Here is a 57,671-nt window from a genome sequence, read left to right on the forward strand (position 1 = left end):
ACTGTTTTTGCGGGGGGGGCGCCCCCCCGGGGGGGGGGGGGGGGGGGGCCCGGGGCTACGTCCGCGGGCCCCGGCCCCTCGCCGTTGCCGGCTCAGTCGTTGGCGACGACGGGGTAGCGGGGCTCCTTCTCGGCCATCTGGCGCATGACGTCCTTGCGCTCCCGCTTGGAGAGGCGGTCGATGTAGAGCCGGCCGTAGAGGTGGTCGGTCTCGTGCTGGAGGCAACGGGCGAAGTAGCCGGTGCCCTGGACGGTGATGGGGTTGCCCTGGGCGTCCTGGCCGCGCACCACCGCGTAGTCGGGGCGGGCCAGCTCCATGTAGGCACCCGGCACCGAGAGGCAGCCCTCGTTGCCGTCGTCGAGCTGGCGGCGCTCGGGCGGCAGCTCCTCCAGCACCGGGTTGCAGACCGCGCCGACGTGGCGCACCCCGTTGTCGTCGGGGCAGTCGTAGACGAAGACCTTCAGGTCGACGCCGATCTGGTTGGCGGCGAGCCCCACGCCCTCGGCGGTGCGCTGGCTGGCGAACATGTCGTCGATGAGCTGCGCCAGCTCCTCGTCGAAGGCGGTGACGTCCTTGCACTCGCGGTGCAGGACCGGGTTGCCGACGACCGTGATGGGCCGGGAGGTGCCCCGCTCGCGGTGGGCTGCCTCCCGCTCGGCCGCGTCCGTCGTGTCGTCGACGAACGCCTCGTTCACCTGCTGCTCGTCATCCTGCTGAGCGGACTGCTGCGCCATGGGGCCTTACGCCTTCCTGGAAAACCTGCGTTTCGACCCCACAGCCTACGGGGCGCCACCGCGGGCTCAGCAGACTTCCTCCAGATCCCGCCAGGCGCGGGTGTCCGGGCTGTCGGCGACCCAGCCGTCCAGGAGCCCTTGGACGAGCCCGGGCGGCGCGGCGATGCCGCACTCGCGCTCGCGCACCCACGGGGCTCCGGACCCGGCGGTGCGGTGGCCCAGCGGCCCGGGGTGGCCGGGCTCGCTGTGGTCGTGGGGGTCGACGTAGTCGCCCTCCCCCTCGTCACTGGGCATGCGCGACTCCGAGCAGGTCCGGCAGAGCAGCCGCACCGAGGAGGACCAGTCCTCCGCGGCGAACCCCGCGTCCGCGGCGAGCTGCTCCAGGGCGTCGCGGTCGGCCTCGGTGGCGGCCTCCAGCAGCACCACCCAGGTGGGGACGGGTGAGGGTGCCCACAGCTCGATCTCGTCGAAGACGGGGTAGGAGTCGCCGGCGCCGGTCACGCGCTCGCCGTGCGGGACGCCGTCGTGCAGCACCACCTCGCCCCAGCGGCGCCCCGAGGACGGCAGCGGGATGGACTGCACCTCGACGCGGGCCGGGTCCAGCCGGCGGCCCCAGACCACCTCGGCCTCACCCTCGGGCGAGAGCCGCACGGCAGCGCTGCCCAGCTCCATGCCGAGCGGCTCGTCAGGAGCCGCGCCCTTCGGCGGGTGCTCCGGCATCCGCAGCCCGTAGGCCTGCCATGCACGCCGGGCCAGCGGCCAGTCCTGAAGGGCGGTGGCGGCGATGCCCACGTTCCACCAGTCCGGGGCGCCGGCCTCGCGGTCCAGCAGGGCCACGGCCCGCAGGCCGGCGGTGCGTGCCTGCTCCCAGTCGTGCCGGAACTTGTGGAGCAGGGCCAGGTTGAACCACGACTCCGACAGCCACGGCTCCATGTCGGCGGCGCGGGTGAGCAGGGCCCCCGCGTCCTCGTAGTGACCGTCGCCGATGAGCGTGAACGCACGGTCGGTGGTCTGCCGCCACGAGGCAGAGGGCCGGTGCCGTACCTTGCCGAAGATCCTCACGATTCCCGCCTGCTGGTTGCTTTCCCGGCCGAACCCGTCGGTCCGGGCGTCCACCCGCCAACCTGCCACATCTCGCCGTCGACGACAGCCCGGTTCGTGACCGGACCCCGCGGCGACCGTGTCAGGAGCGGGCTCGGCCTCGGACACCGACCGGAGCGACTCCTTGACTGCACAGCCCCTCACCCCTTCTGTTCCCCGCCAACGGGGGTCTCGTCACCTGCCGAGGGGCATCGGCTCGCATCCAACCACGTCCCCGCGGGCCGTGCTGCCCCCGCGGGCCGCCGGGGACGGCAGGGCCGCGGCCGGCGGCTGCGGGGCGTGCGGGCCTTCGCACCGGGTGTCACCACCGGTTCCCTGCGACGGCCCGGTCCGTCCCGCGGTGGTGGGCGAGGACCGCCGCGAGGGCGTCGACCACCCGTGGGTCGTGCTCGTCCGCGGTCGCCAGCCGCAGGCGCTCCAGCGCCCGGAGGCCGGCGTCCGGGGCGGGCCCGCCCGCGGTCAGGTCGGCGTAGGCGTTGACGGTCCGCACGATCCGCGCGCACAGCGGCTGGTCGCGGTAGGGGTCGGCCTGCCGTTCCACCACGACGGCCACCCGCGGCGAGACCCCCGTGCGGCGCACCACCGCTCCGCCCAGGAGCGCGATACGCCGCTGGTCGGCGGCCGGCAGCGTGGCCGTGGCGCCCAGCGGCACCGGGTCCAGGAGCGAGAGCTGTCCGATGTCGTGCATCAGGGCGGCGTGTTCCAGCACCTCCAGGTCTGCTGCCGGCAGGCCCAGTTCCCGGCCCACCCGGCGACCCAGTGCGGCGACGGTCCGGGCATGGCCGTGCGGGGTGAGGCCGGCGACCTCGGTGGCCCGGGCCAGGGAGGCGATGGTCTGCCGGTAGGTGGCGCGGGCGACGGCGTGCCGGTGCAGCGCGAGGTGGACGAGGAGGGGTGGGAGGCAGAACAGCGGCAGGGCCCGCAGACCTCCGGCGGCCACGCCCAGCGCGATCGCGACGCCGGCCGCGCAGACCGCGGAGCCGGGACCGGCCACCGCCCGCAGGTCGTCGCGGAGCAGGGGGCCGAAGGACCAGCCGGTGTGTGCCCGGGCCAGGGCCGAGACGAGCACGGCGTCGCACAGGGCGCACAGCAGCGCCACGGCCAGGAGGACGAGGAGCAGCCGGAGCCCCGGGAGGCGTCCTTCCGCGGGCGGGCCCAGCGGCCGGCAGCAGGCCGCCGCGAAGGCGGTGACCACCACCCGCCGGGCGAGGTGGTCCAGCGCCGGACCGCGCCCGGTGGCCACCCGCGGCGCCAGGCCGGCGAGTTGCCCCAGGCCGGCGACGGCCACGGTCTGCGCGACACCGTGGGTGGTGGGGGCCCCGCCCACCTCGACGAGGAACGCGTAGCCCAGCGCGACGGCCGCCCCCATCGGGGCGTGCAGCCGGCGGCCCGGGGCGGCGGTGGCCGGGGAGTCGGCGTGCGGCGGCGGGTGCGCCGCGGCCCCGGGGCACCGGACGGTACAGGCGATCAGTTCGCCGGTGGCGATCAGCGCGGCGAAGGCCAGGGCGGTCCCGGGCTGGTGCAGGCCGCGCAGGCCGGTGAGCAGGAGCGACCAGCCGGCCACCAGGGCCGCCGCGAGCCGGAGGGCGAGCGGCAGCCGGTGCCAGGACGGCCGGTGCCACCGCGGCGGCCACCCCGCGTCCGGCGCCGGACGGCCGGTGGCGGCGGGCGCCGGCCGTCGGGGGCGCCGCGGTGGCGGGGCCGGGGCGCGCGGCGGGGTCGAGGTACGCGGTCCGCTCCCCACCGTGCTGCCCGGTGGTGGGCCTTCGGGGGCGGGGGTGGTGGCAGGTGGCGGGGCCGTGGGGGTGCGGGGCGGCGAGGGGGTGCGCGAGGGCGGCTGGGCCGCGGCGCGGGGGCGGTGCCTCACCGTGCACCACCGACGGGGGCGGGGTGTCCGCGGTCCAGCCGGTCGGTGTCGGCGAGGGTGACGCTGTGCGGGTGCCACCCCTCCCGCCGGACGGCGCTCGTCAGCGCGGCCACCATCCGGGCGTCGAACTGGGTTCCGGCGCAGTCGCCCAGTTCGCGCAGGGCCGTCTCGACGGGCCGGGCACGGCGGTAGGAGCGGGTGGAGGTCATGGCGTCGAAGGCGTCGGCGACGGCGACCACCCGCGCCGCCTCCGGGATACGGTCGCCGCTCAGCCCGTAGGGGTAGCCGCGCCCGTCCAGCCGTTCGTGGTGGTGGAGGATCGCCTCGCGGGCGGCGCCGAGAAAGCCGATGCCCCGTACGATCTCGTGTCCGTACTCGGGGTGGAGTTCGATGACGCGGCGCTCGCCCTCGGTGAGCGGGCCCTCCTTGCGCAGCAGCCGGGTGGGGACCCCCAGCTTGCCGACGTCGTGCAGGATGCCCGCCAGGCGCAGCACCTCCACCCGCTCCTCCGGCAGGCCCAGCTCCCGTCCGATCAACAGCGAGGCCCGGCCGACCCGTTCGCTGTGGCCGCGGGTGTAGCGGTCCTTGATGTCCACGGCCTGGACCAGGGCGCGGATGGTGGACTGGTGGGCGGCGTCCTGGCGGTGGCTGCGGCCGAAGGCGGCGGCGGCGACGCACACCGGCAGCAGGACCGGCAGCGCCGCGAGCGGTCCGCCCGGGCCGCTCCAGACCACGACGGCCATCAGCGCCACCGCGGCGTGGACCAGGTGGGCGGGGAGCGCGGGCAGCAGCAGCCCGCGCCAGGCACCGCGTGCCGGGCGCCGTTCGGCGAGGACGAGTACCGAGCCGTGCAGCAGCCCCAGCACGGCGGCGAGGACCACGGCCGCGGCGAGGGCGGGGAGCAGCGCGCCGGGCAGCGGGGGTGCTCCCTCCCCACCGGCCGCCCGGAAGCCGGTGACGGCGGTGACCAGTCGGGCGGCGCGCGAGGCGGCGTAGGTGGCCACCGTGAGCTGCGCGGCGCCCCACACCCTGCGCAGGGCGGCGGCGTCCGCCTCGACCCGGCTCACCGACGCGCCGGCCGGTCCCACCAGGGCAGCCCAGGGCGCCGGGAGCAGCAGCGCCCCGGCCAGCAGGACGGCGGTGCACACCCCGCGGGGCGCGAGGTGACGCAGCGCGGGGTGGCGCCGCAGGAGTTCTCCCGCCAGGTGGCAGGCGGCGAGGACGGCCCAGGTGGTCAGCGGCTGCGCGGTGGGCCCGCCGCCACCCGGGCGGTGGAGCACGGCGGTGACGGCAGGCGCGACGCAGAGGACGCCGAGGGCGGTGACGGCACCCACCCAGACCCCCGCAGCCTTCGGCACCCGGCCCATCTCGCCCTCCCACGACCGACGCTGGTTCCCGGCCGTTCGTCGGTGCCGGGTGCGGCGAGAATAGGTCGCACGGCGGCTCTTTGGGGACGGTATGGCACCCCTCGCAGGGTCGACCGGCGATACCTCCGCCCTTCGGGTGAGGTTTCGGCAAGCCCGCCCGTACAGGCGCTCGCAGGAGTAAAGGGCGGCTGAGGGGTGCGTCCTCGCCGGCGATTCAGGCGGAACGGCGAACGCCCCACCGCGTGGGGCCTGCCCGGGCTGCGGCAGGCCACCGGCCGGTGCCGGTCGCGGAGGGGGCGTCAGGTACGGGAGGGGCCGACCGTCCCCGTGCCCGGGGCGGCCCGGGCCGGCTGTGCCGGCGCGAACCGGGGTCAGGCGGTCTGGCGCCGCACGCCTGTCCCGTCGGCCTGCTCGGCGGTGCCCTTCTCGCCGGCGGCCTGGCGGGCGGCCTGCTCCTCACGTGCCTGCTCCAGCACGCTCTGCTCCGGCACGGCCTCGCCGGCACGGATCAGCTCGATCCGTCCCATCACCTTCGAGCGCAGGTCCACGGGGACGTCGTCGTGACCGCAACACCGCTTGACCAGCTTCTTTACGGCCTGCTCCAGCCCGTACTTCTCCAGGCAGGGGGAGCATTCGTCGAAGTGCTCCTGGAACTTCTCGCACTCGCCGGCGGGCATCTCCTGATCAAGGTACTCGTAGAGGTGGTCCAAGACCTCCGAGCACTCCGTCTCGTGCGGCTTACCGCAGCTCATGATGGCGAGCCTTTCCGATCGTGCGACCCGGCCGTCCGGGTGCCGCGCTCCTGCGCGGCGCCCGCACCGGCGGGGACCAGTCCCCGCTCCCTGGCGTAGTCCTCGAGCATGTCGCGCAGTTGGCGTCGACCGCGGTGCAGCCGGGACATCACCGTGCCGATGGGTGTCCCCATGATGTCCGCGATCTCCTTGTACGCAAACCCTTCGACATCCGCGAGATAGACGGCGATGCGGAACTCCTCCGGGATGGCCTGGAGGGCGGCCTTCACGTCGGAGTCGGGCAGGTGGTCGAGCGCCTGCGACTCGGCCGAACGCAGACCGGTCGACATGTGCGACTCGGCGCGGGCGAGCTGCCAGTCCTCGATCTCCTCGGCCGCGCTGCGCTGGGGTTCACGCTGCTTCTTGCGGTAGGAGTTGATGAAGGTGTTGGTGAGGATGCGGTACAGCCACGCCTTGAGGTTGGTGCCCTCGCGGAACTGGTGGAACGACGCGTACGCCTTGGCATACGTCTCCTGCACCAGGTCCTCGGCGTCCGCCGGGTTGCGCGTCATGCGCAGGGCGGCCGAGTACATCTGGTCCAGGAAGGTCAGGGCATCCCGCTCGAAGCGGGCACTGCGCTCGGCGTCCGTCTCCGTTGCCCCCGCGTCGCCCTCACCGCGGGCGGCGTCCTCGGGCCGGTCGGCGCCCGAACCGGCCTCCGCGTCGGTCCCTGTGACCGGACCCACCTCCTCCAACACCGTGCCGGACCCCGAGAGGGACCCGCTCGGTTCGGAGAATAGTCCACGGGACGACCGGTCCCGCTGATCCGGCGCCAGCGCGGCACCGGCGGTGGCCGGCCGTGCGGCGTGAAGCTGCGGCGGCTGGCCGACCAGGACCCGGCCGGCGGACCGCGCTCGTGCGGGGCAGGCGATTCCCATGCGGCGGACTCCCCAATTCTGGTGCGTTGCCTGACGTGACTGAAGACGTCAACACCGCGGTCCCCGCACGCATTCCCGTACCGGTGGGCCGCTTGCCCCTGCCGCCCCCGGCCGCCCGGCGACGACGGCCTCCCCCCGCCCGGGTCCGGGGGACGCAGCTCCCCCACTCACCACGGCATCTCACTCTCGGTGACAGTCAGGGGACGATGGCCTGCCGGGAGGCCGCCGGCCCGCGCGCCGGCCGGGCAGGGCCGCTCAGGCCCCGTCGGACAGCAGCCCGTCCAGCCATCCGCCCACCGCGTCGGTCAGGCCGGCCATGGCCTCCGCCTCGGTGGTCCCGGACCGCTTCGGAACGGCGAAGCCGTGGTCTGCCTCGGGCACCTCGACGAGGTGGGTGTCCTCGGGGAACTCCGCCGGCCGCCCGAAGGGGTCGCGACCGCCCTGGACCACCAGCGTCGGCAGCCCGGCGGCTGCGGGGCCCGCGAGCTCGGCTGCCCGCGAGGACTCGGGCCGGCCCGGCGGGTGGAGCGGGAAGCTGAGGGCGAGGACGGCCCGCGCCCCGAGTTCCGCGGCGGTCCGGCAGGCCACCCGGGCGCCGGCAGAGCGCCCGCCCGCCACGACCGGCAGCCCGGGGGCCGCGAGCGCCGGCCACAGGGCCCGCCAGGCGACGTCCAGCGTCCGCGGCGCGGGGGCGACCTTCTTTCCCGCCACCCGCCAGGGCTGCTCGACGAGGGCGACGGTGAGGCCGAGCGCGGGCAGGGCCGCCGCGAGCGCCTGCAGGTCGCGGGCCGACACACCTCCGCCGGCGCCGTGCCCCAGGGCGACGACCGCGCGTGGCCGGCCCGCCACGTACCAGGTGATCCGTGCCTCGCCGGCAGGGGTGGTGACCTTCTCTACCGTGCTCATGAGGCCATTGTGGCCTCGTGCCGAGGCCGTGCCCGCCCGGCACCGCGCCGGGCCGCGCCGGGCACCGGGCGTGGGCCGCTGCGGTCAGAACAGCGTCCCGGCCTCCGGCGCGGCCAGCTCGGTGACGAGTTCGGGGCCGTTGTTGCGCACGTTGCTGACCTCCGTCGGGACGGGGAAGGCCCGCATGGTGCCGGGCGGCGGCGGGGCGAGGAGTCCGCGCAGGTCCTCGGGGTCGGTGCGGGCCGGGTCGAGCCAGGCGTCCCAGCGCTCCGGGGGCAGGGCCAGCGGCATCCGCGGATGGATGTCGGCCAGCGACCGCGGGCGGAGTCCGGCCGTCTCGGCCTCGGCGTCCCCAGCCGGGGAGTCACCGCCGGCGGTCCGGCCCTCGCCCGCTCCGCCGCCGGCCAGCGGCGTCTCCTCGGCAGCCGTGGTGATCACGGCGCACGTCACCCACCAAGCCCGGGAGTGGTCGGGGGGCAGCGTGGGGTCACGCCAGAACTCGTAGAGGCCGGCCATGGCCATCACCGAGCCGTCGGCGGGTGTGACGAAGTAGGGCTGCTTGCGGGGGCGCTTGCGCCTGCCCTCCTCCTCCAGGCGCCGCTCCCCCTCACCGGTCATCCACTCGTAGTAGCCGTCGGCGGGCAGCAGGCAGCGGCGGGCGGCGAAGGCCCGCCGGTAGGAGGGCTTCTCGTGGACGGTCTCGGCGCGCGCGTTGATCATCTTCACACCCACGTCGGGTGATTTCGCCCACGAGGGCACCAGGCCCCAGCGCAGCGCACGGAGCTGGCGAACCGGACGGCCCCGGTCCGCGTCCTCCTTGGAGGGACGCTCCAGCACCGCGTGGACCTCGGCTGTCGGCGCCACGTTCCAGTTGGGGGCCAGGGTCTCCTCCGGCTCCCACCGCTCCACCCCGAACATCCCCACGAGGTCACCGGGTGCTCGGCTCGCCGCGTATCGTCCGCACATGCGAGCCAGCCTGCCACGCGGAGGTGGCGGGCGGCCACGGACGGCGGAGCGCTGCCGCACAGGTGGGGGCGCAGGGCGGACCGCGCGCGCCGGGGGCGTCCGGGCACGACCGGCGACGAGCCAGGAGAAGGCACCACCATGAACACCGACCACCTGACCGACATAGGCGACCGCCTCCTGGGCACGCAGCCGCACCCCCCGGCCTGGCTGGCCGTGGTCACCGCCCTGGTCGCGCTGGCGGCGGTCGCCCCGCACGGCGTGTGGCGGGTCTCCCGCAACGCCGTGACCATCGCGCACGAGGGCGGTCACGCACTGGTGGCGCTGCTCAGCGGCCGGCGGCTGGACGGCATCCGGCTCCACTCCGACACCTCCGGGCTGACCGTGAGCCGGGGCCGGGCGCACGGCCCCGGCATGGTGCTCACCGCCGCGGCGGGCTACGTCACCCCCTCCCTGCTCGGGCTGGGCGGGGCCTGGCTGCTGGCGGCCGGCCACACCACGCTCCTGCTGTGGGGGGCGACGGTGCTGCTGCTGGCGATGCTGGTGATGATCAGGAACGCCTACGGCGTGCTGACCGTGGTGGTGTCCGGCGGCGCCTTCCTGGCGGTCTCCTGGCTGACCACCGCGCACGTCCAGGCCGTCTTCGCCTACGCGGTGGTGTGGTTCCTGCTGCTGGGCGGCGTCCGGCCGCCCTTCGAGCTGCGACGCACCCGCCGCCGCGCGGCCCGCCGCTCACCCCTGGCCCACCTGCCGGGCGGACACCGTGCGGCACGTCCCGCCGGCGGTGACTCCGACGCCGACCAGCTCGCCCGCCTGACCCGGATGCCGGCGGCGGTGTGGCTCGCCTTCTTCCACCTCGTCACCCTCTGCTGCCTGCTCGGCGGCGGACGCTGGCTGCTGGGCCTGTGAGCCGGGGCCCGACCTCCTCGGCGGCCTGAGGACGCCTGCTTGCTGCACCAGGGCCATGTTTCGCTCGGGTCGCGCCGGTTTCGGGCAAGATCTCCGTTTCCGGTGAGCGATTAGAGTAAGGGCATGACCGAGAGCTCTGTGCAGTCCGACCTCTGGCCCGCCCCCTCCGCCACCGGGGCGGTGGACGCCGTGGTGACCGTGCCCGGCTCCAAATCGGTCACCAACCGGGCTCTGGTCCTCGCGGCGCTCTCCTCGGAACCGGGCTGGCTGCGCCGCCCGCTGCGCTCCCGCGACACCCTGCTGATGGCCGAGGCGCTGCGCACCCTGGGCGTCGGCATCGACGAGGGTGTGGGCCCCGACGGCACGGGCGAGGCGTGGCGGGTCCTGCCCGCCGGGCTGCACGGCCCGGCCACCGTGGACGTCGGCAACGCCGGCACCGTCATGCGCTTCCTGCCACCGGTCGCCGCGCTGGCCCACGGCCCCGTCCGCTTCGACGGCGACCCCCGCTCCTACGAGCGCCCGCTGGGCGGCGTCATCACCGCCCTGCGCGACCTCGGGGTGCGCATCGACGACGACGACCGCGGCGCGCTGCCGATGACCGTGCACGGCACCGGTGCGGTCGACGGCGGCCGGGTGGAGGTCGACGCCTCGTCCTCCTCGCAGTTCGTCAGCGCCCTGCTGCTGTCCGCGCCCCGCTTCAACCAGGGCGTCGAGGTCCGGCACGTCGGCTCCACACTGCCCTCCATGCCGCACATCCGCATGACCGTGGACATGCTCCGCAGCGTCGGCGCCCAGGTCAGCACCCCGCAGTCGGGGGGCGAGCCGAACGTGTGGCGGGTGACGCCGGGTGCGCTGCTCGGCCGCGACCTCGTCATCGAGCCGGACCTCTCCAACGCGCAGCCGTTCCTGGCCGCCGCGCTGGTCACCGGCGGGCGCGTGACCATCCCGGACTGGCCCGAGCGCACCACCCAGCCCGGTGACGCGCTACGGGAGATCTTCACCGGGATGGGCGGCTCCTGCGAGCTGACCGACGCGGGACTGACCTTCACCGGTTCGGGTCGCATCCACGGCATCGACGTCGACCTCGGCGAGGTCGGCGAACTGACCCCGGGCATCGCGGCGGTCGCGGCGCTGGCCGACTCCCCGTCCACGCTGCGGGGGGTGGCGCACCTGCGGCTGCACGAGACGGACCGGCTGGCCGCCCTCACCAAGGAGCTCAACGGCCTGGGTGGCGACGTCACCGAGACCGCCGACGGGTTGCACATCCGCCCCCGGCCGCTGCACGGCGGCGTCTTCCACACCTACGACGACCACCGCCTGGCGACGGCCGCCGCGATCCTGGGGCTGGCCGTGCCCGGCGTCGAGGTGGAGAACGTGGCCACCACCGCCAAGACGCTGCCGGACTTCCCCGGTCTGTGGACGGCCATGCTCGACCCCTCCGCCGCCGGCGCGCCCACGGGCTGAGGACCACCGCGATGCGCCGCTACGGCAAGCACCCCGACGAGGACGACGTCCGCGTCCGCCCCAACCGCAAGGGCAACCGCCCGCGCACCAGCATCCGCCCCAAGCACGAGGACGCCGCCGAGGGGCTGGTGCTCACCGTGGACCGCGGGCGCATCACCTGCCTCATCGATGACCGCACCGTCACCGCGATGAAGGCCCGCGAGCTGGGCCGCAAGTCGGTGGTCGTCGGTGACCGGGTGGCCGTGGTGGGCGACCTGACCGGCGCCAAGGACACGCTCGCGCGCATCGTCCGGGTCGAGCCGCGCGTCTCGACCCTGCGCCGCACCGCCGACGACACCGACCCCTACGAGCGCATCGTGGTGGCCAACGCCGACCAGCTCGCCATCGTCACCGCGCTCGCCGACCCCGAGCCCCGGCCCCGGCTGATCGACCGGTGTCTGGTGGCCGCCTTCGACGCCGGCCTCGAACCGCTGCTGGTGCTCACCAAGTCGGACCTGGCGGACCCGGCGGAGCTGCTGGAGTCCTACGGGACGCTGGGCGTGCGGCACGTGGTGACCAACCGCGAGGAGCTGGCGGACGGTGCGGCGGCGGAGCGGGTCCGCGAGTTCCTCCACGGCCGCATGACGGCTTTCGTCGGCCACTCGGGGGTCGGCAAGACGACCCTGGTCAACGCCCTGGTGCCGGAGCGCCGGCGGGCGACGGGACACGTCAACGCGGTGACCGGCCGCGGACGTCACACCACCACCTCGGCGCTCGCGCTGCCGCTGCCCGAGGACCGCGGCTGGGTCATCGACACGCCCGGCGTCCGTTCCTTCGGCCTGCACCACGTGGACCCGGCACGTGTCATCCACGCCTTCCCCGACCTGGCGCCGGGGACGGCCGACTGCCCGCGGGCCTGTTCCCACGACGAGCCGGACTGCGCGCTGGACCAGTGGGTCGCCGAGGGCCATGCCGACCCGGCCCGCCTGTACTCCCTGCGCCGGCTCCTGGCCACCCGCGAGCGCCGCGAGGGCGACTGACGGGGCGTCGGGGCGCGAGGCGGGTGAGGCCCCCGCAGCCCCGCGGGGCCCGTCCCGAGGAGGGCACGCGGCCCGCCCACCGCCGGCTCCGCGCCCTCGCCCGCGGCCCGTGGAAGCACACCTCAGCGGTCCGCCCTCGGGGCGCGCTCCACACGTGCGACCTGCGGTCTTCCCCTTGCGGGCCCCGGTGTTTCCGCCCCACGACCACGCGGTAAGTGCATAATCAGACCAGTGGTGGCGAAGCGGTCGCCGGGTACGGAGGCATGGACATGGCGTGGCTGCTCGTCGTCGTGGCGGGGCTGCTCGAAACGGGCTTCGCGGTGTGTCTGAAGCTCTCCCACGGCTTCACCCGGCTGTGGCCCACCGTCGCCTTCGCCTCGTTCGCCCTCGGCAGCTTCGGCCTGCTGACCCTCTCGCTGCGCAAACTGGACGTGGGCCCCGCCTACGCGGTCTGGACGGGCATCGGTGCCGCCGGAACCGCCCTGTACGGCATGGTCTTCCTCGGCGACCTGGTCTCCACCCTGAAGATCGTCTCGATCACCCTGGTCATCCTCGGCGTGATCGGCCTCCAGCTCTCGGGCTCGGCGCACTGAGGACCCGGCCCACCGCCTCCGCGGCCCAGCGAGGCCCACGGCGCGGTGCCGTGACGCCGCGTCACCCCGTCCTTCCCGGCACGCACGCACGGACGACCCCTCCCGCTTCTCCCCGTTGCCCGCGGGGCGCGGGGTGGTCGTGTGGCCCGGCCATCCGCCAGTCGATACTGTTCGGCCATGCCCGACTACCACGATGACCTCCGTCTCGCCCACGTCCTGGCGGACGCTGCGGACGCCGCCACCATGGACCGGTTCAAGGCCCTGGACCTCAAGGTGGAGACCAAGCCGGACATGACACCGGTGAGCGAGGCGGACAGGGCCGCCGAGGACCTCATCCGCGGCCAGCTGCGGCGCGCCAGGCCCCGGGACGCCGTGCTCGGCGAGGAGTTCGGCAGCGAGGGAACCGGGCCCCGGCGCTGGGTGGTCGACCCCATCGACGGTACGAAGAACTACGTCCGCGGTGTCCCGGTGTGGGCGACGCTCATCGCGTTGATGGAGCGCGGCGAGGGCGGCGACCGCCCCGTGGTGGGCGTGGTCTCCGCCCCGGCGCTCGGCCGGCGCTGGTGGGCGGCCGAGGGCGGCGGCGCCTACACCGGCCGCAGCCTCACCTCGGCCAGTCGCCTGCGGGTCTCGGAGGTGTCCCGGATCCCTGACGCCTCCTTCGCCTACTCCTCCCTCACCGGCTGGGAGGAGCGGGGCCGGCTCGGCGGTTTCCTGGACCTCACCCGTGACTGCTGGCGGACCCGTGGCTACGGGGACTTCTGGCCGTACATGATGGTCGCCGAGGGCTCGGTGGACATCTGCGCGGAGCCCGAGCTCTCCCTGTGGGACATGGCCGCCAACGTGATCGTGGTCCAGGAGGCCGGCGGGCGCTTCACCGGGCTGGACGGCACCCCGGGGCCCCACAGCGGTGACGCCGCGGCCTCCAACGGCCTCCTCCACGACGAACTGCTGCGCTACCTCGCCGGCTGAGGCACCGCACCCCGCCCACCGCGGGCCGGCGGACGGCGGCGAAGCCGCGGGGCGAGCCCCTCGGGACACGACCACCCGCCCGGCGGGCGTGGGGGCTCCCCGGGCGGGCGTGCGCCACGCTCCCTTCACCACACCACCCCTCACACCCCCCTTGTGACGTCCCCGGGCCGGCGGGAGCATGAGGCGAGGCCCCCTTGTGAATGTGTGAATTCCTTCTCATGGGGGATCGACACAAGGAGGTGTTCGACGACTCATGTCCGTACTGGTTCGTGACGCCATGAGCACGGTGGTGCTGACGATCGGCCCCGCCCACACGCTGCGCCAGGCCGCGCGGCTCATGTCCGCCCGCCGCGTCGGCTCCGCGGTGGTCCTCGATCCCGACACCTGCGGGATCGGCATCCTCACCGAACGCGACATCCTCAACTCCCTCGGCGCCGGGCAGGATCCGGACCGCGAGACGGCTGCCGCCCACACCACCACGGACGTGGTCTTCGCCGCCCCCGGCTGGACCCTCCGGCAGGCCTCGGAGGCCATGGTCCGCGGCGGCTTCCGCCACCTGATCGTGCTGGACGGCGGCGGCCCGGTGGGCGTGGTCTCGGTCCGGGACATCATCCGGTGCCGGAGCCACGTCCGGGAGCCGGTGCCGGCCGCGGGCGTCGCCGGGTAGCGGTCGGAGAGGCGCCGGAGAGCGCAGCCCGGCCGCTCGGCGGGACCCAGGCGTACGAGGAGGACGGCACCCCCGCAGGGACACCGTCCTCCTCGCTCTTACGGCAGGTGCCGGTCAGCCGCGGAGGGCCTGGACCGCCGCCTCCAGCCGCTTGCCGTAGTCCGGGTCCGCCTTGCGGAAGTTCTCGATCGCGCGCTGCGCGATGTCGTCCCGGGAGACCTGCGAGAGGGAGTCGGCGAGGTTCTTGACCAGCCGCTCCTTCTCGTCCTCCGACATCAGCCGGTAGAGGTTGCCGGCCTGCACGAAGTCGTCGTCCTCCGCGTGCACCGGCGCCGCCTGCTCACCGGTCGGCCCGGTCACGGTCACCGGGGCCCAGAGCGCCCTGCCGGTCTCGGTGGGGCCGCCGAAGCTGTTCGGCTCGTAGTTCTTGGCCCGGCCGTGCCGGCCGTCGTACAGCGCGCCGTCCCGGCCGTGGCTGCGCGCCTCGGTGGCGTGCGGCCGGTTGACCGGCAGGTGGTCGGCGTTGATGCCGACACGGTAGCGGTGCGCGTCGCCGTAGGCGAACAGGCGGCCCTGGAGCATCTTGTCGGGCGAGGGGCCGATGCCCGGCACGAAGTGGTGCGGGGAGAAGATCGACTGCTCGACCTCGGCGAAGATGTTCTCCGGGTTGCGGTTGAGCTCCAGCTTGCCGATCTCGATCAGCGGGTAGTCCTCGTGCGGCCAGACCTTGGTCAGGTCGAAGGGGTTGAAGCGGTAGGTGGCCGCGTCGGCCGCCGGCATGATCTGGACCTGCACCGTCCAGCTCGGGTACTCGCCGCGCTCGATGGCCTCGCGCAGGTCCCGCTGGTGCGAGTCCGGGTCCAGGCCCGAGGTGCGGACGGCCTCGTCGACGGTGAGGTTCCTGATGCCCTGGTCGGTCTTGAAGTGGTACTTGACCCAGAAGACCTCGCCGTCGGCGTTGTTCCACTGGAAGGTGTGGGAACCGTAGCCGTTCATGTGGCGGTAGGTGGCCGGGATGCCCCGGTCGCCGAAGAGCCAGGTGACCTGGTGGGTCGACTCCGGGCTCAGCCCCCAGAAGTCCCAGACGTTGTCCGGCTCCTGCGAACCGGTGTACGGGTCGCGCTTCTGGGTGTGGATGAAGTCCGGGAACTTGATGGCGTCCTTGATGAAGAACACCGGGGTGTTGTTGCCGACGAGGTCGTAGTTGCCCTCCTCGGTGTAGAACTTCAGCGCGAAGCCGCGGGGGTCGCGCACCGCGTCGGCCGCACCGAGGTTGCCGGCCACGGTGGAGAAGCGGAGGAAGGTTTCCGTCTCCTTGCCGACCTCGGAGAGGAAGGCGGCCCGGGTCCACCGGGTCACGTCGGCGGTGACGGTGAAGGTGCCGTACGCACCGGCACCGCGGGCGTGCACGATCCGCTCCGGGATCCGCTCGCGGTTGAAGTGGGCGAGCTTCTCGATCAGGAGCTGGTCCTGGATGAGGCCCGGGCCACCGATGCCCGCTGTCTCGCTGTTCTGGTTGTCCGCGACCGGAACACCGGCCTCCGTGGTCAGCGGACCGGTGGTCTGCTCTACCGACACGTGCGCCTCCTGAGTCGTTCCTGCCCTTGGCCTACGCCGCAGCCGATCCTACATTGGACATTGTCCAAGTCAAGAATCGGCACAGGCTCGTACTCGATCCAGTGATGGAGGGGCCCGCTGCTAGGCTGTCGGCATCTGAGTGATGAGTGAGGGGCTATGAGTGACCTGCTGGAACGTCTCCGGGGCCGAGGCTGGCGGCTGACCGCGCAGCGGCGTGTCGTCGCGGAGGTTCTCGACGGAGAACACGTGCACTTCACGGCCGACGAGGTGCACGCCAGGGCCACCGAGCGGCTGCCGGAGATCTCGCGGGCCACGGTCTACAACACCCTGGGCGAGCTCGTCTCGCTCGGCGAGGTCGTCGAGGTGAGCACCGACGGCCGCGCCAAGCGGTACGACCCCAACGCCCACCACGACCACCAGCACCTGGTCTGCTCCCGGTGCGGCACCATCCGGGACGTCCACCTCGACGGCGACCCGCTGACCTCCCTCCCGGTCCCCGAGCGCTACGGCTTCGAGGTCTCCGAGGTCTCGGTCACCTACCGCGGACTCTGCCCGGGCTGCAGCGCCGTCTGAGGCCTCCGGCGAGGCCCCTTCGGACCCTGCCGGCCTCGATTTGCGCTGGTCGGCGCGGTCTGGGTACAGTAGAGACACAACGGCGCGGGGTGGAGCAGCTCGGTAGCTCGCTGGGCTCATAACCCAGAGGTCGCAGGTTCAAATCCTGTCCCCGCTACTGAAGACGAAGGCCCGGATCTCAGAGATCCGGGCCTTCGTCATGCGTGGCTGCGGCCCCGCCCGGCGGGCGGTGCCGGGCCCCGAGCGGGGCCCGGCTCAGGCCGTCAGCTCGGCCCGGAGCGCCGTGAGCAGCCGCCCGGCGCGCTCGGCGACCTCCACCGGCCCGAGCTGCACCGCCCGGGTGCACCAGCGCTGTGCCTCGGCGAGCGCACCGCGCCGCGCGGCCAGCAGCGCCAGCCGGAGGGCGGCCCGGCCGTGACCGGCCTCCGCCGCCCGCGTCCACCACAGGGCCGCCTCCGGAAGGCTGCCCTCCCGGGCCAGCAGCAGGCCGAGGTTGAACGCCCCGTTCCGGCTCCCCGCCTCGGCGGCGACGCGGTACCAGTGGGCCGCGCGCGCCACGTCACCGCGGGCCGCGGCCGTCATACCCACCCGGACCTGGGCGCGCCGGTGCCCCTGTTCGGCCGCCCGCTCGTACCAGCGCTCGACCTCCTCGGTGTCCGCCTCGTCCCCGGCGGCTGCGCGTCCCCGGCGGGACTCGCCGCGCTCGGCGTCCTGCGCGGCCTCGACGGCCTCCGCCCGGCCGGCCAGCCGCTCCAGGAGGTCGGCGAGGCGGAAGGCCGCCTCCGCGCTGCCGCCCTCCGCCGCCCGGCGCAGGTGGCGCAGGGCGGGCCGCCACTCACCGGCCTGCTGGTGGGCCATGCCGACCTGGAGGGCCGCCTCGGTGTGCCCGGCCGACGCAGCCCGCTCGTACCAGCGCTGGGCCGCGAGGGTGTCACCGCGGCCGGCGTGCAGGATGCCGAGGTTGAAGGCGGCGTCCACGCTCCCGGCCTCCGCGGCCTTGGAGAACCAGGGCTCGGCGCCGGCGGCGTCGCCCCGCTGGAAGAGCAGGATGGCCAGTGCGTTGGCCGCCTCCCGGTGCCCGGCGTAGGCCGCCCTGCGGTACCACTGCTCACCGCGCCCCGGCCTGCCCTGCTCCGCGCAGAGCAGGCCGATGTTGTAGGCACCGTTGACGTCGCCGGCGTCCAGCGCCACGCGGTACCACCGCTCGGCGCTCTGGTTCTCGCCGCGCGCGGCGTGCAGCGCGCCCAGGGCGTTCGCGGCGTTGCCGTCACCGTCCTGGGCGGCGCGGCGCCACCACTCGGCGGCGCTCTCCTCGTCCCCGGCGTCCCGCAGCAGGAAGCCCAGGGCGCAGGCCGCGCGGGCCTCTCCGTCCTTGGCGGCGGTGAGGTACCAGCGGGCGGCCTCCTGGGTCTCGCCCCGCTCCTCCAGCAGGGTGCCGAGGTGGAGGGCGGCCCTGCGGTGACCGCGCGCCGCGGCCTGCCGGTACCACCGCTCGGAGTCCTCCCCCGGCTCCTCCGCCTGGCCGGCGGGCGTGCCCTCCAGCACCCCTTCGACGTCGTGGGTACCGGTGTCGTGGGGGGTGGCCACGGTGCGCGAGGCGCGCTCGTCGAGGAGCCGGGCGAGCCGGTAGGAGGCCTCCCGGTGGCCGCGCTCGGCCGCCGCGCGGAACCAGTGCTCGGCGCCCACGTCCTTGCGGTGGTCCAGCAGGTCGGCGAGGGCGTAGGCCCCGAGGCAGTGGCCGGACTCGGCGGCCTGCCGCAGCCAGTACTCGGCGGCGGGCTGGTCGCCCCGCTCGCGGTAGTGGCGTCCCAGTGCGTGCGCCGCGGCAGCGGAGCCGGCGACCGCCGCGACCCGCCACCAGCCCGCGGCCTCGTCGGCATATCCGCGCTGGTGCAGCAGGACGCCCAGGTTGTTGGCGGCGGCGCGGTCGCCGTCGCTGGTGGCCGATCGCAGGTACGGCTCGGCCCCGTCGAGGTCGCCGCGGCGCAGCAGGGAGGCGCCGAGGACGCTCATGGCGACCGTGTCGCCCGCGTCCGCCGCCCTGCGGTAGCCCGCCTCGATGACGTCAGCCGTCGTCTCGTCGCCCGTGGGCGCGTCCAGGTTGCCGTCCCGGCGAAGGCGGTCCTCGTCGGTCACGGCCGGCGCCTGGTCGCGTGCCTCGTCGGACGCCTGCACAAATCGGTTCGTCTCCAACAACCTTGCCTTGTCCCCCATAAGGGTCATCGTCGCACTGTCCACAACCCGCGTACACCTGGTATATCGCAGCGGAGAGGTCACTTCGACGTTTTGTCGACTTCCCGATACAGAGACAAGCCAAACGCGTGACACGCCGTCACGGCCCTTCTCCGCAGGGCCCTCACGGACGGGACACCTCCGGTTCGACGGCACCGCTCGCCCTTGTTCGGCGGCACTCCCGGGCTCGTCCCCGGTCAGGGCTCGCGGGGCGGCCGTGGCACCCGGCTGCCGGAGCGGAGCGTCCGAGGGGCGCCGGTGCGCCGGCCGGACGGCCGGACCCCCGCACCCCTGCTGTGGTGAAGGTGTCGAAGCAGTCCTTCGAAAGGAGGAACCCCCGTGAGCCGGTTCCACCGTCTCCCCCGTCACCGTCAGGCCCGGATTCCGGCCCCGCCCTGCACCCGTCTTCGCCACCCCACCGACGCCTTCCCCTTCGCAGCCCCGTCTCCGCCCCCGTCTGCCCGATGCGGCGTCCCCCACACGAGCCGTCCACCGCCACGACCGTCACAGCCGTCACGGAGACAAGACGCAACGAAGGCCCGGATCCCTTGAGAGATCCGGGCCTTCGTTTCCAGTAGCGGGGACAGGATTTGAACCTGCGACCTCTGGGTTATGAGCCCAGCGAGCTACCGAGCTGCTCCACCCCGCGCCGTTGTGAGTACAACTCTAGCACGTCACGAGGGGGGCTCTCGCCGGGTCGCTGTGCGCCCCTGTCACGGGGTCATTCGCCGCTCCCGCCCGGACTCTGCTTCCCGGCGGACCTGCCGGCGGCCTTCTGAGCCGCGGCGGCCCGGTCCAGCGCGGCCTTGATGTCCTTCTGGGCGTCGCCGAACGCCTTCCAGTCGCCGTCGATCCGTGCCTTCTCGGCCGCGTCGTAGGCCTTCTCCGCGTCCTCCAGGGCCTTGCTCACCGAGGGGTTGGTGGTGGCCGAGCCCCCGGTCTGCTTGTCCGGCGGCTCGGTGCCGGTGTCGGAGGAGCCACCGGAGTCGGTGCCGAAGACCGCGTTCAGCGCCTCGTCCAGGGTGTCCGCCAGCACCGGGTCGTGGTCGCCGTAGCTGACCAGCACCTTCTCCAGCCGCGGGTAGTTGAGGCCGGCGCCCCTGAGGTAGACGGGTTCGACGTAGACCAGGCCGCCGTCCAGCGGGATCGTCAGCAGGTTGCCGTACTCGATCTCGGAGTCGCCGCGCTTGAGCAGGTTGAGGTCGTTGGCGATCTTGCCGTCACCGTTGAACTTGGACTGCACCTGCTGCGGTCCCGGCACCGTGGTCTGCGAGGGCAGCTTCAGGATTCTGATCGTCCCGTAGTCGCTGCTGCTGGCGTCGGCGTCCACGGACATGTAGGCGCCCAGCAGACCGGTGTTGCGCGGGGTGTAGGTGGTGGTGAGGGAGAAGGTCCGCGCCTTCTGGTCGGGCATCTTCATGCTGAGGTAGTAGGGCGGCACCGCCTCGCCGGTCTTCTTGGTGGGGTCGGCCGGCACCTGCCAGCGCTCACCGGCGCTGTAGAAGGTGTCGGGATCGGTGACGTGGTACTGGGCGAGCATCTGCCGCTGCACCTTGAACATGTCCTGCGGGTAGCGCAGGTGGTCCATGAGGTCCGGGCCGATGTCGCTCCGCGGCTCGACGGTGCCGGGGAACGCCTTCATCCAGGTCTTCAGGACGGGGTCCTTGGTGTCCCACTGGTAGAGCTTGACCGTTCCGTCGTAGGCGTCGACGGTCGCCTTCACCGAGTTGCGGATGTAGTTGACCTGGTTCTGCTGGGCGACCACCGCGCGCTGGCCGTTGGTCAGCGAGTCGGCCGTGGTGTCGCCCAACGTGGTGCGCGAGGAGTACGGGTAGGCATCGCTCGTGGTGTAGGCGTCGACGACCCACTGGATGCGGTGGTTCACGACGGCGGGGTAGGCGTCGCCGTCGATGGTGAGCCAGGGGGCCACCGACTCGACCCGCTGCTTGGGCGTCCGGTTGTACATGATGCGCGACTTGTCGCTGATCGCACCGGAGTAGAGGATCTGCGGTTCGTTGAAGGCCACCGCGTACGCCGCCCTGTTGAGCGGGTTGTCCAGGCTCACGCCGCCCTTGCCGTCGTAGCGGAAGCTCTTCTCGTCGCCGTTGTTGGAGTAGTCCAGTTCCTTCTGGGGGCCGCCGACGATCGAGTACTGCGTGGACTTCTCGCCGTAGTAGACCCGCTGCTGGTAGGGACCGAAGGCGCCCTCGGTGGGCAGGTCGGACTCGGTGTAGTCGGGGTCGCCGGAGGACTTGGTGTCGGTGCCCTTGGCCGCCACCGCGCCGTAGCCGTGGGTGTACTTGAAGTGGTCGTTGATCCAGTTGTGGTCGGGGATCTCCTTGGGGTTGAGCTCCCGCAGACCGATGACGGTGTCCTGCTCCTGCCCGGCCTTGTCGGTGTAGCGGTCGACGTCGAGCGGGCCGGCGAAGCTGTAGTAGCCGCGCAGCCCCTGCTGCTGCTGGAAGGCGGGTGAGACGACGTTGGGGTCGAGGAGGCGGATGCTCGCGGTGCTGGTGGCGTCGGCGCGCACCCGGGCCCGCTCCGCGTCCGTCTTCGGTTCCTTGTTGCCGTTGTAGTCGCTGACCTTGGCGCCGGCGATGCCGTAGGCGTCCCGTGTCGCGTCGATGTTCTTCTGGATGTACGGGCGTTCCTTGGACAGCTCGTTGGGGCCGACCTCGAACTTCTGGACGATCCAGGGGTAGAGCCCGCCGATGAGCACCGCCGAGAGCACCATCAGGCCGAAGCCGATCACCGGGAGCTGCCAGGTGCGGCGCCACAGGGTGGCGAAGAAGAGCAGTGCGCAGATCACCGCGATGCAGAAGAGGATCGTCTTCGCGGGCAGGTAGGCGTTGGCGTCGACGTAGCGCAGCCCGGTCCAGTTGTCGGTGTTCTTCAACTCGCTGGACTTCACCGCGAGTCCGTAGCGGTCGAGCCAGTAGGCGACCGCCTTGAGCGCGACGAACAGGCCGAGCAGCACCGACAGGTGGCCGGTCGCCGCAGCCGTCGCCCGGGAACCGGGGCTGGTCAGGCGCAGCCCGCCGTAGAGGTAGTGGGTGATGGCCGCCGCGGCAAGGCACAGCACGACGCATGCGAAGCCGAAGCTCAGCAGGAAGCGGTACCAGGGCAGGTCGAAGGTGTAGAAGCCGGTGTCGAGGTGGAACTGCGGGTCCGTGGTGCCGAACGGGACGCCGTTGACCCACTGCAGCCAGGTGCGCCACTGGCCGGAGGAGGAGGCACCGGCCACCAGGCCGATGAGCACCGTGACCGCGAGGAGCACCCACTTCTTGTGCGGTGCGACGGCCATGCGGTAGCGGTCCAGGCTCTGCTGCTCCACCGACATGGCGCTGAGCGGCGGCCGGAGCCGGTGTGCGAGCCAGACGTTGACGCCGACGGCCACCGCCATGATCACGCCGAACACCGCGAAGAGGCCGAGCTTGGTGGCCAGGGTCGTGGTGAAGACCGAGGAGTACCGCACCGAGCGGTACCACAGCCAGTCCGTCCAGATCCCGGAGAACATGATGAAGAGCATGGCCAGCACCGCCAGCACGCCGAGCGTGACCAGGACGGCCCGCACCCGCCGGGACGGTCTGCCGACCCTGCTCCGGGGCCCGCTGGGGCTTGCGCCGCGGTCCGGCATCTGGAAAGCCAAGGTGCGCACCTCTGAGATCGCTGTGAGGAGTGGCGGCCCCGGCTGTGGCGGGGACCCACTGGTGCAACTTACTAAGCCTGTGGCCGGTTCCCACCGGGGAGGTTCAGGACGTGACGCATCCGGTATGTGGCGGTCGCGGGGACGTGACGCGGCGGCGTGGAAGTCGGCGCACGACCTGCCGGCCGGTGGTGCCGGCACGCGCGTTTTCTGTGTTTGTCCTACGCGGAGGGCACGATAGGACCATGAACAACCTCCCCGTGGACGGCACACCCCTTGCCGCCGACCCCCTGACCCGGGCCGTACTGGAGATCGACGAGTACGCCGCCGGCCTCGGCTGGGACCAGCCCGCCCGCCTCTTCGCCCTCGTCGACACCGCACGACTGCGTCAGGAGGAGCCCTCCCTGGCCGAGCGCCTCGGCATCGACGAGACGGTGACGGCCGCCCTGACCCCGGTGGAGCAGGACGAGGTCCCCGCCGACGTGCCGCTGGACGAGTTCCTGGGCACGATCGCCTGGCCCGACGCGGTGGCCGGCTGCGCGATGACGGTGGAGCGGCTGATGCTGCCGCCGTCCGCGGAGGACTCCGCTCCCGAGGGCATGGACGAGGCGGCCCTCGCGAAGTGGGTGGCCGACCACCCGGAGCGCCAGGAAGTGCGGATGACGGTGGCCGTACTGCGCGAGGGCAAGCGGGAGTCGGCGCTGCGGCTGCGGGAGAAGGACTCCACGGCCGAGGTGCTCACGGGTTCCGACCTCGTGCCCGGCCTGGCCGAGGCGCTGGCTGCGACGTTCGCCGTCTGACCGACCTGCCGGGCTGCGCCGGGGCGGTGGGCGCTCGCCCGTCACCCCGGCCGGTCAGCCGGTGGTGCAGCGGGGCAGGTCGGAGGTGTCGCCCCGGCGGATGTCCTTGAGCGCCTTGAGAGCGTCGTCGAGGGTGCCGACCTTGACGAGCCGGAGACCGGCCGGGGTCTCCTTGGCGGCGTCGGCGCAGTTCTCCTTGGGCGTGAGGAAGTACTCGGCGCCCTTGGAACGCGCCCCGACGGTCTTCATGGAGATGCCACCGATCGGGCCGACGTGCCCCTCGTCGTCGATGGTGCCGGTGCCCGCCACGAAGGCGCCGCCGGTGAGGTCCTCGGGCGTCAGCTTGTCGATGAGCCCGAGGGAGAACATCAGGCCCGCGCTGGGGCCGCCGACGTCGGCCAGCTTGATGGTGATGGGGAACGGGAAGACGTGCCCCACACTCGCCGCGATGCCGACCACTGCGTGACCGCCGGCGGAGGCGGTCCCGACCGAGACCGTCTTCTCCGGCCCCTGGGGCTTGTGCCCCTTCTTGGCGGCGGCCTCCGCGTCGGCGGCCGGTATGACGGTGAAGTCGACGTGCTCGCCGGCCTTGTGGCGGGTGACCAGCTTGGCGACGTCGCTGCTCTTCTTCACGGCCGTCCCGTCGACCGCGGTGATGACGTCGCCGGCGTGCAGGCGGCCCTCGGCGGGCTTCCCCTTCGTCACGGAGCTGACGACGATCTGCGAGGCGACGGGCAGGTGCAGGGAGCGCAGGGCCGCCGTCTTCGCGCTCTCCTGGGACTGGGAGAACTCCTCGGCGTTCTCCTGGTCCGCCTGCGCCGGGGTCTGGTTCTCCGGGTAGAGCGTCTTGTGGGGGATGACGGCGTCGTTGCGGCTCAGCCAGCCGTAGAGGGCCTCGAAGAGGTTCATCGTGTAGTCCGGGCCGGTGACGCGCACGGTGGTCATGTTGAGGTGACCGCTCGTGTCGTACGTCTTGTGCCCGGAGATCTGGAGCACCGGCTCCCCGCCGTGCTCCCCGAGGGTGTTCACCGTCGGGCCGGGTGACATCTCCGCGTAGGGCACGGGGATCAGCACTCCGGCGCACAGCAGCGCGATCAGCGCCAGTGTCGAGGCGAGGAGCGTTGCGGTGCGGCGTGGCATGGAACGACAGTACGGGACGCCTCTGACAGCCTGCCCCCGGGGCCGTCCGTCCGGGTTGGCGCTCCGGTTCGCGGCGGGCGGTGGTGCGGGCACCGTCGCAGGGCCTGCGTCAGACGAGGTCCGAGCCGGAGTGCGTCTTCTGCATGGCCTCCTGGAACCGCGCGTATCCCGCGAGTTCGGTGCCGTCGGGCGTCCGCCGGTGGCGTGCGGCCCAGCCGCTCCACGCAGACGCGAAGAGTGCGGCGATCACCGGAATCAGCAACCAGAGAAGTGCTCCCACAGCGGCACCCCGACCCCTTCTGCCATTGCAGTCGTTCAATAAGCAGATTAACCATCGGTCGTGACAACGCTCACTCGTGGGGGTGGGTTACGCAAGTCGGGCGGACCCGTCCGTGTACTCCTGCGAACGGTGAAGCGAACCCGTGAAGCGAACCCGTGAAGCGAACCCTCCCCCGTCACCGCGTCCCGCCACGACGGCCGGCGTGCGGGTCCGGTCAGATGCCGACCCACTGCTCGGTGCCGTCGCGGAAGGTCTGGTGCTTCCAGATGGGCACCTGCGCCTTGAGGTCGTCGACGAGGCGGCGGCAGGCGTCGAACGCCTCGGCGCGGTGCGGGCAGGCGACCGCGGCGACCACGGCGACGTCCCCGACGGCGAGGTCGCCGACGCGGTGGACGGCGGCGAGCGCGCGGACCGGGAAGTTCGCGGCGACCTTCTCCGCCACCCGGCGCAGTTCCTCGACGGCGGTGGGATGGGCGGAGTAGCTGAGGGCCGTGACGTCCTCTCCCTCGTCGTGGTCACGGACGGTGCCGACGAAGAGAGCGGTCCCACCGGCCGCGCTCTCGCCGACGGCGGCGAGGACCTCGTCCACGGACAGCGGGGTGTCCCGCAGGCCGAGCAGCCGGACGGGGTCGTCGGACCGCTGTTCACCGGGGTGGTCGGAAGGCGTGCGCATGCGCCCATCGTGCCGCACTGCCGGCAGCGGGGGGAATGGAGGTTTCCGCTCAGACCGGGCCCCGCCGACTGGAGCCTCCTACGGCTGCGGCACCTCGGCCCGCAGCGCCCGGCGGGGCCTCACCCCCGCCGTCGTGCCCGGCGGGCCCGGCGGACCAGCGCGGCGGTGCCGAGCAGGGCGACGGTGGCCCCGGCGGCACCGGCGGCTGTGGCGTCCTTGCGGCCGAGGCGGCGGCCCGCGACGGTGTGCCGCCCGGCGACCTCCTCGATCAGCGCGGCGAGCACCTCCTCGTTGCTCCACTTCGCGCGCCAGCCGGCCTCGTGCAGGCGGCTGCCGCTGACCACCCAGGGGTGCATGGTGTAGGCGAGGTCGCCCGCCGGTGAGGGGGTCAGGCCGATGCGGTGCAGGCGTGCGGCGGCGCCGAGGGCCACGGCGGAGGGCAGTTCCATGCGCCGGATGCCGGTGAGCTCCTCCACCTCCTCCTGTTCCAGCCACCCCTCGCAGCCGACGGCCACCTCGCCCTCGACCTTCTCCAGAGCGGCGTACTCCAGCGCACTTACCAGGTCCTGGACGTGGCAGAACTGCCACACGGGGCGTGAGCCGGCGACGACCAGGAGGCGAGGGGACTCGAAGTAGCGGGTCAGCGCGGTGTCGGTGCCTCCGACCAGGACGGCGGGACGCACCACGGTGACGTTGAGGCCGGGGTGGGCGCGGGGCGCCCGGGCCGCCAGCCGCTCGATCTCCAGCAGGTCTCCGACGCCGGTGGCGTCCGCCGTGGCGCGCAGCTCGGCGTCCTCGGCCAGCGGCACGTCGTTGTCGGGCAGGGCTCCGTAGACCATGGCCGAGGTGCACAGCACCACCCGGTGGACACCCGCTGCCGCCGCGGCGGTGAGGACGGTCTGGGTGCCGCGCACGTTGTAGGCGGTGCGGGCGGCGGGGTCGCCCTCCAGGTCCAGGTCGAGGGCGAGGTGCACCACCACGTCGACTCCGCGCAGCCGGTCGGCGATCGCCGGGTCCCGCACGTCCAGGGTGTGCCAGTGGGCCTCGGCCACGTCCCCGCGCCGCTCGTCGAGCGCCACCACCCGCTTGACCTCGGTGGACGCCACCAGGGACGCGGTCAGCTGCGCGCCGACCCCCGAGGCGGCGCCGGTGACGGCGACCACGGGGCGTGGGCCCGCGTACTCGGCTCGGGCGGGCTCCGGCTCGGCACCGGTCTGCTCGGCGCCGGTCCGCTCGGCGCCGGTCCGCTCGGCGCCGGTCCGCTCGGCGCCGGTCCGCTCGGCGCCGGTCCGCTCGGCGCCGGTCCGCTCGGTGCCGGTCCGCTCGGTGCCGGTCCGCTCGGTGCCGGTCCGCTCGGCGCCGGCCGGCCCGGGGGCGGCGGCGCCTTCCTGGCCGCCGGGCGGAGCGGCACCTTCCTGACCTGGGGGGTCGGTGGGTCCCTCACCGCGGGGCGCCTCCCCGCCCCGGGCGACCGGATCCGCGGCCGGGCAGCCGCGGCGGGCTGGCAGAGGCTTTCGCGCTGCGCGAACGGTCGGGGCTGGGGAACTCACCGGGCGGCTCCAGCGGTTGTCTTCAGTACGTACGCGGGCACTCGCATACGTGGCAGGTCTGCATCATCCTGCCGCAGGCACCGGCCCGCCGGGCACCCGTCCCCGCGGGACACGGGGTGTCCGGGCGGGTGTCTAGGCTGGAAGGTGTTGTCGGGCAGTCGCCGCCGGTGCAGCCGGTGGCCCCTACGAGCCGAGGAAACCCGTGAGTGACACCCCATTCGGATTCGGCCTTCCGCCGGAGGAGCCGGACGACGGCGACGACGGCAGGAAGAAGGGCGGCCAGGGAGGTAGCCAGGGCCCCGCGAACCCGTTCGGGTTCGGCGGCGGGAGCGGCGGTGCGGAGAACCCCTTCGCGGCGCTCTTCGGCGGTGCGGGAGGGCCCGGTGGCGAGATGAACCCCGGCGATCTCGGAGCGGCGTTCCAGAGGCTGGGCCAGATGCTCTCCTACGAGGGCGGCCCGGTGAACTGGGACATGGCCAAGGACATCGCCCGGCAGACGGTCGCCCAGGGCACCGAGGACGGCTCCAAGGACGCCAGCGTCTCACCCGCCGAGCGCAGCGCCGTCCAGGAGGCGGTCCGCCTGGCGGATCTCTGGCTGGACGGTGTGACCTCGCTGCCCTCGGGCGCGTCGTCGGTGGTCGCCTGGTCCCGCGCCGAGTGGGTCGAGGAGACCCTGCCGGTGTGGAAGGACCTGGTGGACCCGGTCGCCGAGCGGGTGGGCACGGCCATGGGTGACGTGCTGCCCGAGGAGATGCAGGCCATGGCGGGCCCGCTGATCGGGATGATGCGCAGCATGGGCGGCGCCATGTTCGGCACGCAGATCGGGCAGGCGCTGGGCGTGCTCGCCGGTGAGGTGGTGGGCTCCACCGACATCGGTCTGCCGCTGGCCCCGGCCGGCCGGGCGGCCCTGCTCCCGGTCAACATCGACCACCTCGGCGAGGGGCTGGGCGTCCCGAAGGACGAGGTGCGGCTGTACCTGGCACTGCGCGAGGCGGCCCACCAGCGGCTCTTCGCCCATGTGCCGTGGCTGCGCTCGCACCTCTTCGGTGCCGTGGAGGGCTACGCCCGCGGGATCAAGGTCGACACCGGCAAGCTGGAGGACGTGGTCGGCCAGTTCGACCCGCAGAACCCGGAAGAGATCCAGAACGCCCTGCAGCAGGGCATGTTCCAGCCGGAGGACACCCCGGAGCAGAAGGCGGCGCTGGCCCGGCTGGAGACCGCCTTGGCGCTGGTGGAGGGCTGGGTCGACGCGGTGGTGCACGCCGCAGCGGAGCCCCACCTGCCCTCCGCGGGCGCCCTGCGGGAGACGCTGCGCCGGCGGCGGGCGAGCGGTGGCCCGGCCGAGCAGACCTTCGCCACCCTCATCGGCCTGGAACTGCGCCCCCGCCGGCTGCGGGACGCCTCCCGGCTGTGGGCCTCGCTGGCCGACGCCCGCGGGCTGGACGGGCGCGACGCCCTGTGGGAGCACCCCGACATGCTGCCCACCGCCGAGGACCTCGACGACCCGGACGGCTTCGTCCACCGCGAGCAGCCGGACTTCTCCGAGCTGGACCGCATCCTCGGCGAGGCAGCGGGCAGTGGCCCGGACCTGACCAAGCACGGTGAGGCGGCGGCGGACAGCGGGGCTTCGCAGTCCGGGAGCGCCGGGGAAGGCCGGGCCGGTGGGGGACCCCGGGGCGACGACGGCTCCGAGGGGACCACCGGGGACGACGAGGACGGGCGCGACGGCGGTAGCGGCCGGTGAGCCTTGCAGAGCTGCACGGGGACGCGGTGGAGGTCCTGAAGGGCTGGACCGCGTCCGACGCTCAGCAGGAACGGTTGCGCGACGCCTACCTGGAGCACCTCGCCGCGCATCCGGACGGTGTGGCGAGGGCCTGTGCGGCCGGCCATCTGACGGCCAGCACGCTGGTGGTCGACCCGCCCCGGCAACGCGTCCTGCTGACCTTGCACCGGAAGCTCCGGATGTGGCTGCAGATGGGTGGCCACTGCGAGGACCACGACGCCACGCTGGCCGCGGCAGCGCTGCGGGAGGGACGCGAGGAGTCGGGGCTGGGCACGGCGTTGACGCTGCTGCCCGTCGGCCCGGTGCGGCTGGACCGCCACCTGACACCGTGTGCCTGGCACCTGGACGTGCAGTACGCAGCCCTGGCGCCCGAGGGCGTGGCTCCCGAGATCAGCGACGAGTCGCTGGACCTGCGGTGGTTCTCGTTCGAGGAGGTACCGCACGTGGCAGACGCCTCGGTGGTGCGGCTGCTGGAGGCCACGCTCGCGGTGGTGTGAGTGAGCCCGGTGCCGGTCCGGTCCGGTCCGCGGAGAGCGTGCACGGACCGGGGCGAGGCCGGGTCGTGCCCGGTTCCGGTCGGGGCGACGGGCACCGGGCCGAGACCGGCCCTGCGGATCGTTCCGGAGCACCTGCCGGCAGGAGACCGTGGTGACCCGCCGGACAAGGAGCGGGGGCTGCCGGGGACGTCGATAATCGCCTCGACATCGGTCGCCGCGACCGGGGATGCTTCGCGCGATGACCAGACTCAACGACAAGCCGCCCGCGTGGGACGAGCGCACCCAGCTCACCACCTTTCTCGACTACGCACGGGACACCGCCCGCGCCAAATGCCGTGGCGTCTCTGAGGAGAACGCACGCAGAGCGCTCCTGCCCGGTTCACCGCTGATGACCATGAGCGGAGTGATCAACCACCTCCGCTGGGTCGAGTACTACTGGTTCCACGTGGTCTTCCTCGGGGAGGAGGACCGGGCCCCCATGACCGATGAGGATCCCGACCGCGAGATGCGTATCGCCGTCGACTTCCCGCTCGCGCAGTTGCTCGACGAGTACGCCGACCAGAGCAGCCGCTACCGCGAACTGGTCGCCGGGAACAGTCTGGACAAGCAGGCCCAGGGAACCATCCGCGACGGCCTCCACGTCGACCTGCGCTGGATCCTGCTCCACCTCACCGAGGAGACAGCCCGTCACAACGGCCACCTGGACATCCTGCGCGAGATGCTCGACGGCGCGACCGGCCGCTAGGTCTTTCTTCTGGACCAGGCTGGATCAGGGAGCGGCATCTGGTGCCGTGCATCGCAAGGCTGAGGTGGGGGTGCCCCCGGCCGGAGGTGGGGGGGGTGCGAGCCCAGCAAGGTCCGAGAGAGCGGACCCTGGCCTCCGGAAGAGCCGTGGCGGCGCGTTGGCCTCGGGGCCTGTTTCCGGTGCCGGCCGGGGCGGCAGGCACCGGAGTTTCCGGTGCGCAGCCGCCTCCCCTGCGCCGCCCGGCTCAGTTGGTGAAGATGTTGCCCTGGTTGGCGCCGTGTGCCCCGCTTCCCCCCATGCCGAACTGTGCCGCGAGGCCGCTGCCTATGACGGCGTTCTGCGGCGGCAGCAGCTCACTGGGCTGCACCAGCGCATAGCCCTGGCCGAGGAAGCTGAGCTCCCACCCCTCGCCTGTGCCGCCGCGCCGCCGCCACACGCCCGAGGAGTGCGTCTGGGCCTGCATCTGGACGTTCAGCCCGCTGGACCAGGCGACGACGGCGTCGGCATCGGCGTTGACGTAGGTCTCCGGGGTGACGTTGAGCATGAGGGGCTGACCTGAGGTCATCAGGGCGACCTTGCCCTGTCCCGAGATGACTGTCTGGTACTTGCCGGTCCCCGAGATGCCGTACTGGCTGTCGACGGAGATGACCTCCCAGTTCAGCGAGGAGTCCAGGGCCAGGACGTAGGCGCTGTCGACGGTGAGACCCTCGTAGTCCACGTCGACGAGGTGGACGTGTTGTGCCAGGTTGGCGAGGTAGACCGTGCCACGTCCGGAGACGCGCATGAGGTCCAGTCCCTCCCCGGTGAGGGCACGGGCCATGCGACGGCCGTGGTGCTGGTACTCGCCGTCGAACTCGACCATCCCCTGGTAGGCGACCATGCTGCCCTTGCGCGCCAGGATGTCCTCACTGCCGTCGACGGTGACGCGCAGCAGGTAGCCGTTCTGGAGGGCGTAGCGCTCATGGGTCTGGGCCTCGGTGTGGGCGAACAGCGGGCTCTGCATGTCTTCCTCCCCCTTCAGCCGCGTGCGCGGAGCCGGTCGGTGCTGTCCTCGCTGGGCTGTACCACGACGAAGCCCTGTCCGGAAAAGCCGAGTTGGTAGGCCTCGCCGCTGCCCCGCCCGATCATCGAGGAGGCCTTGAAGCTGCGCTTGCCCTTCATCCTGAGGTGGGTGGACCAGGCCACGAGTGCGTCCGGGTCGACGTAGGTCTCGTCCTCCCCGCGACCGCAGTCCACGACCACGGGGGTGCCGCGTGAGGTCAGCGCGACCCAACCGGTGCCGCTGACGGCGACGTTGAACAGCCCCTGGCCGGCGAACTTCGCCATGCCCTTGACGCGCTGCACGCCCCACTGGAGGTGCGCGTCGAAGGCGAGCAGGTTGGTGCCGTTGACGGAGAGGGAGTCGCCGTCGAGGTGGACACAGACGACATCGGCTCCGTAGTCGGCGAGGTAGAGCAGTCCGTCGCCGCTGCACTTCATCAGCGGTGCGCCTTCTCCCGTCAGCCACTGGGAGGCCATCTGCCGTACGGCGGGCGGATTCGGTTCGTACTGGACGAAGCCCTCGTAGGCGATCATCGACCCCGTGCGGGCGAAGAGGTCCTGGCCGCTCTGCATGGCGATGCGCACCATGGAGTTGCCGTGGTTCTCCATACGGGCTGCGGGTGGCCTCGGGGCGTGGTCCGACAACTGCTGTTGCTGGGTCATGGCTGTCCCCTCAGACCTCGTACGGCTGGACGACGATGAAGTTCCCGGGCGCGCCGCGGAACTGGAGGTTCACCGTCTCCCCGGAGTGTCCGGGGTAGGCGGCCCGGCGCAACCGCACCTGGCTGGAGATGATCACCTGGGCGCCGGCGGACCAGGCCACGATGGCGTTGGCGTCGGCGAAGGTGGTGGGCGTGACGGGCAGGACCACCGGCGTGCCGTGGGTGGTGACCACGACGGTGCCCGTGCCCTGGAACTGCATGGTGAACAGTGCGCCACCGGGGATGCCGTGGCCTTCGACACGCCGTACCTCGTGGCTGAGCGACTCGTCGAAGGCGAGCACCCGGTCGGCTGAGACGCAGATGGCGTCGCCCTGCAGCTCGATGGGGTGGACGTGGGCTCCGTTGTCCGCGAAGAAGACCTGCCCCTGACCGACGCAGCGCATCAGCTGCATCTCCTGTCCGGTGGCGTTGCCGACGATGCGGCCCCGGATGCCCGCGCCCTTGTACCCGAAGTCGACCTTCCCCTGGTAGAGCACCATGCTGCCCTGGCGGGCGAGGACCGGCTGCCCGTCGACGCCGAGGTCGGCGCGCACCAGCTTGCCGTTCTGCAGCGCCCACCGCTGCCCGGTGGGGGCTTCGTGGTACTTCTGCAGGACGGCACCCAGACGCGCACCCTGGGGTGGGTCCTGAGGTATCTGACCGGCCCCGGCACAGGGGGCCGGCGGCTGGCCCGGCGCGAAGCCACCGGGCGGCGGGTACGGGCCGGGCGGCGGTGCCGGGGCGGGGTAGGGCGCAACCGGCGGGGGCGCGACGGGCGGACCGGGCGGGGGTGGTGCCGGGGCGACGGGCGGCGGCGGAGCCGGTGCGGCGGGCGGTTTCAGGGGGGCGACGACGGTGGGCGCGGAGTGCATCTGAGGTGCCGGCTCAGGGGCAGCGGGCTGCTGCGGCAGGGTGGGGGTCTGCGGCGGCGGGCCGGGCGCGGGAGCCGGAGCGCCGAAAGCGGGCGGCGGAGCGGCGGGGGTGGCGGGAGCACCGAACGGCGGTGGTGCGGCGGCAGGAGTGGCCGGTGGTGCGAAGGCGGGCGGCGCGGCCTGCTGGTCCGGGGCGGGGTCGGCCTGGCTGCTCTCCTCCTCCAGCACCTCCCCGCCGAAGTGGCGGAGCAGGGCTTCCAGGCCGCCGTCGAACCCCTGGCCGACGGCGGCGAAGCGCCACACGTCCTTGAAGTAGAAGTCACCGAGCATGACGGCGCGTTCGGTGCTGAACTCCGAACCGTCGAAGGCGTAGCGGGCGACCTCCTCCCCGCCTGCGACGATGCGGATGTAGCCCGGGCCGATCTGCGACATCTGACCGGCACCGTCGACAGTGGCGGTGAAGGACAGACGGCGGACCTGTTGCGGCACCCGGTCGAGAGTGACGCGGAAGGACTCCGTGTCGCCCGCCTGTGCACCCAGGAGCTGGATGGACTCCTCGGGGGACTTCGGCTGGTTGAAGAAGACGAAGTAGCGGTCGTCGGAGAGCCGTTCCTCGGCGTCGAGCCCGAAGCAGCTGATGTCGAAGGTGAGGCCGGCGCCGGCGATCTGCACACCCACGTACAGGTCCGTTCCCGCGGTCAGTTCGCTGACCCTGGCCTTGTGGCCCCGTTGAAGTTCCCTGGCCATACCGAAGACCGCCCCCCGTTCCGCCGTCGTCTTTCTCGGTGTGTCGCCAAAAGGCTAACCGTTCACGGTGACCGGGGCGATGGCGCAGCGTGGCCTGTGGACAAGTCCCGTATCCACCTGATGGGAAGGGGTTCACGTGCGGCTGCGTGTGTATGGACCCCTCCTGCCCGGGCGGGCGGCGACCGGGCAGGAGGGGGCGGCTCAGTCCTCCAGGTTGGGAAGGCGACCGGCTGCCGCGACCCCCTCCAGGTACCCGCGCGCCCGCTCCGTCCTGGGGTATGCCTCCAGGAGACGCCAGAAGCCGGGGCCGTGGCCGGGGACGAGCAGGTGGGCGAGTTCGTGGAGCAGTACGTAGTCCACGACGAACTGCGGCATCCCGTTGATCCGGTGGGAGAGGCGAATGCTGCCCTCGGAGGGCGTGCACGAGCCCCAGCGACTGTTCTGGTTGGTGACCCATCGCACGGTGACCGGACGCGCCCGGCCCTGCAGGTACTGGGAGGAGAGTTCCGCGGCACGGGCGGCCAGGTCGTCGTCGCTGAGCCTGCGCCGCTGCTCCTGTGCGGCCAGCCTCTCCAACATGACGGCCACCCAGCGCCGCTCCTCGGACTCGGACATCTGCGCCGGGACGAGGACGATGGTCCGGCCGTCCTCGCGGTAGGCCGAGACGGTGCGCCGCCGGCGCGCGCTGCGGCGCACCTCGACCACCGGTGCCGTGGTCTCCGCGGGGGCGGGGATGTCGCCGAGACCGCCCTGCAAGCCGTCGAGGCCGGTGTCGTCGCCGGGCTGCTCGCTGCGGTGACCGTCTAGGGCCTCGGGGTGCGGGGTGACAGGGCGACCGCGGCGGGGCCAGGACGGTCCTGGTTCGTGCCGGGCGGTGCGGTGCTCGGTGTTCAGGGGCACGGCGTCCCCGTCCGGCGCTTGCTCGGCGGATCGACGCGATGACTTCGCGGCTCGGCGCAGGGGGTCGGCGGACACCTCTCGACCGTACCTGCTGGCCGGTGCGAAGTCCCGCCACGAGCGGGTGTGCCCTCGCGTCCGAGCGGCTCCGTCCCGCGATCCCGGCTCGGCCCCGCCCACCTGGCTCCCCAGCCCCTCCAAAGTCATCTCGTACGACTTACTCCGGCGCCTGTGGACAACTCTGTGCAGCGTCCTGGTCACCGCAGGCATCCTCCTTGCGTCAGGAACGCACACGCCTCCTGGCGCGCTTCCCGGGCTCGCGGCTCTCCGTACTCACCGAGGGCTCGGGGTCCGTCACTCGCCCGGCCCCTGTGGCCGGCCGGTCCCCGGCGCCTCGGCGCCCCGCTGCAAGGAGGAACCATGTATCCGATGCTCAAGCCGGCCCTGCGCCGCGGCTGGCGGGACACCCGGACCGTCCGCTTCGGGGTAGCGCCCGCACACTCGGTCGTGCTGGGTCCTCTGGACACCGCGACCGGCACCTTCCTGGGCCTTGTCGACGGCACTCGCAGCATGCCCCAGCTGGAAGCAGCCGCCACCTCCCTGGGACTCTCCCCCGGCCACGCCCGGTCCGTGGTGGTACGGCTCGGCGAGGCTGGGCTCCTCGACTCGCCGAAGGGGGGTGGACCGGCCGCGGACGCGGTACGTGAGGACACCGCCGCCTACGACCGGCTCCGGCCCGATCTGGCCTCGCTCTCCCTCCAGCACCCGGAGCCGGCGGGCTCGCTCGCCCGTATGGGAGCGCGCCGCACGGCTCGGGTACGGGTGCGCGGTGCCGGGCGGGTGGGGGCCGCCGTCGCCGCGTTGCTGTCGGCCTCGGGGGTGGGGAGGGTGGACGTTCTTGACGGTGGCCGGGTCGAACCCTGGGACACCCTGCCGGCCGGAGTCGCTGCGGACCAGGTGGGTCGCCGTCGCGATGCGGCAGCCCGGCGACTGGTGGGCCACTCCTCCCCCTGGACGACCAGAGGGCACCCCCGGCCGGCCGCCCCCGCCGGGGCGGACCGTACGGAGGGCTGTCCCACCACGGCCCCCGAGGCGGGGTCGTCCCCCGCGGCCACGTCAGCCTCCTGTGGCACCCCAGCGCTCACGGTGGTGGCGCCCCGCGACGGCCTCGCCGCCTACGCCCCTGATCCGCTCCTGCTCGAACCATTGATGGAAGCCGGTGCTCCGCACCTGTTCGTCGGGGTGATGGAGGGCACGGGGCTGGTCGGTCCGCTCGTGGTCCCCGGCAGATCCGCCTGCAGCCGCTGCTGGGAACTGGGCAGGACGGACATCGAACCGGCATGGCCGCGGTTGCTGGCGCAGTGGCGTTCGGGGCGCGCGGTGCAGGGGGTGGCGGCGACTGACGCCGCCCTCGCCACCCTGGTCGCCGGCCTCGCTTCGGTGCAGGCCCTCGCCTTCCTGGACGGTCTCGATCCGCCGTGCCTGGGGGCGCGCTGGGAGACGGCACTGCCGTGTGGCGACTGGCGTCTGCGCCGGGTCACACCCCATCCGGAGTGCGGGTGCGGAGTCGGGGCGGATTCTGTGGCGGCGGGCGCCGCTGTCGCAGCCGGGGTGGGTGGCGCCTCGTGAGCCTGCTGCGGCGTTGCGGGACGTCGCCTCGGGCGACCGTGCCAGGGGGCGCGCCTGGTGGCCGGCATACCGGGAGCGTCCTCGTCCTTCCGGGCGGGTGGCGCAGCCGAGAAGATGGAAGGGCCGCGAGCAGCCGGCAGGAAAGGCACGGACTGGAGGGGCGTATGTCGGATCTTCCCCGTAAGGCGGTCACCCGCACCGCCAAGCTGGCTGCGCTCCCGCTGGGGTTCGCGGGCCGCGCCACGTGGGGCCTGGGCAAGCGGATCGGCGGCCGGTCCGCGGAGCTTGTGGGGCGCGAACTGCAGCAACGCACCGCTGATCAACTCTTTCGCGTTCTGGGCGAGTTGAAGGGGGGCGCGATGAAGCTGGGGCAGGCTCTCTCCGTCTTCGAGTCGGCCCTGCCGGAGGAGGTGGCGGGTCCGTACCGGGCTGCTCTGACCAAGCTGCAGGAGGCTGCGCCCCCCATGCCGGCCTCGACCGTTCACTCGGTGATGTCCCGGAGTCTGGGGAGGGACTGGCGGGACCACTTCACCGAGTTCTCGGATGCTCCTGCGGCAGCCGCCTCCATAGGGCAGGTGCACCGGGCGACTTGGCACGACGGCCGCGAGGTGGCCGTCAAGGTGCAGTACCCCGGTGCGGGCGAGGCTCTGGTGGCGGACCTCACTCAGCTGAGCCGTTTCGTGCGGCTGTTGGGGCCGTTGGTGCCCGGGTTGGATCTGAAGCCGCTGGTCGCCGAGGTGCGGGCACGGGTGGCAGAGGAACTCGACTACGCCATGGAGGCACAGGCGCAGCAGGCGTACGCGCAGGAGTTCGCCGGTGATCCCGACGTGGTCGTCCCCTCGGTGGTGCACCAGAAAGCCCAGGTGCTGGTGACCGACTGGATGGACGGCGTGCCGTTGTCGGAGCTGATAGCCGACGGCTCCCAGGAGCAACGGGACCGTGCCGGGCAGCTCCTCGCCCGGTTTCTCTTCGCGGGGGTGGCCCGCACCGGGCTGCTGCACGCCGACCCCCACCCCGGTAACTTCCGGGTCCTGCCCGGTGAGGGCGCCGCGGACCCGGTGACGGGCATGCGCCTCGGGGTGCTGGACTTCGGCACTGTCGACCGGTTGCCGGGCGGGCTTCCGCCGACGATCGGGACGGCACTCCGTCTGGCGCTGGACGGCGAGGCCGGGGAGGTCTACCGGCTGCTTCGGGAGGAGGGCTTCGTCAGGGAGACCGTGCACCTGGACGCCGACGCCGTCCTGGACTACCTGTTGCCGATCATCGAGCCGGCCCGGGTGGAGGCGTTCGCGTTCAGCCGGGGGTGGATGCGCATCCAGGCAGCCCGGATAGCGGATCCGAGGTCACCTGCCCACCAGTTGGGGCGTCAGTTGAACCTTCCGCCGTCGTACCTGCTGATACACCGGGTCACGCTCAGCACGATCGGGGTGTTGTGCCAGTTGGGGGCGTCGGTACGGCTGCGTCAGGAGCTGGCGGGGTGGGTTCCCGGGTTCGCGGAGCATCCGGGGAGCACTGGTCCGGTGCCCGTGGACGCGGCGGGCTCGAAGACTGCCGCTGATCCGACGCCGGAGTCCGCCCCTTCGGCGCCTCCTCCTGCGCAGATCCCGAAGGACAGGTGACTGACCGCACCGGGCCGTACGGGCTCGGCCCCTTCGGTCCACGCCGCTCTCGGTGGGACCGGGCCGAGCGGGTGAGGAGCAGATGCGCGTCGTAGGCGGCCGGCCACCTGGCCCTGCCACCCCTGGCACGCAGAAGGACCGCGGGGCCCTGTCGCTCATGGGCTCCGCGGTCCCGGGGAGAGGCTCCGGTCACCACTCCCCTACTGCATGACAGCCATCGCCAGGGCGCGGCGGGCACGGAGCGTGGCCCGCTCCGCGCGGCGCTGCATGCGTTGGGCGAGGGCGAACCGTCGAGCGGCCCGCAGGTCCTCGGCCTCTTGTAGCAGTTGGGCCATATGCGCACGCGCCATGGCTTCTGGGATGAGTTGCAACTCTCGGGTCCTGTTCTGACGGGTGTCCATGGCACCGGCGGTGCGGGGGGCGTCCGTGAGGGTGGGGTTCATCTCGGGGTCCTGCTTCTGGGGGTCCCGCATGGCGGGACGATCGATCGTTCCTGCTCCGGTGATGTTCATGCCGCGACCGGGTTCTTACGCGGACGGCCACGGGGCCGCTTGCGGGGCACGACGACGCCCTGGACGAACAGCTCGCCGCCCCAGACGCCCCAGGGCTCGCGCCGGTCCTTGGCGCCAGCCAGGCAGGCCTCGCGGACCGGGCAGGTCTGGCACAGAGCCTTGGCGTACTCGACGTCTGCCGGGGACTCGGCGAAGAAGACCTCCGGGTCGTACGTGCGGCAGGGGACGGACGCCCCCAGGCGCTCGATCTCGTCGTCGAGTTCGGTGAGCGGCAGCAAGGTGTCCTCCGTGGGATCAGGCGGAATCAAGTCGGTGGCTACGGACGGGGTGTGCGTCTGGAGTTGCACTGTGGTGTGTCCTCGTCTGTTCGGCGTGGTCCCCCCGGCTGGTGGCCGGGGGTCGAAAACGAAAGGGCCGCGGATCCCTGTGTGGGTTCCGCGGCCCTGGAAGGTACCGACCTGATCTGCCGATCAGGCTGAATCTCTCCAGGGTGGGAGTCCGCGGTGGGCCCACGTGTACTGCTTGACGTACTGCTGGTGGAATCCGGCACCGTTGGTGGTGATGTCACCGGAGGCATGTGCCTCGGTTGCTACCGCGGGTGCCTGGGTCGGTCGCTCATTGCGCTCGCGGACCGCAAAACCCGCGAGGGACGCCGGACGCGCGGACTCGGCGCCGGACATACCGGTGGCGAGCAGCGACATACCGGGCAGCGAGACGCCGACCTGCGAAATGCCGAGGGGGCAGACGTCGACCAGAAGATCGGTCGCTTTCTGGTTCATCACGATGCTGATCACTGGGCTCGCCTCCTCTCGGCGTATCGGGGGGCCGGTGTCCCGGCCCGAACGTCTTCCTGGCAGCACGGATCGTACGGTTCTGGGGAGCCCCGTGCTTTCCGTGTCACGAAGGCTATGGTGATGCGCTCCACGGGCGCAAACCATTTTTCCGACGAGTTTTCCGGACTCCTCGTCGCCCCTCCCCGGTACAGGCGGCGCCGGCTTCCCGGCCGGAGCGGTGACGGGTCGGCTCAGGGAGCGGAGTCGGCGTCCGCATCCGCATCCCCCGCCGGGTCCTCACCTGCGCACAGGGCCAGCAGGGCGGGACCGTAGCGCGCGAGCTTGCGGGCGGTGACGCCCGGGACGCGCACCAGCTCGCCCTCGGTGGTGGGACGGGCCTCGGCGATGGCCATCAGCGTCTTGTCGGTGAAGACGCAGAAGGCGGGCTGGCGCAGCCGTCCGGCCTCTTCGGCGCACCAGTCGCGAAGCCTCCCGTAGAGCTCCTCGTCGAGGTCGGACGGGCACTCCACGCACCTCATCAGCTTCATCTCGCCGCCGTCGGTGAGGGTGCGGCCGCACACCCGGCAGCGCACCGTGGACCGCCGCCCCCGTCGCGGGGCGTCACCGTCCGTGCCCCGGCGCAGGACGGTGCCCCGCTCCACGCCGCCCGCCCCAGCCGGCCGGTCCTCCGGACGGGTGAGGGCCGCGCCACCTGAGGCACCCGGGCGCAGGCCTGCCAGGAACCGTGTGACATCCCGCGAGGAGCGTCCCCCCGGAGTACGGGAGAGCGCCCAGGAGAGGGTGAGGTGACGGCGGGCGCGGGTGACGCCGACGTACAGCAGACGGCGCTCCTCCTCGATCTGCTCCTCGCTCTTCGCGTAGGTGATCGGCATCATGCCCTCGGAGAGACCGACGAGGAAGACGGCGTCCCACTCCAGTCCCTTGGCGGCGTGCAGCGAGGCCAGGGTGACCCCCTGCACGGTGGGGGCGTGCTGCGCCTCCGCCCGCCGGCCGAGTTCCGTGACGAACGCGGCGAGGTCCGCTTCCGCATGGGCGGCGGCGAAGTCCTCGGCGAGGCGCGCCAGGGCGGCCAGCGACTCCCAGCGGTCCCTGGCGGCGCCCGATCCGGCCGGCGGGATTCCCGTCCAGCCCATGTCGCTGAGGACGGCGCGCACCTCCGCGGGCAGGCCGGCGGCATCGTTGAGCAGGGTGTCGTTCCCGCCGAAGCGGGCGGCGGCCCGGAGCTTCACCCCGGCCTCACGCACCTCCGGCCGCTCGAAGAACCGCTCGGCGCCTCGCAGCTGGTAGGGAACGCCCACGTCGGCCAGGGCCTGCTCGAACATCTCCGACTGCGCGTTGACGCGGAAGAGGATGGCGATCTCCCCTGCCGGGACTCCGGCGGCGATGAGCTCCCGCACGCGTCGCGCCGTGCCCTCGGCCTCGGCGGGTTCGTCGCTGTAGCGGCTGTGGACCGGCTCGGGCCCCGAGTCCCGCTGGGAGACGAGTTCCAGCCGGTGGCGGGCGGCCCGGCCCGCTGCCCCGGCGAGCAGGGCGTTGGCGAGGTGGACGATCTGCGGACTGGACCGGTAGTCGCGTACCAGCTTGACGACGGTTGCGCCGGGGTGACGGAGGCGGAAGTCCAGGAGGTGGTCGGGGGTGGCGCCGGTGAAGCTGTAGATGGTCTGGCTGGCGTCACCGACGACGCAGAGGGAGTCCCGGTCGCCGAGCCACAGCTCCAGGAGGCGCTGCTGAAGCGGGCTGACGTCCTGGTACTCGTCGACGACGAAGTGCTGGTACTGGGACCGCACCTGCTCGGCAATGTCGCGGCGCTCCTGCAGCATGCCGACGGTGAGCAGCAGCACGTCCTCGAAGTCGATGACGCCCCGCTCCCCCTTGACCTGCTGGTACGCGGTGTAGATGCGTGCGGTCCTGGCCGGGTCGCCGGGTGTGGGGCGGCCGGCCTTGAGCGCGGCGGCGGCGTAGTCGTCGGGTACGGTCTGGGTGACCTTGGCCCACTCGATCTCGCTGGTGACGTCACGCAGCTCGGTGCGGTCCAGGCGCACGCCGCACCGCGCCCCGGCCTCGGCGACCAGTTGGGCCTTGCGTTCGACGAGCCGGGGCAGCTCCCCGCCGACGGCTCGCGGCCAGAAGAACTGCAACTGGCGCAGAGCGGCCGAGTGGAAGGTGCGGGCCTGCACGCCCTCGGCGCCGAGCTGGCGCAGACGGCCCCGCATCTCCCCCGCTGCCCGCTGCGTGAACGTGACGGCGAGCACACTTGCGGGCTGGAGTATCCCGGTCCGGACGCCGTAGGCGATGCGGTGGGTGAGGGCGCGGGTCTTGCCGGTCCCCGCTCCGGCGAGCACACACACCGGCCCGTGCAGGGCGGTGGCGACCTCACGCTGCTCGGGGTCGAGCCCTTCGAGCACCGCGTCCGCGTCGCGGGGCGGAGCGACGTACTGGCTGGGGGCCTGGCGGGAAGCGGGCGGGGTCGAGGGGCTCACCCCGCCATGCTGCCAGGTCGCCGGTCCGGGCGTCGTGGACGGTGGTGTGCGTGTGGACAACCCCGCACCGAGCCTGTGGAGGACGCCCGCCGGTCGGCGGGCGCCCCCGGTCGGCAGACACCGGCCGACCCCCGCGGGCCACGGACGGCCGAGGCGCGTCCGGATCCGGGGCGGCAGCGGGAAGCAGGCAGCGGGGAGCAAGCAGCGGGCCGGCAGGCGTCAGGCAGACGGCCGTGCCCCGGGCCGTCGTCCGCCCGCAACCGCGCCGGTGCCCCCGGGCCTCGCCCGCCCGTGTCCGCGACGGAGCCCCCGGGCCGTCGTGGGACCGGGGGCACCGGGGTGGGGAAGGCTCCGGCGTCCCGGGAAGGGACCGTGCCGGGGCGACCTCAGACGCCGAGGGCCTGCTTCACCTGGGCCAGGCTCGGGTTGGTCATGGTCACGCCCTCGCCGCCGGAGGCAGGCACGACCACGACCGTCGGCACGGTCTGGTTACCGCCGTTGGCCTTCTCCACGAAGGCCGCCGACTCCGGGTCGTTCTCGATGTTGATCTCGCTGTAGCCGATGCCCTCACGGTCCATCTGGCCCTTCAGCCGACGGCAGTAGCCGCACCAGGTCGTGCTGTACATCGTGACAGTGCCCGCCATGAGCTCCGTGCTCCTTTACTGATCGGCCGTATCCGCACGGTCGCGTCTCACCGGCCCTACGTCTGACTGTGACAGCGGGACAACGTCCCCGGCGCCCGGACCATTCCCGTCACCGGTCCGACCGGACGGGGCGCGGCCGGGGCCGCTCGGCTCAGCGCTTCCCCGTGGGCAGGGGCCCGCCGAACCACAGCTCGATGAGGCGGGCGGCGATGGAGATGCCGTAGGGGGGCAGCATGTCACCGTTCTCGACGGCCTCGCGGAGTTCCTCGCGCGAGAACCAGCGCGCCTCCTCGATCTCCTCGCCGTCGACCTGGATCTCCGAGGAGACGGCGCGGGCCATGAAGCCGAGCATGAGGCTGGAGGGGAACGGCCACGGCTGGCTCGCGACGTAGCGGACCTCCCCGACGGTGACCCCGGCCTCCTCGAAGACCTCCCGCCGCACCGACTGCTCGATGGGCTCGCCGGGCTCCACGAAGCCGGCGAGAGTGGAGAACCGTCCCTCCGGCCAGTGGACCTGCCGACCCAGCAGCGCGCGGTCCTTCTCGTCGGTGACGAGCATGATCACGGCCGGGTCGGTGCGGGGGTAGTGCTCGGCACCGCAGGCGGGGCAGCGTCGGATGTGCCCGGCCGCCGCGATGACGGTGCGCTCCCCGCAGCGGGAGCAGAAGCGGTGCAGACGCTGCCAGTTCTCCAGGGCCACCGCGTGCACCAGCAGTGACGCGTCCCGTGCGGACAGCAGCAGGCCCGCCTCGCGCAGGCTCGCCGGCCGCGCCGACTGGTCCATCCGTCCCGGCAGGGAGTCCTTCTGCAGGGCGAAGTAGCGCACCCCGTCGGCGTCCTGGCCGAGGAAGTAGCGGTGCTGCTCGGTCAGCGGCGCCTCGAACGAGGGCGTCATGACCAGTTCGGTGCGGCCGTCCGGGGTGTCGTCGATGAGCGCCTGCCCGCCGGAGACCACGAAGACGCGGGTGGTGGGGTGGCTCCAGGCAGCCGCCAACCAGGCTTCGTCGAGCCGGTGGTGGGCGGCGCGGTCGATGCCGCCGTCACCGCCGAAGGTGATCGTCGGCTGCATCTCGCTGTCATCGGTCCGGGTGGTCACTACTGCTTCCAACTCCCGCTAGGACGTCGGTGTTCCCGCCACGACGACGGGTGGACTGTGCGGAGCCCCTCCGCGGTGCCCGGCCGGTCGCCGGCCTGGCACCGCGACCTGTCCGGGTCGCTCACTGCGGAGGGCCTCCGAGGGGACGGGGCGCCCGCGGTCATCCCGGGTGCCAGGTGGCCGCGAGGTCGCTCCACAGGTGGGCGGCGGCCTCGGCGCCCTTCGCCAGCAGGTCGAGCTCCACCTTCTCGTTCGGCGCATGCCACCCGTCGGAGGGGACGGAGATGCCGAGGAAGAGGACGGGGACGCCCAGGACGTCCTGCAGGTCGGCTGCGGGCCCGCTGCCACCCTCGCGGGTGAACCGGACGCGCTGTCCGAAGGCACGTTCCATGGCCCGGACCACCGACTGCAGCGCCGGGTGGTCCAGCGGCGTCAGGCAGGGGCGGGTGGCTCCCCAGAACGTGATCTCGTGGCGGATGCCGGCGGGCAGGCGGGCCGCCACCCAGTCGCGGACCGCCTGCTGCACCTTCTCGGCGTCCTGCCCGGCAACGAGCCGGAACGAGAGCTTGAGCTGCGCGGCGGACGGGACGACGGTCTTGCCGCCGGGCCCTTGGTAGCCGCCGGAGACACCGTTGACCTCGGCGGTGGGCCGGGCCCAGATCCGCTCCAGCGTCGTGTAGCCCGCCTCGCCGAGCGTGGCGTGGGAGTGGGCGGTCCGCAGCCACCGGTTCTCGTCGAAGGGAAGCTCGGCGAAGAGCGCGCGCTCCTCGGCGGTCAGCTCCTCGACGCCCTCGTAGAAGCCCGGCACGGCGACCCGGCGGTCCTCGTCGTGGAGGGCGGCTGCCAGCCGGGCGGCCTCGGTCGCGGGGTTCGGGACGGCGCCGCCGAAGGAACCGGAGTGGATGTCCTGGTCGGGGCCGCGCAGGTCGATCTGGCAGTCGGTGAGGCCGCGCATCCCGGTGCAGACCGTCGGGGTGTCCTCGGACCACATGCCGGTGTCGGAGACGATGACGGCGTCGCAGGCCAGCCTGTCGGCGTGCGCCCGGAGCAGCTCCGGGAAGTGCGGCGAGCCGGACTCCTCCTCGCCCTCGACGATCATCTTCAGGTGGACGGCGGGGGCCCGGCGGCCGGTCGCGGCCAGGTGGGCACGGATGCCGAGGGTGTGGAAGAGCACCTGCCCCTTGTCGTCGGCCGCTCCCCTGCCGTAGAGGCGACCTGCGTCGACGACGGGTTCGAAGGGGTCGGTGCGCCAGCCGTCGTCCCGGTGGGCCGGCTGGACGTCGTGGTGGCCGTAGACGAGCACGGTGGGCGCGGCGGGATCGTCGCAGGGCCACTCGGCGAAGACCGCCGGCGCACCCTGCGTCTCCCAGACCTCGGTGGTGGGGAAGCCCGTCGCCGACAGCGCCGCTGCCAGCCACTCCGCGCTGCGGCGCACGTCCGGTGCGTGGTCGGGGTCGGCGGAGACGGAGGGCAGTCGCAACCAGTCCGCGAGGTCGTCGAGGAACGCCTCGTAGTGGGCGGCGACGTACGCGCGGACGGCGTCGTCCGAGGTGGTGCTCATGCTCCGAGCCTATCGGGAGCGGGCGAGTGGACGTAGGTCGCCTCCGCCGGGGTGCGGTGGCACGTGCCGCGGAACCACCCCGGGAGGCGGAAGGGGGACGGCAGCCGGGCCGCCCCGGTGCCGGAACGGGGCACGGAGGACCTGCCGGGACCGCAGGGGCCGTCGGCTTCCGCCTTCCTTCTTCGCCGCGCCGTCTTCGCCGTGCCCCTCTTCACCGTGCCCGTCTTCACCGCGCCCGGCTCCGCTGCACCCGGCTTCGCACGGCCGGGGCACGGGCCGGCGCCTCGCTCCCGGCCCCGGCCCCCAGCCCGCGCCCCGGCGTCGGACGTCGGCTACCCGGTGAGGAGGCGTTCCAGCTCGGGGCGGCCGGGGAGGCGGGCGGGGCGCACCACCTCACCGCTGCGGACGTAGACGAAGGACGCCATGACCTCCTCCGGGTCCAGGCCGTGCTGCTCCGCCCAGGCCAGGCGGTAGACGGCGAGCTGGAGGGGGTCGGCGTTCGGGGCGCGGTGCGTCTTCCAGTCGACGATCTCGAAGCGCTCGCCGTTCGGTCCGGTGGTGCGGTACACGGCGTCGATGCGTCCGCGGACCACACGTCCGGCCAGGGTGATCTGGAAGGGCGCCTCCACCCGGTGCGGGGTACGCCGGGCGTAGTCAGTGCGCTCGAAGGCGGCCTTGAGCTCGTCCAACTCGCGTTCCTCGGCCGCGGCCCGGCCTGCGGGACCCAGGAGGGCGTCGGCGCCGCCCGCGCCGTCCTCACCGGCCGCGGCACTCCCGCCGCCGAGCACGGCGGGGCCGTCCGGGTCGGCGGAGACGGCCTCCTCCCCCAGGTCGGAAAGGCCGGAGAGGTCGTACAGGTCGGCGCCGGGGAGTTCCTCGTAGCCGAGCATGGGCAGCGGCAGCTCCTCGAAGCGGGACTCCACCCAGGCGTGGAAGCGGGTGCCGCGCCGGGCGGCGGGCTGGGGCGGACGCGGCATGGGGCGGGCCAGCTCCGCGGCGAAACCGTCGGGGTCGGCGGCCAGCCGCAGCAGCTGTGAGGCGCTGAGGGTGTGGGGCAGCGGCACCTCGTGGTCCGTGACCCGCGAGCGGTGCAGCTCGCCCACGAGTGCCTCCAGGTCCCGGTCCCACGCCGCCACCGTCCGCCGCTCCTCGGGGAGCAGCGTCCCGGGCGCACCCTCGTCCTCGGTGGTGGTGCACCCGGCGGCCACGTCGGCGGCGGCCACACCGTCTGCGGTCCCGTCGGCGGCGGTCACGTCGTCCGCGATCACGTCGGCGGCGGCCACGTCGTCCGCGATCACGTCGGGGGCGGTCACGTCGTCCGCGATCACGTCGGGGGCGGTCACGTCGGCGGGTGCGTCGTCAGCGGGCGCGTCGTCAGAGGCCGCTTCGCCAAGGGGCGTCGTGGGGGTGGACCCGGGCGGGGTGGCGGCGCGTGCCGCCGGTACCCGGGGCCCCGGGGGGGTGTCCGGACGCCCTTCCGTCGCCTCCCCGGGGCGGCCGGTGCTCCAGGAGTCCCAGTCACCGAGGTCCTCCCCAGCCGCGTCCGGCCTCCCGTCCTCGTCCGGAACCTCGTACGGATCCTCGTGCGGGGCCTCCCCCAGGTCTTCGAACGCGTCCCCGTACGGGTCCTCGCCGGGCGTGGCCGGGACGGCGGTCGGGGTGGGTGGGCTGGTGGTCGCCGGGTCGGGGGTGGTCCGGTCCCGGCCCGCCTCGGAGGCCAGGAGGGTGTCGAGGTGGCGTTGCACGGTGGCGGCGGCCTCGCGTCGGCGGGCGGTCGCCTCGGGGTCCAGGGGAAGCGGCCAGGGCTGTTCTTCGGCGGCTGCGGTCAGGGCGGGGTTCTCCGCTCCGTCCTCCGGTGCCTCGGCCCACGCCTCGACCTCGCCGTGGCCCGCCTCGCAGTGGCGGCGCAACTCCTCCAGGAAGACGGACGGTCCGCGAGGACGCTTCTGGTGCGGGCCCCAGCGGTGACCGGAGGCCAGGAGGAGTGAGCGGGGGCGGGTGAAGGTCACGTAGCCCAGGCGGAGTTCCTCGGTGCGCTGGTGGTCCTTCATCCGCTCCTTGAAGGCGGTCAGTCCCTTGGAGTCCCACTCCTCGACGTCGGGCAGCGTGGCGGCGTCACCGCGCAGGGCGTGCGGCAGGACCTTGGCCTGGGAGGTCCACGCCTCGCGGCTCTGCTCGCTGGGGAACTGCTTGTCGACGAGCCCGGGCACGGCCACCACGTCCCACTCCAGCCCCTTGGACTTGTGGGCGGTGAGGACCTTCACGGTGTTCTCGCCCCCGGGCAGTGAGCCGTCCAGCCCCTTCTCGTACTGGTTGGCGGTGCGCAGGAAGCCGAGGAAGGCGAGGAGGCCCGCGTCGCCGTCCAACGAGGCGAACCCCGCGGCGATGTCGAGGAAGTTGCCGAGGGTCTCGCGGCGGCGGGCGGCCAGGGCGTGCGGCGAGGCGGCGAGTTCGACGTCGAGGCCGGTGGTGGCCAGGACCCGGTGGAGGACGTCCATCAGCGGGTCGCTGAGGGAACGGCGCAGGTCACGCAGTTCGCCGGCGAAGTGGGCGAAGCGGACGCGGGCCTCGGCGGAGAAGGGGAGGTCGTCCTCATGGTCGCCGCCGGTGTCGAGGAAGGTGTCCATGGCGTCGGCGAGGGAGACCACCTCGGAGGGGTCCACCCCCTCGACGGCCTCGGCCAGGCGCAGGTCGGCGGCGTCCTCCTCGGCGGCGGCGGGCGGCGGGACGGGCCGGACCAACAGGCGGGCTCGGCGGCCTAGGAGGGCGAGGTCGCGGGGGCCGATGCGCCAACGCGGCCCCACCAGGAGGCGGACCAGCGCCGCGTTGGCGGTGGGGTCCTGGAGCACCTCGCACATGGCGACGAGGTCGGCGACCTCGGGGAGGTGCAGCAGGCCGGAGAGACCCACGACCTCGACCGGCACCTCCCGGGCGACCAGCGCGCCCTGGAGGGCGGCGAAGTCACCGGCGGTACGGCAGAGCACGGCGATCTCGCCCGGGGGCGTGCCGGTGCGCACCAGGTGCGCGACGGAGTCGGCGAGCCAGTGCAGTTCCTCGGCGTGGGTGGTCAGCAGGGCGCAGCGGACGACGCCGTCGCGTTCGGCGCCGGGCGCGGGGCGCAGCGCCTCGACGCCCTCGTGGAGTGCGCGCAGCGGCGCGGCCAGCCGGTTGGCGAGGTCCAGGAGCCGGCCGCCGCTGCGGCGGTTCTCGCTGAGGGAGTGGCGGGTGGCGGGGGTGCCGTCGGCGTGGGGGAAGTGGCGGGGGAAGTCGTCGAGGTTGGCGACGGAGGCCCCGCGCCAGCCGTAGATGGCCTGGCAGGGGTCGCCGACCGCGGTGACGGCATGGCCCAGCCCGGGCGGTCCGCTCCCGGCGGGGTGGCGGTCTGCGGGCCGCCGCCCGGCGTCCTGGCCGCCGCCGGGCCCGCCCGCCCCGAAGAGGCCGGAGAGCAGGAGCCGTTGGGCGACGGAGGTGTCCTGGTACTCGTCGAGGAGGACGACGGGAAACTCCTCGCGCAGCATGCGGCCGACCTCGGCGTGCCCGGTGGCGAGGGTGGCGGACATCGCGATCTGGTCGCCGAAGTCGAGGAGGTCGCGACGGCGTTTCTCGGCGCGGTAGCGGATGACCAGGTCGACCAGTTCCCTGCGGGCCCGTGCTGCTTCGGGGACCTTGCGAAGGTCGGCGTTGCTGAGGCGGGCGCCGTCCAGGGCGGCCAGCAGGGCGGTGTCGTGGGCGAGGAGGTCCGCCGGGTCGACGAGGTGCTCGGCGAGTTCCGCGTCGAGGGCGAGGAGGTCCTCGACCAGGGCGGGCAGCGACCTGGTCAGGGCGGGGTAGGGGCCGGGCGCGGTGCGCAGGACACGGGCGGCCAGTTGGTAGCGGGTGGCGTCGGCCAGCAGTCGGGCGCTGGGCTCGACGCCCATGCGCAGCCCGTGGTCGGTCAGCAGCCGGCCCGCGAAGGCGTGGTAGGTGGAGATGCGCGGCTCGCCGGGGACCTGGTCGCTCTCGCCGCCGGCCGTGGTGGGGGCCGGGTCGGGGTCGGTGACACCGGCGGCGGCCAGCGCGCGGCGCACCCGCTCGGCGAGTTCGCCGGCCGCCTTGTTGGTGAAGGTCAGGCCGAGGACGCCCTCGGGCGGGACCTGTCCGGTGCCGACGAGCCAGACGACCCGGGCGGCCATCACCGTCGTCTTGCCCGACCCGGCTCCGGCCACGATCACCTGGGGCGCCGGCGGCGCGGTGACGCACGCGAGCTGCTCGGGGGTGAAGGGGATGCCGAGGAGCGCTTTGAGCTGCTCGGGATCGTCGATGCGGGTGGGCACGTCTCGACGGTAGCGGGACCCACCGACAACCGGTCGGGCCGTGGTCGTGACGCCTCTCACGGCCGGCGCGCGGTCCTCGGCTGAAGCCTGCGCGGGGCCCCGGCTGACGGGCGGCTTCGGGGCCCCGGCCGACGGCCGGCGCGGGCGCCCGCCTCACGTCCGAACGGGCCGCGGGCCCAATCCGACGGCAACGGGCCCGGTCCGACGGCAGCGGGCCCGGCCTGGTGCGGGCGGGTGCGCAGCCCGGTGCGGGCCTCGTCCCGCCCGCCGGCGCCCGCCTCGCCTCACTCCACGATCTGCCGCCCCTCGGGCTGTGCCGAGCAGGCGCCGCGGAAGGCGCAGTGGGTGCAGTGGGCGCCGGTGGTGGGGGTGAACCGCTCGTCCAGTACCCGTCCCGCGGCGGTGGCCAGCAGTTCGCCCACCCAGTCACCGCCGGTCCCGGCCCCGTCCCCTTCCGTCCCGTCGGGAGGTGTGCCGGGGGGCCGGGCGTCGGGCAGCGGTTCCTGGGTCTGGACGGCCGGGAGGGTTTCGCCGCCCTCCTTGCGGGTGGCTCCCAGGCGGAGGTGGACGAGCTGGGCGCCGCCGAGCGCGGGGGTGGTCCCGCCGAATGCCTCGTCCGCGGCCCCCTCCCGCACGGCCAGCTGGTAGACGGCCAGCTGGGGGTGGCGGGCCACCTCCGGGCCGGTGGGCTTGGCCTTGCCGGTCTTGAAGTCGACGACGTAGGCGCGGCCCGCGGGGTCCGCCTCGACGCGGTCCATGGTGCCGCGGATACGGATCTCGACCCCTGGCTCGGCCTCACCGACCGGGCCGGCGCCCTCACCCGGCCCGCCGCTCTCGCCCGGCCAGGAGGTGTCTTCCCGGAGAGCGTCGCCCCCGGTGTCGTCACCGGCCCCGGAACGGTCATCTCCGGAACCGTCGTCTCCGTAACGGTCATCCCCGGAACGGTCGTCCGAGGCCGCGGTGCCGGAATCCGCTGGGGCGGCGGGGGCCCCGCTCCGGTCGGTGGGTCCGCTACCGGTGGGGGGCGGGGGTGCCTGGCGGCCGGCGCGGAGCGTCACCTCGAAGGGCAGCTCGCTGGCGAGGGTGGTCCTGCCCAGGGTGTCGCGCTCCATGACGTGCCAGCGCAGGAAGCGTTCGAGGGCGGCGCGGGCGTTCTCCTTCTCCTGACGGGACTTCCAGGGCGCGTCGAAGGCCATGGCGTCCCAGACGGTGTCCAGCCGCTCCATGAGGACCGCGAGGTCGGCCGGGGTACGCCCGGAGGCGACCTCGTCGGCGAGCACGTGCACCACGTTGCCGAAGCCCTGGGCGGCGGTGGCGGGCGCGTCGGCCTTCACCTCGCGGCCGAGGAACCACTGGAGGGAGCAGGTGCGGCCGAGCTGTTCCAGGGCGCTGCCGGAGAGCGCGAGGGGCCGGTCGGGGTCACGTACCGGCACCGGGTTGCGGGTGGGTTCGCGCAGCCCCCACCAGCGCTGCGGGTGGGCGGCGGGGACCAGGGGGCGGCCCTCGTCGTGGAGCGCGGCCAGCTTGGCCAGGCGGCTGGCGGCGGCCTCGCGCAGCGCCGGGGAGGCCGCCGGGTCGACGGTGGTGGCGCGCAGTTCGGCGACGAGGGCGGAGACGGCCAGCGGGCGGCGCGGCCGGCCGGTGACCTCGCGCGGCTCGACGCCGAGTTCGGTGAGGAAACGGGAGGGCTGGTCGCCGTCGTCGGCGGGTGCCTTGACGGCGGTGACCACGAGGCGTTCCCGGGCGCGGGTCGCCGCCACGTAGAAGAGCCGGCGTTCCTCGGCCAGCAGCGCCCCGGGGGTGAGCGGCTCCGCCAGACCGTCGCGGCCGATGCGGTCGGCCTCCAGGAGGGAGCCGCGGCGGCGCAGGTCGGGCCAGAGCCCCTCCTGGACACCGGCGACGACGACGAGCCGCCACTGCAGTCCCTTGGCGCGGTGCGCGGTCATCAGCCGCACCGTGTCCTGGCGCGGCACCCGGCGGGTGAGGGTGTCGGCGGCGATGTCCTGCGCGTCGAGTTCGGCCAGGAAGTTGAGTGCGCCGCGCCCGCCGACCCGCTCCTCGGCGCGCGCCGCCGTCTCGAACAGGGCGAGCACCGCGTCCAGGTCGCGGTCGGCGTTGCGCCCCGCGGGCCCGCCGCGACGGGCCGCCCGTTCCAGGCGCTGGGGCCAGGGCGTGCCGTCCCAGAGGGACCACAGCGCCTGCTCGGCGGTCCCGCCCGCGGCCAGCAGGGCGCGGGCCTCGCCGAGCAGCCTGCCCAGCCGTCCGGCCGCGCGGGCGGCGGCGGAGTCGTGGACGGCGAGGCGTTCGGGGGCGGCGAGGGCCCGGGCGAGCAGGACGTCGGAGGGGGCCGGCACGGCATGCCCGGCGGCACGCTCCTCGTCGCGCAGGGCCCGGCCCAGGCGGCGCAGGTCGGCCGCGTCGACGCCGCCGAGCGGGGAGGCGAGCAGCGTGGCGGCGGTTTCGGCGTCGAGCCAGTCGGGGGCCGCCCGGTGGCCGGTCCCGGCGGCCGGTGCGGTGACGGCGCCGGTGGCCGGCTCCGCTGCGGGGGCGGGGCCGGACGCGTCAGCGGCGGGCTCCGGGGCGCCCGGTGGTCCGGCGCGGTGGCCGGGCAGGGCGGCGTGGGCGGCCACCCGCAGCGCGGTCAGCAGCGGGACGACGGCGGGCTCCAGGCGCAGCGGCAGGTCGTCACCGTCCACGTCCAGCGGCACGCCTGCCGTGGTCAGCGCGCGACGCACCCCGGGGATGGCGCGGGCCCCGGCCCGCACCAGCACCGCCATCTCCCCCCACGGAACGCCGTCCTCCAGGTGGGCCCGCCTCAGGAGGTCCGCGAGGTTCTCCAGCTCGGCGCCGGCGGTGGGGTAGGTGTACACCTCGACCGAGCCGCCCGGGCGCACCGGTGTGAGGTCACGGTGGGCGCGTACCGCGTCGGCGGGCAGCCTGGTGAGCGGCATGCGGGCGGTGAGCAGCCGGGTGGCCTCAAGGAGCGTGGCCGTGGAGCGGCGGCCGGTGCGCAGCACGGCGACGGGTGCGGGGCTGCCGTCGGCGCGGGGGAAGGTGTGCGGGAACTCCAGGATGCCGCCCACGTCGGCGCCGCGGAAGGCGTAGATCGACTGGTCGGGGTCGCCGAAGGCCACCAGGGCGGGCCCCGGGGCGGCCGCCGCGCGGCGGGGGGCCGGCGGTGCGGTGCGGCGGCCCGGCCCGGTCCTGCCGGTGAGGGCCCGCAGCAGCCGTACCTGCGCGGCGTCGGTGTCCTGGTACTCGTCGACGAAGACGGCGTCGTAGCGGCGGGTGAGGTCGGCGCGCACCTCGGGGCGCTCGGCGAGGAGCACGGCGCGGTGGACCAGTTCCGCGTAGTCCAGGACGCCCTGTGCGTCGAGGACGTCGAGGTACTCGGCGAGGAAGCCGGCGGCGGCCTGCCAGTCGGGGCGTCCGGTGCGGCGGGCGAACGCGGCGAGCGCCTCGGGGCCCAGGCCCAGTTCGCGGCTGCGGGCGAGGACCGCGCGGACCTCGTCGGCGAAACCGCGGGTGGTCAGGCAGGCCCGCACCTCCTCGGGCCAGGGCACGCCCGCGCTCCCCGTGCCGGCCGAGGCGGCCTGCCCGGCGAGCAGTTCGCGCACCACCAGGTCCTGCTCCGGGCCGGAGAGCAGCCGCAGCGGGTCGGCGAAGAGGTCGGCGTCCTGGTGCGCGCGGACGAGCGCGTAGCAGTAGGAGTGGAAGGTGGTGGCCTGCGGGGCGAGGAGCGGGCGCGGTGCCGCGCCGGCTGCGGGGGCGCCGGCCGGGGCGTCCTCGGGCACCGCCAGCCGTGCGGCCATGCGGTCGCGCAGTTCGACGGCGGCGCGGCGGCTGAAGGTGAGGACCAGGAGGCGTTCGGGGTCCGCGCCGGCCCGTACCCGGCGGGTGACGGCCTCCACGAGGGTGGTGGTCTTCCCCGTGCCGGGGCCGGCCAGGACCAGGAGCGGTCCGCCACCGTGCTCAACCACCCGGCGCTGCGCGGCGTCCAGGTCAGGACGGCGTGGTGGGGCGGGCGGGGTGCGCAGCAGCCGGTAGGGGCCGGAGCCGTCCGACCTCGCCGGGCCGCGACGTGCCGGGCGCGTCGCGGGAGGGGCGGAGAAGGAGGAGCTCACGTGGATCGCCGGTTTCGCAGGAGGTACGGGTGGGTGGCAGGGGGCCGGGGAGCGGCGGGCCGCGGCGGGCCCGCGGGTGGGGCGGGGGCCCGGCCCGCCCGCACCGCCGTCCGGGTGCGCCACGCTCGGCCGGAAGGTGCGCGACGCCGCCCCGACGCTACGCCAGGCGGCGCGGCGCCCGCAGCCGGAGCGGCGCTGCGCGCCGGGTGCGAGCCTCCGCCGCGGGCGCGCTCAGCCGGGTGCGCCGCCCCGGTCGGGCGGGGGGCTGCCGCCCGGTGGCCCGCCGTCCGGTTCCCGGTGCGGGCCGGCGGCCGGGTCGCCGTCCCAGCGGGCGCGCCGCATGTCGAGTCTGACCTCGCGGGCGGCGGCACGTCCCGGCCGCTCCCCGCCGGGGGCCGCCGGCTGCCGCAGCGGGGTGCCCTCGGCCCGGTAGTGGCTGAGGGCCCGGGCCTCGCTGCCGGGCAGCAGGTGGCCGTCGGAGCGGACCACGCGCCACCAGGGGACGGCAGCCCCGTACAACGCCATGACCCGGCCGACCTGTCGCGGTCCGCCACTGCCCGGAGGGCCGGCGGCGCCGGGCTCGCGCGGCGGCTCGTCCTCCCGCAGCCACGCGGCGACGTCGCCGTAGGTCATGACGCGGCCGGGCGGGATGCGTTCGGCGACGGCCAGGACCCGCTCGGCGAAGTCGGGCAGCTCGGCCGAGGCCGTGCGGGGAGCGGCGCGGTCCTGCGCGGCGAGGGGGCGGGAGCCCGGTGTGCGCGGGGCGCCGGGCGCGGCGGTGGGAGCCGGTTCACTCCATGGGGTGCGACCGTCCCGGCTGTCTCGGCCCTTCACAGTCATTCGCCCGATTTTGCCGTACGGCACCGACAGCGCGTCACACGGCCGGGCGACCGCCACGACGCCGCAGGTGGCAGTGGTGAGGGGCACACCGGGCAGCACAATGCGGGACATTTGACCGTGATCATGACCGAACCGCACCCTGATGCCTCCGCCCGCCACCGACCCATGCCACCATCTTCCGGACGGTGACTGGTGACACGCGATCGCGGAGAGACGGCGGAGCACCCGGACGCGGCGCCTCAGCGCGGGGCGGGCGACCCGCCGACGCTCCCCGGGAGCCGGGGCGCCGGTCCGCACACCCCGTCGACCCAGGCCGGCGTACGGCAGGGCGACGGTCGTCAGGACGGCGCCGGCGCACCGGTCACCCCGGTGCGCCCCGCCTGCCCCGGCGTCCCGCCGCGGCAGGCGCCACCACCCCGGAACACGACCGAAAAGGCGAGGACGATCGAGAAGGCCGAAGGCGCCCGCACCCCCGCGGCGCAGCACCGGAACCACCGGCTCGACCCGCCAACCGCCGACCCGGCGGGGGGCGGGGCCCACGAGTCGCACACCGCCCAGTCGGCGGCCGAGAGCCCGGCCGGGCAGCCGGCCGCCTCCGGCGAGGCCGCGGTGACGGACCGCCACGCCGCCCCGGCCGGTACGCCGCGGGCGCAGGACGAGCGCTCCGCGCCGCCCGGCGGCCTGGCGAGGACCGGTGGACCGGAGGGTTCCGGCGCCCCGGGCACCCCCGAGTCGCCCAGCGGCTCCGGCGGTCACGCCCCTGCCGGGGCCGAGCACCCCGCAGGCTCCGAGGACCCCGGCCGGCACGGGACCGAGGCGGCCCCCGGGACGACCGGGGCCCACCCGGCGCCACCCCCCGGAGCGAGCCCGGAGCGCGGGTCCCAGCCCGCCCCCGGGGCCCCGGACCACACCGCCGCCGACCGGCCGGAGCGCCCCTCGCACGGTGACGCCGGCACCGGCTCCCACCGCGCGCTCCCCGCCGAACCGGGCTCGCCGCTGGAGGAGCCCGGACCCGGCGGTACGGGGGGCGACGGCGGGTTGCCCGCCGACCGGGTCTCCGGCGACGAGCCACTCCTGCCCGCCCGGGTGCACCGCCCCGCCGACCTGCTGCGCTTCCTCCTCGGGCTGGTGGGGATCGCACTGGTCCTGGCCCTGGCGACGTTCGCGCACGGCACCACCCAGGGCCTGGAGAACGACATCGGCAAGGGAGCCGGCCAGGCCCCGCCGCTGCTGATCAACTTCGCCGGCCTGACGGCCTCCATCGCCGTCCTCATCGTGCCGGTGGCCTTCGCCGTCGAACGGCTGATCAAACGGGACGGGCTGCGCATCGCCGACGGCGTGCTCGCGGCGGTCCTGGCACACGGCGTCTCCCTCGCCACCGACCTGTGGGTCTCCGACACCGCCCCGCCCTCCATCCGGGACGCGCTGACGCAGCCGCTGGCCAACGGCGCCCTGACCACACCCGTCCACAGCTACCTGGCCCCGGTCATCGCCTACATGACGGCGGTGGGGATGTCCCGCCGGCCGCGCTGGCGGGTGGCGATGTGGTGCGTGCTGCTGCTGGACGCCTTCGCGGTGCTCGTGGGCCGCTACACGACGCCGTTCGCCATCGTCACGACGATCCTCATCGGCTGGACGGTGGCCTTCGCGACCCTCTACGCGGTGGGCTCGCCCAACGTCCGGCCGACCGGGCAGACGCTGCTGGCGGGCTTGCGCCGGGTGGGGTTCCGCCCGGTCAGCGCGCTGCGGGCGGAGGAGGTGACCACGGAGGACGGCCACACCGGGCACCACGAGCACGGCGACCGGGGCCGGCGTTACCTGGTCACCCTGGAGGACGGGCCCCCGATCGACGTCACCGTCGTGGACCGCGAGCAGCAGGCCCAGGGCTTCTTCTACCGGCTGTGGCGCCGCCTGTCGCTGCGCGGCATCTACCAGCGCCGCAGCCTGCAGACGCTGCGGCAGGCGCTGGAGCAGGAGGCGCTGCTGGCCTACGCCGCGATCGCCGCTGGCGCCAACGCGCCGAAGCTCATCGCCACCTCCGAACTCGGCCCGGACGCCGTGATGCTCGTCTACGAGCACCTCGGCGGCCGGCCGCTGGACACGCTGGCGGACGAGGAGATCACCGACGGGGTGCTGCACAGCGCCTGGGAGCAGGTGCGGGCGCTGCAGTCGCGCCGCATCGCCCACCGGGCGCTGGTGGGCGACGCCCTGCTGGTGGACACCTCGGGTGAGGTGGTCCTCTCCGAACTGCGGGGCGGTGAGATCGCCGCGGGCGACCTGGTGCTGCGGATGGACGTGGCGCAGCTGCTGACCACCTTCGGGCTGCGGGTCGGCGCGGAGCGCGCGGTGGCGGCGGCCGTGGCCGTGCTCGGCCCCGACGCGGTCGCCGACAGCCTGCCGCTGCTCCAGCCCATCGCGCTCAGCCGCACCACCCGCGCCACCCTGCGGCAGCAGAGCCGGGAGCGGGCGCAGCGGGAGCGGGAGGCGGTCCTGGAGGCGTCCCGGGTGGCCAAGGAGCACCGGGCCGCCGAGCGCGGCTCCCACCCGGCCGCCGCTGCCCCCGCCGGCGGGCGCAAGGAGGCCAGGGCGGAGAAGAACGCGGAGAAGCGGGCGATCGACGACGCGCTGGAGGGCGCACGCGAGGAGGACATGCTGGCGCAGATCCGCCGGCAGGTGCTCCGCATCCGCCCCGCCGCCACGGTCGAACCGGCGCGCCTGGAACGCATCCGGCCGCGTACCGTCGTCAGCTGGGTCGCCGGCGCCTTCGCGGGCTACTTCCTGCTCTCGCAGTTCGTCCACGTCAAGTTCGGGCAGCTCATCCACGCCCAGTGGTGGTGGGTGGCGGCGGCGGCGCTGTTCTCGGTGCTCACCTACGTCGCGGCGGCGTTCAGCCTTCTGGGGTTCGTCACCGAGCGGGTCTCCTTCTGGAAGACCTTCCTCGCCCAGGTGGCGGGCGACTTCGTGAAGCTGGCGGCGCCGCCGGCCGTCGCGGGCGTCGCCCTCAACGCGCGGTTCCTGCAGCGTTCCGGCATCCGGCCGGGCCTGGCGGTGGCGAGCGTCGGTGCCTCGCAGCTCTTCGGGCTGGGCGCGCACGTGCTGCTTCTGCTCGTCTTCGGCTACCTGACGGGCACCGAGCGCACCCCCTCGCTCTCCCCGTCCCGCACGGTCATCGCGGGCCTGCTCACGGCGGCCGTGCTGGTACTGGTGGTGACGGCGATCCCGGCGCTGCGCAAGTTCGTCTCGACGCGGCTGCGCAGCCTGTTCGCCGGGGTCGTGCCGCGCATGCTGGACGTCCTGCAGCGGCCCCGGAAGCTGGCGGTGGGCATCGGCGGCATCCTGCTGCTGACGGCCGCCAACGTCATGTGCCTGGACGCCTCGATCCGGGCCTTCGGCAGCTCCGAGCAGATCAGTTACGCGAGCATCGCCGTGGTCTTCCTGGCCGGCAACGCCCTCGGCTCGGCAGCTCCCACGCCCGGCGGTGTGGGCGCGGTGGAGGGCGCGCTGGTCCTCGGTCTGTCGGCGGCAGGGCTCGCGGGGGACACCGCGCTCTCCGCGGTGCTGCTGTTCCGCCTGATGGTCTTCTGGCTGCCGGTGCTGCCCGGCTGGCTGGCCTTCACGTACCTGACCCGCAAGGGCGAGATCTGAGGCCGCGGGCAGCGTGAGCGCCCCCGGCCGCGGGCGCGGCGACGGGCGACGGGCGACGGGCGACGGGCCGGGACGCGTCCAGGGCCCGCCGGGTGATCCGGCGGGCCCTAGACGCGTGGTGCGGGTCCGGCGCGCGGGGCCGCCGGACCGGACTGCTCAGTGCACGGTCAGTAGACCGGCTTCTCGGGCTCGATCTGGTTGACCCAGCCGATGACACCGCCGCCGACGTGGACCGCGTCGGAGAAGCCCGCGGACTTCAGGACCGCCAGGACCTCCGCGCTGCGCACGCCCGTCTTGCAGTGCAGGACGATCTTCTTGTCCTGCGGCAGGCCCTCCAGGGCGTTGCCCATGAGGAACTCGTTCTTCGGGATCAGACGGGCGCCGGGGATGGAGACGATCTCGTACTCGTTGGGCTCCCGGACGTCGAT

The 57,671-nt window shown here is 73.9% G+C and carries 44 protein-coding genes and 2 tRNA genes (1 of these 46 running past the window's edge); 15 read left to right on the plus strand and 31 right to left on the minus strand.

Annotated features, from left to right (window positions below; genetic code table 11):
- Positions 1-92: 92 nt before the first annotated feature.
- The 8 genes from def to ACFV3R_RS13195 all read right to left on the minus strand — a co-directional run bounded on the left by def (position 93) and on the right by ACFV3R_RS13195 (position 8,610).
- Complete coding sequence (def, locus tag ACFV3R_RS13160; RefSeq protein WP_385580312.1) at positions 93-734, minus strand: peptide deformylase; 642 nt, start codon at positions 732-734, stop codon at positions 93-95.
- Positions 735-800: 66 nt separating this feature from the next.
- On the minus strand, positions 801-1,796 hold the full coding sequence (locus ACFV3R_RS13165) for a tetratricopeptide repeat protein (RefSeq protein WP_385580536.1): 996 nt from the start codon (positions 1,794-1,796) through the stop codon (positions 801-803).
- 340 nt (positions 1,797-2,136) lie between these two features.
- Positions 2,137-3,399, minus strand: a complete 1,263-nt coding sequence (locus tag ACFV3R_RS13170; protein WP_385580315.1) for an HD-GYP domain-containing protein — start codon at positions 3,397-3,399, stop codon at positions 2,137-2,139.
- Positions 3,400-3,698: 299 nt separating this feature from the next.
- Complete coding sequence (locus ACFV3R_RS13175; RefSeq protein WP_385580319.1) at positions 3,699-5,069, minus strand: HD-GYP domain-containing protein; 1,371 nt, start codon at positions 5,067-5,069, stop codon at positions 3,699-3,701.
- 371 nt (positions 5,070-5,440) lie between these two features.
- Positions 5,441-5,821 carry a mycothiol system anti-sigma-R factor gene (rsrA, locus tag ACFV3R_RS13180; RefSeq protein ID WP_385580322.1) on the minus strand — a complete coding sequence of 127 codons (381 nt, stop codon included), beginning with the start codon at positions 5,819-5,821 and terminating at the stop codon, positions 5,441-5,443.
- On the minus strand, positions 5,818-6,546 hold the full coding sequence (locus ACFV3R_RS13185; protein ID WP_385580325.1) for a sigma-70 family RNA polymerase sigma factor: 729 nt from the start codon (positions 6,544-6,546) through the stop codon (positions 5,818-5,820). Before ACFV3R_RS13185 ends, rsrA begins: the two co-directional genes overlap by 4 nt.
- Positions 6,547-6,993: 447 nt before the next feature.
- The gene (locus ACFV3R_RS13190) at positions 6,994-7,644 is read right to left on the minus strand and encodes an alpha/beta family hydrolase (RefSeq protein ID WP_385580328.1); all 651 of its coding nucleotides are present in this window, start codon (positions 7,642-7,644) and stop codon (positions 6,994-6,996) included.
- Between the two features lie 84 nt (positions 7,645-7,728).
- Complete coding sequence (locus tag ACFV3R_RS13195) at positions 7,729-8,610, minus strand: SOS response-associated peptidase (RefSeq protein ID WP_385580331.1); 882 nt, start codon at positions 8,608-8,610, stop codon at positions 7,729-7,731.
- Between the two features lie 138 nt (positions 8,611-8,748).
- Between ACFV3R_RS13195 and ACFV3R_RS13200 the strand changes: the two genes are divergently transcribed.
- The 6 genes from ACFV3R_RS13200 (at position 8,749) to ACFV3R_RS13225 (ending at position 14,231) form a co-directional block, all read left to right on the plus strand.
- Positions 8,749-9,516 (plus strand): M50 family metallopeptidase, encoded by a 768-nt coding sequence (locus ACFV3R_RS13200; protein ID WP_385580334.1) that lies wholly within the window; start codon positions 8,749-8,751, stop codon positions 9,514-9,516.
- Between the two features lie 123 nt (positions 9,517-9,639).
- Positions 9,640-10,980, plus strand: coding sequence for a 3-phosphoshikimate 1-carboxyvinyltransferase (gene aroA / locus ACFV3R_RS13205; RefSeq protein WP_385580337.1), 1,341 nt, complete (start codon positions 9,640-9,642; stop codon positions 10,978-10,980).
- Between the two features lie 11 nt (positions 10,981-10,991).
- On the plus strand, positions 10,992-11,999 hold the full coding sequence (rsgA, locus tag ACFV3R_RS13210; protein ID WP_385580341.1) for a ribosome small subunit-dependent GTPase A: 1,008 nt from the start codon (positions 10,992-10,994) through the stop codon (positions 11,997-11,999).
- 269 nt (positions 12,000-12,268) lie between these two features.
- Complete coding sequence (locus ACFV3R_RS13215; RefSeq protein WP_385580539.1) at positions 12,269-12,592, plus strand: DMT family transporter; 324 nt, start codon at positions 12,269-12,271, stop codon at positions 12,590-12,592.
- A gap of 177 nt (positions 12,593-12,769) precedes the next feature.
- A complete protein-coding gene (hisN, locus tag ACFV3R_RS13220; RefSeq protein ID WP_385580345.1) occupies positions 12,770-13,564 on the plus strand; it encodes a histidinol-phosphatase in 795 nt (264 codons plus the stop codon).
- Between the two features lie 253 nt (positions 13,565-13,817).
- Complete coding sequence (locus ACFV3R_RS13225; protein ID WP_385580348.1) at positions 13,818-14,231, plus strand: cyclic nucleotide-binding/CBS domain-containing protein; 414 nt, start codon at positions 13,818-13,820, stop codon at positions 14,229-14,231.
- 114 nt (positions 14,232-14,345) lie between these two features.
- Here ACFV3R_RS13225 and ACFV3R_RS13230 read toward each other — a convergent pair whose 3' ends face one another.
- On the minus strand, positions 14,346-15,809 hold the full coding sequence (locus ACFV3R_RS13230) for a catalase (RefSeq protein ID WP_385580351.1): 1,464 nt from the start codon (positions 15,807-15,809) through the stop codon (positions 14,346-14,348).
- Positions 15,810-15,965: 156 nt separating this feature from the next.
- Between ACFV3R_RS13230 and ACFV3R_RS13235 the strand changes: the two genes are divergently transcribed.
- Together ACFV3R_RS13235 and ACFV3R_RS13240 are read left to right on the plus strand one after the other, a co-directional pair.
- Positions 15,966-16,382, plus strand: a complete 417-nt coding sequence (locus ACFV3R_RS13235; RefSeq protein ID WP_385580354.1) for a Fur family transcriptional regulator — start codon at positions 15,966-15,968, stop codon at positions 16,380-16,382.
- Between the two features lie 83 nt (positions 16,383-16,465).
- Positions 16,466-16,539, plus strand: a tRNA-Met gene (locus ACFV3R_RS13240).
- 98 nt (positions 16,540-16,637) lie between these two features.
- Here the strand turns inward: ACFV3R_RS13240 and ACFV3R_RS13245 are convergent.
- From ACFV3R_RS13245 to ACFV3R_RS13255, 3 genes are all read right to left on the minus strand, one after another.
- The gene (locus ACFV3R_RS13245) at positions 16,638-18,605 is read right to left on the minus strand and encodes a tetratricopeptide repeat protein (RefSeq protein WP_385580357.1); all 1,968 of its coding nucleotides are present in this window, start codon (positions 18,603-18,605) and stop codon (positions 16,638-16,640) included.
- A 584-nt stretch (positions 18,606-19,189) separates the two neighbouring features.
- Positions 19,190-19,263: transfer RNA gene (locus ACFV3R_RS13250), tRNA-Met, on the minus strand.
- A 72-nt stretch (positions 19,264-19,335) separates the two neighbouring features.
- Entirely contained in the window at positions 19,336-22,251 is a 2,916-nt protein-coding gene (locus ACFV3R_RS13255; RefSeq protein ID WP_385580542.1) for a UPF0182 family protein, read from the minus strand.
- A 254-nt stretch (positions 22,252-22,505) separates the two neighbouring features.
- On the opposite strand from ACFV3R_RS13255, the gene ACFV3R_RS13260 reads away from it, so the two are divergent.
- Complete coding sequence (locus tag ACFV3R_RS13260; protein WP_385580360.1) at positions 22,506-23,060, plus strand: PPA1309 family protein; 555 nt, start codon at positions 22,506-22,508, stop codon at positions 23,058-23,060.
- Between the two features lie 54 nt (positions 23,061-23,114).
- On the opposite strand, the gene ACFV3R_RS13265 is transcribed toward ACFV3R_RS13260, so the two are convergent.
- From ACFV3R_RS13265 to ACFV3R_RS13280, 4 genes are all read right to left on the minus strand, one after another.
- Positions 23,115-24,200 carry a PDZ domain-containing protein gene (locus tag ACFV3R_RS13265; RefSeq protein ID WP_385580362.1) on the minus strand — a complete coding sequence of 362 codons (1,086 nt, stop codon included), beginning with the start codon at positions 24,198-24,200 and terminating at the stop codon, positions 23,115-23,117.
- Positions 24,201-24,309: 109 nt separating this feature from the next.
- Positions 24,310-24,480, minus strand: a complete 171-nt coding sequence (locus tag ACFV3R_RS13270) for a hypothetical protein (RefSeq protein ID WP_385580365.1) — start codon at positions 24,478-24,480, stop codon at positions 24,310-24,312.
- Between the two features lie 214 nt (positions 24,481-24,694).
- A complete protein-coding gene (locus tag ACFV3R_RS13275) occupies positions 24,695-25,153 on the minus strand; it encodes a molybdenum cofactor biosynthesis protein MoaE (RefSeq protein WP_385580367.1) in 459 nt (152 codons plus the stop codon).
- A 119-nt stretch (positions 25,154-25,272) separates the two neighbouring features.
- The gene (locus tag ACFV3R_RS13280; RefSeq protein WP_385580370.1) at positions 25,273-26,703 is read right to left on the minus strand and encodes an SDR family oxidoreductase; all 1,431 of its coding nucleotides are present in this window, start codon (positions 26,701-26,703) and stop codon (positions 25,273-25,275) included.
- Between the two features lie 202 nt (positions 26,704-26,905).
- Here ACFV3R_RS13280 and ACFV3R_RS13285 point away from each other — a divergent pair, with 202 nt between their 5' ends.
- From ACFV3R_RS13285 to ACFV3R_RS13295, 3 genes are all read left to right on the plus strand, one after another.
- Complete coding sequence (locus ACFV3R_RS13285; RefSeq protein WP_385580373.1) at positions 26,906-28,447, plus strand: zinc-dependent metalloprotease; 1,542 nt, start codon at positions 26,906-26,908, stop codon at positions 28,445-28,447.
- Positions 28,444-28,983: an NUDIX hydrolase gene (locus ACFV3R_RS13290; RefSeq protein ID WP_385580376.1), complete on the plus strand. Its 540-nt coding sequence runs from the start codon at positions 28,444-28,446 to the stop codon at positions 28,981-28,983. Before ACFV3R_RS13285 ends, ACFV3R_RS13290 begins: the two co-directional genes overlap by 4 nt.
- A gap of 238 nt (positions 28,984-29,221) precedes the next feature.
- Complete coding sequence (locus tag ACFV3R_RS13295; protein ID WP_385580379.1) at positions 29,222-29,728, plus strand: DinB family protein; 507 nt, start codon at positions 29,222-29,224, stop codon at positions 29,726-29,728.
- Positions 29,729-29,972: 244 nt separating this feature from the next.
- Here the strand turns inward: ACFV3R_RS13295 and ACFV3R_RS13300 are convergent, their stop codons facing one another.
- From ACFV3R_RS13300 to ACFV3R_RS13315, 4 genes are all read right to left on the minus strand, one after another.
- A complete protein-coding gene (locus ACFV3R_RS13300) occupies positions 29,973-30,731 on the minus strand; it encodes an AIM24 family protein (RefSeq protein ID WP_385580382.1) in 759 nt (252 codons plus the stop codon).
- A gap of 14 nt (positions 30,732-30,745) precedes the next feature.
- Complete coding sequence (locus ACFV3R_RS13305; protein ID WP_385580386.1) at positions 30,746-31,432, minus strand: AIM24 family protein; 687 nt, start codon at positions 31,430-31,432, stop codon at positions 30,746-30,748.
- Between the two features lie 10 nt (positions 31,433-31,442).
- Positions 31,443-33,089, minus strand: coding sequence for a TerD family protein (locus tag ACFV3R_RS13310; RefSeq protein ID WP_385580389.1), 1,647 nt, complete (start codon positions 33,087-33,089; stop codon positions 31,443-31,445).
- 201 nt (positions 33,090-33,290) lie between these two features.
- Complete coding sequence (locus ACFV3R_RS13315) at positions 33,291-33,845, minus strand: M48 family metallopeptidase (RefSeq protein WP_385580545.1); 555 nt, start codon at positions 33,843-33,845, stop codon at positions 33,291-33,293.
- 561 nt (positions 33,846-34,406) lie between these two features.
- Here ACFV3R_RS13315 and ACFV3R_RS13320 point away from each other — a divergent pair.
- Together ACFV3R_RS13320 and ACFV3R_RS13325 are read left to right on the plus strand one after the other, a co-directional pair.
- Positions 34,407-35,615 (plus strand): ThiF family adenylyltransferase, encoded by a 1,209-nt coding sequence (locus ACFV3R_RS13320; protein ID WP_385580392.1) that lies wholly within the window; start codon positions 34,407-34,409, stop codon positions 35,613-35,615.
- A gap of 164 nt (positions 35,616-35,779) precedes the next feature.
- On the plus strand, positions 35,780-37,234 hold the full coding sequence (locus ACFV3R_RS13325; protein ID WP_385580395.1) for an ABC1 kinase family protein: 1,455 nt from the start codon (positions 35,780-35,782) through the stop codon (positions 37,232-37,234).
- A 200-nt stretch (positions 37,235-37,434) separates the two neighbouring features.
- On the opposite strand, the gene ACFV3R_RS13330 is transcribed toward ACFV3R_RS13325, so the two are convergent.
- The 10 genes from ACFV3R_RS13330 to ACFV3R_RS13375 all read right to left on the minus strand — a co-directional run bounded on the left by ACFV3R_RS13330 (position 37,435) and on the right by ACFV3R_RS13375 (position 53,598).
- Positions 37,435-37,746: a hypothetical protein gene (locus tag ACFV3R_RS13330; protein WP_385580398.1), complete on the minus strand. Its 312-nt coding sequence runs from the start codon at positions 37,744-37,746 to the stop codon at positions 37,435-37,437.
- Positions 37,743-38,093 (minus strand): WhiB family transcriptional regulator, encoded by a 351-nt coding sequence (locus ACFV3R_RS13335; protein WP_385580401.1) that lies wholly within the window; start codon positions 38,091-38,093, stop codon positions 37,743-37,745. The genes ACFV3R_RS13330 and ACFV3R_RS13335 overlap by 4 nt, the downstream gene beginning before the upstream one ends.
- 123 nt (positions 38,094-38,216) lie before the next feature.
- A complete protein-coding gene (locus ACFV3R_RS13340) occupies positions 38,217-38,540 on the minus strand; it encodes a hypothetical protein (RefSeq protein WP_385580404.1) in 324 nt (107 codons plus the stop codon).
- Between the two features lie 230 nt (positions 38,541-38,770).
- Positions 38,771-41,020: an ATP-dependent DNA helicase UvrD2 gene (locus tag ACFV3R_RS13345; protein WP_385580406.1), complete on the minus strand. Its 2,250-nt coding sequence runs from the start codon at positions 41,018-41,020 to the stop codon at positions 38,771-38,773.
- Between the two features lie 386 nt (positions 41,021-41,406).
- Positions 41,407-41,664: a glutaredoxin domain-containing protein gene (locus ACFV3R_RS13350; RefSeq protein WP_385580409.1), complete on the minus strand. Its 258-nt coding sequence runs from the start codon at positions 41,662-41,664 to the stop codon at positions 41,407-41,409.
- Between the two features lie 151 nt (positions 41,665-41,815).
- The gene (gene nudC, locus ACFV3R_RS13355) at positions 41,816-42,760 is read right to left on the minus strand and encodes an NAD(+) diphosphatase (protein ID WP_385580412.1); all 945 of its coding nucleotides are present in this window, start codon (positions 42,758-42,760) and stop codon (positions 41,816-41,818) included.
- Positions 42,761-42,920: 160 nt separating this feature from the next.
- The gene (locus ACFV3R_RS13360; protein WP_385580415.1) at positions 42,921-44,321 is read right to left on the minus strand and encodes a dipeptidase; all 1,401 of its coding nucleotides are present in this window, start codon (positions 44,319-44,321) and stop codon (positions 42,921-42,923) included.
- A 332-nt stretch (positions 44,322-44,653) separates the two neighbouring features.
- Positions 44,654-48,634 carry a UvrD-helicase domain-containing protein gene (locus ACFV3R_RS13365; protein ID WP_385580417.1) on the minus strand — a complete coding sequence of 1,327 codons (3,981 nt, stop codon included), beginning with the start codon at positions 48,632-48,634 and terminating at the stop codon, positions 44,654-44,656.
- Positions 48,635-48,918: 284 nt separating this feature from the next.
- Positions 48,919-52,758, minus strand: coding sequence for an ATP-dependent helicase (locus tag ACFV3R_RS13370; RefSeq protein ID WP_385580420.1), 3,840 nt, complete (start codon positions 52,756-52,758; stop codon positions 48,919-48,921).
- A 231-nt stretch (positions 52,759-52,989) separates the two neighbouring features.
- Positions 52,990-53,598 carry an MGMT family protein gene (locus ACFV3R_RS13375; protein WP_385580423.1) on the minus strand — a complete coding sequence of 203 codons (609 nt, stop codon included), beginning with the start codon at positions 53,596-53,598 and terminating at the stop codon, positions 52,990-52,992.
- Positions 53,599-54,594: 996 nt separating this feature from the next.
- Between ACFV3R_RS13375 and ACFV3R_RS13380 the strand changes: the two genes are divergently transcribed.
- A complete protein-coding gene (locus tag ACFV3R_RS13380) occupies positions 54,595-57,243 on the plus strand; it encodes a flippase-like domain-containing protein (protein ID WP_385580548.1) in 2,649 nt (882 codons plus the stop codon).
- Positions 57,244-57,410: 167 nt separating this feature from the next.
- Here ACFV3R_RS13380 and moeZ read toward each other — a convergent pair whose 3' ends face one another.
- A protein-coding gene (gene moeZ, locus ACFV3R_RS13385) for an adenylyltransferase/sulfurtransferase MoeZ (RefSeq protein WP_385580427.1) crosses the window boundary here: on the minus strand, positions 57,411-57,671 show its 3' end. The gene runs 918 nt beyond the window's last position; the window shows 261 of its 1,179 coding nt (coding positions 919-1,179); its start codon lies off the right edge, out of view — the gene reads right to left on this strand; it ends in the stop codon at positions 57,411-57,413.

This window comes from Streptomyces sp. NPDC059740, from assembly GCF_042733155.1.
Lineage (GTDB): Bacteria > Actinomycetota > Actinomycetes > Streptomycetales > Streptomycetaceae > Streptomyces.

Bases quoted from the DNA above. Each gene is read 5' to 3' on its own strand.
- ACFV3R_RS13300 (WP_385580382.1), bottom strand. From the start codon at position 30,731: ATGCAGAGCCCGCTGTTCGCCCACACCGAGGCCCAGACCCATGAGCGC.
- ACFV3R_RS13350 (WP_385580409.1), bottom strand. From the start codon at position 41,664: ATGGCGGGCACTGTCACGATGTACAGCACGACCTGGTGCGGCTACTGC.
- ACFV3R_RS13275 (WP_385580367.1), bottom strand. From the start codon at position 25,153: ATGCGCACGCCTTCCGACCACCCCGGTGAACAGCGGTCCGACGACCCC.
- ACFV3R_RS13215 (WP_385580539.1), top strand. From the start codon at position 12,269: ATGGCGTGGCTGCTCGTCGTCGTGGCGGGGCTGCTCGAAACGGGCTTC.
- ACFV3R_RS13245 (WP_385580357.1), bottom strand. From the start codon at position 18,605: ATGACCCTTATGGGGGACAAGGCAAGGTTGTTGGAGACGAACCGATTT.
- ACFV3R_RS13175 (WP_385580319.1), bottom strand. From the start codon at position 5,069: ATGGGCCGGGTGCCGAAGGCTGCGGGGGTCTGGGTGGGTGCCGTCACC.
- ACFV3R_RS13330 (WP_385580398.1), bottom strand. From the start codon at position 37,746: ATGAACATCACCGGAGCAGGAACGATCGATCGTCCCGCCATGCGGGAC.
- rsgA (WP_385580341.1), top strand. From the start codon at position 10,992: ATGCGCCGCTACGGCAAGCACCCCGACGAGGACGACGTCCGCGTCCGC.
- aroA (WP_385580337.1), top strand. From the start codon at position 9,640: ATGACCGAGAGCTCTGTGCAGTCCGACCTCTGGCCCGCCCCCTCCGCC.
- ACFV3R_RS13265 (WP_385580362.1), bottom strand. From the start codon at position 24,200: ATGCCACGCCGCACCGCAACGCTCCTCGCCTCGACACTGGCGCTGATC.
- ACFV3R_RS13375 (WP_385580423.1), bottom strand. From the start codon at position 53,598: ATGACTGTGAAGGGCCGAGACAGCCGGGACGGTCGCACCCCATGGAGT.
- ACFV3R_RS13325 (WP_385580395.1), top strand. From the start codon at position 35,780: ATGTCGGATCTTCCCCGTAAGGCGGTCACCCGCACCGCCAAGCTGGCT.
- def (WP_385580312.1), bottom strand. From the start codon at position 734: ATGGCGCAGCAGTCCGCTCAGCAGGATGACGAGCAGCAGGTGAACGAG.
- ACFV3R_RS13195 (WP_385580331.1), bottom strand. From the start codon at position 8,610: ATGTGCGGACGATACGCGGCGAGCCGAGCACCCGGTGACCTCGTGGGG.
- ACFV3R_RS13200 (WP_385580334.1), top strand. From the start codon at position 8,749: ATGAACACCGACCACCTGACCGACATAGGCGACCGCCTCCTGGGCACG.
- ACFV3R_RS13225 (WP_385580348.1), top strand. From the start codon at position 13,818: ATGTCCGTACTGGTTCGTGACGCCATGAGCACGGTGGTGCTGACGATC.
- rsrA (WP_385580322.1), bottom strand. From the start codon at position 5,821: ATGAGCTGCGGTAAGCCGCACGAGACGGAGTGCTCGGAGGTCTTGGAC.
- ACFV3R_RS13295 (WP_385580379.1), top strand. From the start codon at position 29,222: ATGACCAGACTCAACGACAAGCCGCCCGCGTGGGACGAGCGCACCCAG.
- ACFV3R_RS13360 (WP_385580415.1), bottom strand. From the start codon at position 44,321: ATGAGCACCACCTCGGACGACGCCGTCCGCGCGTACGTCGCCGCCCAC.
- ACFV3R_RS13255 (WP_385580542.1), bottom strand. From the start codon at position 22,251: ATGCCGGACCGCGGCGCAAGCCCCAGCGGGCCCCGGAGCAGGGTCGGC.
- ACFV3R_RS13305 (WP_385580386.1), bottom strand. From the start codon at position 31,432: ATGACCCAGCAACAGCAGTTGTCGGACCACGCCCCGAGGCCACCCGCA.
- ACFV3R_RS13190 (WP_385580328.1), bottom strand. From the start codon at position 7,644: ATGAGCACGGTAGAGAAGGTCACCACCCCTGCCGGCGAGGCACGGATC.
- ACFV3R_RS13260 (WP_385580360.1), top strand. From the start codon at position 22,506: ATGAACAACCTCCCCGTGGACGGCACACCCCTTGCCGCCGACCCCCTG.
- ACFV3R_RS13235 (WP_385580354.1), top strand. From the start codon at position 15,966: ATGAGTGACCTGCTGGAACGTCTCCGGGGCCGAGGCTGGCGGCTGACC.
- hisN (WP_385580345.1), top strand. From the start codon at position 12,770: ATGCCCGACTACCACGATGACCTCCGTCTCGCCCACGTCCTGGCGGAC.
- ACFV3R_RS13310 (WP_385580389.1), bottom strand. From the start codon at position 33,089: ATGGCCAGGGAACTTCAACGGGGCCACAAGGCCAGGGTCAGCGAACTG.
- ACFV3R_RS13320 (WP_385580392.1), top strand. From the start codon at position 34,407: ATGTATCCGATGCTCAAGCCGGCCCTGCGCCGCGGCTGGCGGGACACC.